The 44,878-nt window shown below is 62.0% G+C and carries 48 protein-coding genes (1 of these 48 cut by a window edge); 21 read left to right on the forward strand and 27 right to left on the reverse strand.

What is annotated here, in order from left to right; translation table 11 throughout:
• From AB4Z43_RS28260 to AB4Z43_RS28275, 4 genes are all read right to left on the reverse strand, one after another.
• On the reverse strand, positions 1-300 hold the 5' portion of the coding sequence (locus AB4Z43_RS28260; protein WP_441939882.1) for a transglutaminase family protein. Its footprint begins 492 nt before the window's first position; the window shows 300 of its 792 coding nt (coding positions 1-300); its start codon is at positions 298-300; its stop codon lies beyond the left edge, outside the window.
• Between the two features lie 7 nt (positions 301-307).
• A complete protein-coding gene (locus AB4Z43_RS28265) occupies positions 308-1,249 on the reverse strand; it encodes an alpha-E domain-containing protein (protein ID WP_038646939.1) in 942 nt (313 codons plus the stop codon).
• Positions 1,250-1,382: 133 nt separating this feature from the next.
• Complete coding sequence (locus tag AB4Z43_RS28270; RefSeq protein ID WP_027046863.1) at positions 1,383-2,795, reverse strand: circularly permuted type 2 ATP-grasp protein; 1,413 nt, start codon at positions 2,793-2,795, stop codon at positions 1,383-1,385.
• A 170-nt stretch (positions 2,796-2,965) separates the two neighbouring features.
• The gene (locus AB4Z43_RS28275) at positions 2,966-3,202 is read right to left on the reverse strand and encodes an Lrp/AsnC family transcriptional regulator (RefSeq protein WP_010909609.1); all 237 of its coding nucleotides are present in this window, start codon (positions 3,200-3,202) and stop codon (positions 2,966-2,968) included.
• A gap of 253 nt (positions 3,203-3,455) precedes the next feature.
• On the opposite strand from AB4Z43_RS28275, the gene AB4Z43_RS28280 reads away from it, so the two are divergent.
• Complete coding sequence (locus tag AB4Z43_RS28280) at positions 3,456-3,875, forward strand: DUF4864 domain-containing protein (protein ID WP_027046864.1); 420 nt, start codon at positions 3,456-3,458, stop codon at positions 3,873-3,875.
• Between the two features lie 4 nt (positions 3,876-3,879).
• Here AB4Z43_RS28280 and tgt read toward each other — a convergent pair whose 3' ends face one another.
• The 7 genes from tgt to coaD all read right to left on the reverse strand — a co-directional run bounded on the left by tgt (position 3,880) and on the right by coaD (position 8,458).
• Positions 3,880-5,010, reverse strand: a complete 1,131-nt coding sequence (gene tgt, locus AB4Z43_RS28285) for a tRNA guanosine(34) transglycosylase Tgt (RefSeq protein WP_019858278.1) — start codon at positions 5,008-5,010, stop codon at positions 3,880-3,882.
• A complete protein-coding gene (locus tag AB4Z43_RS28290; RefSeq protein ID WP_010909612.1) occupies positions 5,003-5,272 on the reverse strand; it encodes a hypothetical protein in 270 nt (89 codons plus the stop codon). The genes tgt and AB4Z43_RS28290 overlap by 8 nt, the downstream gene beginning before the upstream one ends.
• Positions 5,265-6,350, reverse strand: coding sequence for a tRNA preQ1(34) S-adenosylmethionine ribosyltransferase-isomerase QueA (gene queA / locus AB4Z43_RS28295; protein ID WP_038646941.1), 1,086 nt, complete (start codon positions 6,348-6,350; stop codon positions 5,265-5,267). Before queA ends, AB4Z43_RS28290 begins: the two co-directional genes overlap by 8 nt.
• A complete protein-coding gene (locus AB4Z43_RS28300) occupies positions 6,350-6,799 on the reverse strand; it encodes a DMT family transporter (protein ID WP_019858280.1) in 450 nt (149 codons plus the stop codon). The genes queA and AB4Z43_RS28300 overlap by 1 nt, the downstream gene beginning before the upstream one ends.
• Before the next feature lie 12 nt (positions 6,800-6,811).
• Positions 6,812-7,324, reverse strand: a complete 513-nt coding sequence (locus AB4Z43_RS28305) for a peptidylprolyl isomerase (RefSeq protein ID WP_019858281.1) — start codon at positions 7,322-7,324, stop codon at positions 6,812-6,814.
• Between the two features lie 28 nt (positions 7,325-7,352).
• Complete coding sequence (locus tag AB4Z43_RS28310; RefSeq protein WP_010909616.1) at positions 7,353-7,847, reverse strand: peptidylprolyl isomerase; 495 nt, start codon at positions 7,845-7,847, stop codon at positions 7,353-7,355.
• A gap of 110 nt (positions 7,848-7,957) precedes the next feature.
• Positions 7,958-8,458, reverse strand: a complete 501-nt coding sequence (gene coaD / locus AB4Z43_RS28315; RefSeq protein ID WP_019858283.1) for a pantetheine-phosphate adenylyltransferase — start codon at positions 8,456-8,458, stop codon at positions 7,958-7,960.
• Between the two features lie 298 nt (positions 8,459-8,756).
• Between coaD and AB4Z43_RS28320 the strand changes: the two genes are divergently transcribed.
• Positions 8,757-8,909 (forward strand): hypothetical protein, encoded by a 153-nt coding sequence (locus tag AB4Z43_RS28320; RefSeq protein WP_019858284.1) that lies wholly within the window; start codon positions 8,757-8,759, stop codon positions 8,907-8,909.
• Between the two features lie 57 nt (positions 8,910-8,966).
• Here the strand turns inward: AB4Z43_RS28320 and gyrA are convergent, their stop codons facing one another.
• Positions 8,967-11,771, reverse strand: a complete 2,805-nt coding sequence (gene gyrA / locus AB4Z43_RS28325) for a DNA gyrase subunit A (protein WP_441939888.1) — start codon at positions 11,769-11,771, stop codon at positions 8,967-8,969.
• Between the two features lie 174 nt (positions 11,772-11,945).
• Here gyrA and AB4Z43_RS28330 point away from each other — a divergent pair, with 174 nt between their 5' ends.
• Both AB4Z43_RS28330 and AB4Z43_RS28335 read left to right on the forward strand, forming a co-directional pair.
• Positions 11,946-13,676 (forward strand): SulP family inorganic anion transporter, encoded by a 1,731-nt coding sequence (locus tag AB4Z43_RS28330; protein ID WP_441939890.1) that lies wholly within the window; start codon positions 11,946-11,948, stop codon positions 13,674-13,676.
• A gap of 5 nt (positions 13,677-13,681) precedes the next feature.
• Positions 13,682-14,305, forward strand: a complete 624-nt coding sequence (locus tag AB4Z43_RS28335; protein ID WP_441939892.1) for a ParB-like protein — start codon at positions 13,682-13,684, stop codon at positions 14,303-14,305.
• A gap of 74 nt (positions 14,306-14,379) precedes the next feature.
• Here AB4Z43_RS28335 and AB4Z43_RS28340 read toward each other — a convergent pair whose 3' ends face one another.
• Entirely contained in the window at positions 14,380-15,246 is an 867-nt protein-coding gene (locus tag AB4Z43_RS28340; RefSeq protein WP_441939894.1) for a helix-turn-helix transcriptional regulator, read from the reverse strand.
• Positions 15,247-15,331: 85 nt separating this feature from the next.
• Here AB4Z43_RS28340 and AB4Z43_RS28345 point away from each other — a divergent pair, with 85 nt between their 5' ends.
• The 4 genes from AB4Z43_RS28345 (at position 15,332) to AB4Z43_RS28360 (ending at position 18,481) form a co-directional block, all read left to right on the forward strand.
• Positions 15,332-15,862 carry a hypothetical protein gene (locus AB4Z43_RS28345; RefSeq protein ID WP_064985635.1) on the forward strand — a complete coding sequence of 177 codons (531 nt, stop codon included), beginning with the start codon at positions 15,332-15,334 and terminating at the stop codon, positions 15,860-15,862.
• Between the two features lie 257 nt (positions 15,863-16,119).
• Positions 16,120-17,247 carry an acyltransferase family protein gene (locus AB4Z43_RS28350; RefSeq protein WP_441939896.1) on the forward strand — a complete coding sequence of 376 codons (1,128 nt, stop codon included), beginning with the start codon at positions 16,120-16,122 and terminating at the stop codon, positions 17,245-17,247.
• Positions 17,248-17,465: 218 nt separating this feature from the next.
• Entirely contained in the window at positions 17,466-18,095 is a 630-nt protein-coding gene (locus tag AB4Z43_RS28355) for a MarC family protein (RefSeq protein ID WP_019858292.1), read from the forward strand.
• Positions 18,096-18,103: 8 nt separating this feature from the next.
• Entirely contained in the window at positions 18,104-18,481 is a 378-nt protein-coding gene (locus tag AB4Z43_RS28360; RefSeq protein ID WP_441939898.1) for a nuclear transport factor 2 family protein, read from the forward strand.
• A 35-nt stretch (positions 18,482-18,516) separates the two neighbouring features.
• Here the strand turns inward: AB4Z43_RS28360 and AB4Z43_RS28365 are convergent, their stop codons facing one another.
• Complete coding sequence (locus AB4Z43_RS28365) at positions 18,517-18,942, reverse strand: OsmC family protein (RefSeq protein WP_441939900.1); 426 nt, start codon at positions 18,940-18,942, stop codon at positions 18,517-18,519.
• A gap of 114 nt (positions 18,943-19,056) precedes the next feature.
• Entirely contained in the window at positions 19,057-19,572 is a 516-nt protein-coding gene (locus AB4Z43_RS28370) for a single-stranded DNA-binding protein (RefSeq protein WP_441939902.1), read from the reverse strand.
• Positions 19,573-19,800: 228 nt separating this feature from the next.
• Here AB4Z43_RS28370 and AB4Z43_RS28375 point away from each other — a divergent pair, with 228 nt between their 5' ends.
• From AB4Z43_RS28375 to AB4Z43_RS28415, 9 genes are all read left to right on the forward strand, one after another.
• Positions 19,801-20,115 carry an ArsR/SmtB family transcription factor gene (locus AB4Z43_RS28375; protein ID WP_069092223.1) on the forward strand — a complete coding sequence of 105 codons (315 nt, stop codon included), beginning with the start codon at positions 19,801-19,803 and terminating at the stop codon, positions 20,113-20,115.
• A gap of 14 nt (positions 20,116-20,129) precedes the next feature.
• A complete protein-coding gene (locus tag AB4Z43_RS28380; RefSeq protein WP_038646950.1) occupies positions 20,130-20,600 on the forward strand; it encodes an SRPBCC family protein in 471 nt (156 codons plus the stop codon).
• 22 nt (positions 20,601-20,622) lie between these two features.
• Positions 20,623-21,228 carry an ATP-dependent Clp protease proteolytic subunit gene (locus AB4Z43_RS28385; RefSeq protein ID WP_019858300.1) on the forward strand — a complete coding sequence of 202 codons (606 nt, stop codon included), beginning with the start codon at positions 20,623-20,625 and terminating at the stop codon, positions 21,226-21,228.
• Positions 21,229-21,696: 468 nt separating this feature from the next.
• On the forward strand, positions 21,697-21,951 hold the full coding sequence (locus tag AB4Z43_RS28390; RefSeq protein WP_441939905.1) for a hypothetical protein: 255 nt from the start codon (positions 21,697-21,699) through the stop codon (positions 21,949-21,951).
• A 703-nt stretch (positions 21,952-22,654) separates the two neighbouring features.
• Complete coding sequence (uvrA, locus tag AB4Z43_RS28395; RefSeq protein WP_441939907.1) at positions 22,655-25,576, forward strand: excinuclease ABC subunit UvrA; 2,922 nt, start codon at positions 22,655-22,657, stop codon at positions 25,574-25,576.
• A 41-nt stretch (positions 25,577-25,617) separates the two neighbouring features.
• Positions 25,618-25,986: a DUF302 domain-containing protein gene (locus AB4Z43_RS28400; RefSeq protein ID WP_244748159.1), complete on the forward strand. Its 369-nt coding sequence runs from the start codon at positions 25,618-25,620 to the stop codon at positions 25,984-25,986.
• Positions 25,983-26,447: a GNAT family N-acetyltransferase gene (locus AB4Z43_RS28405; RefSeq protein ID WP_038646954.1), complete on the forward strand. Its 465-nt coding sequence runs from the start codon at positions 25,983-25,985 to the stop codon at positions 26,445-26,447. Before AB4Z43_RS28400 ends, AB4Z43_RS28405 begins: the two co-directional genes overlap by 4 nt.
• 59 nt (positions 26,448-26,506) lie before the next feature.
• Positions 26,507-27,313 carry a DUF72 domain-containing protein gene (locus AB4Z43_RS28410; RefSeq protein ID WP_202359892.1) on the forward strand — a complete coding sequence of 269 codons (807 nt, stop codon included), beginning with the start codon at positions 26,507-26,509 and terminating at the stop codon, positions 27,311-27,313.
• Between the two features lie 183 nt (positions 27,314-27,496).
• Positions 27,497-28,645 carry a GGDEF domain-containing protein gene (locus tag AB4Z43_RS28415; RefSeq protein ID WP_202359891.1) on the forward strand — a complete coding sequence of 383 codons (1,149 nt, stop codon included), beginning with the start codon at positions 27,497-27,499 and terminating at the stop codon, positions 28,643-28,645.
• Between the two features lie 145 nt (positions 28,646-28,790).
• Here the strand turns inward: AB4Z43_RS28415 and AB4Z43_RS28420 are convergent, their stop codons facing one another.
• From AB4Z43_RS28420 to urtA, 6 genes are all read right to left on the reverse strand, one after another.
• Entirely contained in the window at positions 28,791-28,967 is a 177-nt protein-coding gene (locus AB4Z43_RS28420) for a hypothetical protein (RefSeq protein WP_019858306.1), read from the reverse strand.
• A gap of 266 nt (positions 28,968-29,233) precedes the next feature.
• Positions 29,234-29,929 (reverse strand): urea ABC transporter ATP-binding subunit UrtE, encoded by a 696-nt coding sequence (urtE, locus tag AB4Z43_RS28425; RefSeq protein ID WP_013895283.1) that lies wholly within the window; start codon positions 29,927-29,929, stop codon positions 29,234-29,236.
• Between the two features lie 69 nt (positions 29,930-29,998).
• Entirely contained in the window at positions 29,999-30,745 is a 747-nt protein-coding gene (gene urtD, locus AB4Z43_RS28430) for an urea ABC transporter ATP-binding protein UrtD (RefSeq protein ID WP_038646958.1), read from the reverse strand.
• A gap of 5 nt (positions 30,746-30,750) precedes the next feature.
• The gene (gene urtC / locus AB4Z43_RS28435) at positions 30,751-31,986 is read right to left on the reverse strand and encodes an urea ABC transporter permease subunit UrtC (RefSeq protein ID WP_064985649.1); all 1,236 of its coding nucleotides are present in this window, start codon (positions 31,984-31,986) and stop codon (positions 30,751-30,753) included.
• Positions 31,983-33,596: an urea ABC transporter permease subunit UrtB gene (gene urtB / locus AB4Z43_RS28440; RefSeq protein WP_441939912.1), complete on the reverse strand. Its 1,614-nt coding sequence runs from the start codon at positions 33,594-33,596 to the stop codon at positions 31,983-31,985. The genes urtC and urtB overlap by 4 nt, the downstream gene beginning before the upstream one ends.
• Before the next feature lie 116 nt (positions 33,597-33,712).
• A complete protein-coding gene (gene urtA / locus AB4Z43_RS28445) occupies positions 33,713-35,023 on the reverse strand; it encodes an urea ABC transporter substrate-binding protein (protein WP_019858310.1) in 1,311 nt (436 codons plus the stop codon).
• A gap of 312 nt (positions 35,024-35,335) precedes the next feature.
• On the opposite strand from urtA, the gene AB4Z43_RS28450 reads away from it, so the two are divergent.
• Positions 35,336-35,734 (forward strand): hypothetical protein, encoded by a 399-nt coding sequence (locus AB4Z43_RS28450; protein ID WP_038646964.1) that lies wholly within the window; start codon positions 35,336-35,338, stop codon positions 35,732-35,734.
• Between the two features lie 61 nt (positions 35,735-35,795).
• Here AB4Z43_RS28450 and AB4Z43_RS28455 read toward each other — a convergent pair whose 3' ends face one another.
• From AB4Z43_RS28455 to AB4Z43_RS28465, 3 genes are all read right to left on the reverse strand, one after another.
• Complete coding sequence (locus AB4Z43_RS28455) at positions 35,796-37,367, reverse strand: GMC family oxidoreductase (protein ID WP_019858313.1); 1,572 nt, start codon at positions 37,365-37,367, stop codon at positions 35,796-35,798.
• 48 nt (positions 37,368-37,415) lie between these two features.
• Entirely contained in the window at positions 37,416-37,946 is a 531-nt protein-coding gene (locus AB4Z43_RS28460) for a twin-arginine translocation pathway signal (RefSeq protein WP_019858314.1), read from the reverse strand.
• A 78-nt stretch (positions 37,947-38,024) separates the two neighbouring features.
• Positions 38,025-38,420 (reverse strand): VOC family protein, encoded by a 396-nt coding sequence (locus AB4Z43_RS28465; RefSeq protein ID WP_027046867.1) that lies wholly within the window; start codon positions 38,418-38,420, stop codon positions 38,025-38,027.
• A 253-nt stretch (positions 38,421-38,673) separates the two neighbouring features.
• On the opposite strand from AB4Z43_RS28465, the gene AB4Z43_RS28470 reads away from it, so the two are divergent.
• A complete protein-coding gene (locus AB4Z43_RS28470; protein ID WP_038646966.1) occupies positions 38,674-38,979 on the forward strand; it encodes a ribbon-helix-helix domain-containing protein in 306 nt (101 codons plus the stop codon).
• Here AB4Z43_RS28470 and AB4Z43_RS28475 read toward each other — a convergent pair.
• Positions 38,976-39,689: a DeoD-type purine-nucleoside phosphorylase gene (locus tag AB4Z43_RS28475; RefSeq protein ID WP_027046870.1), complete on the reverse strand. Its 714-nt coding sequence runs from the start codon at positions 39,687-39,689 to the stop codon at positions 38,976-38,978. The two genes, AB4Z43_RS28470 and AB4Z43_RS28475, sit on opposite strands and share 4 nt — an antisense overlap.
• A gap of 90 nt (positions 39,690-39,779) precedes the next feature.
• Positions 39,780-42,356, reverse strand: a complete 2,577-nt coding sequence (cckA, locus tag AB4Z43_RS28480; RefSeq protein WP_441939915.1) for a cell cycle histidine kinase CckA — start codon at positions 42,354-42,356, stop codon at positions 39,780-39,782.
• A 319-nt stretch (positions 42,357-42,675) separates the two neighbouring features.
• On the opposite strand from cckA, the gene AB4Z43_RS28485 reads away from it, so the two are divergent.
• Positions 42,676-43,416 (forward strand): flagellar biosynthetic protein FliO, encoded by a 741-nt coding sequence (locus AB4Z43_RS28485; protein ID WP_064985664.1) that lies wholly within the window; start codon positions 42,676-42,678, stop codon positions 43,414-43,416.
• 151 nt (positions 43,417-43,567) lie between these two features.
• Here the strand turns inward: AB4Z43_RS28485 and dksA are convergent, their stop codons facing one another.
• Positions 43,568-43,984, reverse strand: a complete 417-nt coding sequence (dksA, locus tag AB4Z43_RS28490) for an RNA polymerase-binding protein DksA (RefSeq protein WP_010909647.1) — start codon at positions 43,982-43,984, stop codon at positions 43,568-43,570.
• A gap of 245 nt (positions 43,985-44,229) precedes the next feature.
• Here dksA and AB4Z43_RS28495 point away from each other — a divergent pair, with 245 nt between their 5' ends.
• Positions 44,230-44,733: a SixA phosphatase family protein gene (locus AB4Z43_RS28495; protein ID WP_441939918.1), complete on the forward strand. Its 504-nt coding sequence runs from the start codon at positions 44,230-44,232 to the stop codon at positions 44,731-44,733.
• The last annotated feature ends 145 nt before the right edge of the window (positions 44,734-44,878 follow it).

Consider the following 44,878-nt stretch of genomic DNA (forward strand, 5'->3'; position numbering starts at 1 on the left):
CAGCCACAGCGGCGCAAAGCCCTGATGCGACCCGCAAACGCCTGACGTATCGCGCGTCACCACCTCGCCGGACGCCTCGACCGTGATGAAATCGTGGTCGCCCTCGACACTCAGCAGTCTTGTGTCGTTGCCGTAGTGATCGGTAAACCGCACTTCCTCGCGCGCTCCTTCGACCTTCAGCGACCAGGCCAGCACCGTCTGCGTCTGCCCGCTCACCGGTAGCAGCCGCAGCCGCTGCAGCAGATATTGCACCGGCGCATCGTAGCGGTATTCGGTCCGGTGGGTGATCTTGAGCCTCATGGCTTCCTCAATAAAACCGGTAATCCTGCGCGATCTCGTCGCCGAGCCGGGTGTTGTCGCGAATGAACCCGGCAAGGAACTCATGCAGGCCTGCGTCGAATATATCCTTGATCGACCCGGCCCTCAGCATGGCTTGCGTTTTCTCCGCCGTCGCGTGGCAGGCATGACGTTCGCCGTAATCGTCGCCGAGGAACTTCAGGTGCTCGGACAAGAAGCGGTAGCAGAAGGTCAGCGAACGCGGCATGCGCACGTTGAGGATCAGGTAGTCGGCGATGTTGGTCGGCTTGTAGTCCGCATCATAGACCCAGCGGTAGGAACGATGCGCCGACACCGAGCGCAGGATCGATTCCCATTGATAATTGTCGAGTGTCGAGCCGACCCAGGAGATCGACGGCAACAGCACGTAGTACTTCACGTCGAGGATGCGCGCCGTGTTGTCGGCGCGCTCGACATAGGTGCCGAGCTGCGAGAAGTCGAAAATCTCGTTGCGCAGCATGGTGCCGTAGAACGAGCCGCGGATCAGCGCCGTCTCGCGCTTGATGGCATCGAGCACGCTTGGCAGGTCGCGCTCGTCTATTGGCCTCGCCAGCATCCGCTTTAGTGACATCCAGGCTTCGTTGATGCTTTCCCAAGTCTCGCGCGTCAGTGCCGTGCGCACCATGCGGGCATTGTTGCGGGCCGTTTCGATCGACGACATGGTGCTCGACGGATTCGAGGTGTCGCGCAAAAGGAAATCAGCGACATCGGCGGCCGTATAGTCCGAATACTTCTGCTTGAAGGCGACGTCGGAGCCGGCGCTGAGCAGCACGGAATTCCATTCCTCCGACGCGCTTTGCGTGCGGGTCAGCGCCATGCGCAGGCCGGCATCGACCAGCCGCGCCATGTTTTCGGCCCGCTCGATATAGCGGTTCATCCAGTAGAGCCCGTTGGCGGTGCGGCCGAGAAGCATGGGGAGGCCCTTCGGGTTAGTGAGTAGGGAATAGTGAGTAGTCCGTAGTAAATAGTTGAATTTCAATGAAATATGGCATGCGCTTCCCTCGACAGCTGACTACTCACTACTGACTATTCCCTACTCACTCATTTCAATCATCCAACACCCAGGTATCTTTCGTGCCGCCGCCCTGCGACGAGTTCACGACMAGAGAGCCTTCCTTCAAAGCCACGCGCGTCAGGCCGCCGGGCACGATCTGGATGCGGTCGGAAACCAGCACGTAGGGCCTGAGGTCGACGTGGCGCGGCGCCAGTCCCTTGTCGGTCAAGATCGGGCAGGTCGACAGCGCCAGTGTCGGTTGGGCGATATAGTTCGAAGGCTTCGCCGCCAGTTTCTTGGCGAAGGCCTCGCACTCTTTCTTGGTCGCCGCCGGTCCGACCAGCATGCCGTAGCCGCCGGAGCCGTGCACTTCCTTGATCACCAGTTCGTGGATGTGCTCGAGCACATATTTCAGGCTGTCCGGCTCCGAACAGCGCCAGGTCGGGATGTTGCCGAGGATCGCCTTGCGGCCGGTGTAGAATTCGACGATCTCGGGCATGTAGGAATAGATCGCCTTGTCGTCGGCGATACCGGTTCCCGGCGCATTGGCGATGGTGATGTTGCCGGCGCGATAGACATCCATGATGCCGGGTATGCCGAGGGCCGAATCCGGCCGGAAGGTCAGCGGGTCCAGGAAGGAATCGTCGACGCGGCGGTAGAGCACGTCGATCTGCTTGTAGCCCTCGGTCGTGCGCATCGCGACATGGCCGTCGACGACCCGGAGATCCTGGCCCTCGACCAGTTGCACGCCCATCTGGTCGGCAAGGAAGGCATGCTCGAAATAGGCGGAATTGAAACTGCCGGGCGTCAGCACGGCAATCGTCGGCGCGCCCTTGGTGGTTTGCGGCCGAACCGCCGCCAGCGACTGGCGCAGCAGTTGCGGGTAGTTCTCCACCGGCCGCACCTTGATCTTCTGAAACAGCTCGGGGAACAGCTGCATCATCGTCTCGCGGTTCTCCAGCATGTAGGAGACACCGGACGGAGTGCGCGCATTGTCCTCCAGCACGTAGAACTCGTCCTCGCTGATGCGCACGATATCGACGCCGATGATGTGTGTGTAGACGCCGGCTGGCGGCCGCACCCCGATCATCTCCGGCAGGAACGCCTCGTTCTTGGCGATGAGGTCCCGGGGAACGCGGCCGGCACGCAGGATCTCCTGCCGATGGTAAATGTCGTCGAGGAAGGCGTTCAGCGCCTGCACCCGCTGCTCGATGCCTTGCGTGAGGCGCCGCCACTCATTGCCTGAAATGATGCGTGGAACGATGTCGAAGGGGATCAGCCGCTCGGAGGCCTCCTGCTCGCCATAGACGGCGAAGGTGATGCCGGTCTTGCGGAAGACGCGTTCGGCGTCCTGCATCTTCTCGGTAAGTCTGGCTGGATCCTGCTCCTTCAGCCAGCGATCATAAGCCGAATACGGTCTTCTCAATCCGGAAACTTCCGGAAGCATTTCATCGAACGCTGCCAATCGCATACTCCCCTGTGACGCCATTTCACTGGCGTCGCCGAATAAAATCAAGCGCAATCGGTGATTTGGGAGATGCGGACGATCAGTATGTTGCAGCTGCCTAAAATTGAGGCAGTCGAAATACGACCTTGATCAGGCTTTGCCTCGTGCCCGGGCAAATGCATTTCCGGCTAGAAGGCGCGGAAGGTGACGACCGTAAACGTGTCCTTGATGCCGGGGAGAATCTGCACCTTCTCGTTGACGAAATGGCCGACGTCTTCCTCGTCATCGACATAGAATTTGGCGAGCAGGTCGTAGTTGCCGGCGGTGGAATAGATTTCCGAAGCGATCTCGGCATCGGCAAGCGCGCTGGCAACCTCATAGGATTTGCCCAACTCGCATTTGATCTGCACGAAAAACGCCTTCATGGCTTCGTCCCGCTAAACGTCCAAGTCCAAGCGGCCCTTCTGGCAGACTGGAGGCGGCCTTTCAAGCACTGGAATCCGCACTTAGCCGGCGCGGCCCCTGGCCACGGCCTCGCGCAGCTCCGCAACAGGCATGACATTCCGGTCGCGAATATTCGCAATCGGTGAAACCGGGATGCACCGCCAAGCGTATGTTATCGTGCATCTTCGGACATCATTTTTGAGGGATTATTCCGAGGAACAACGGAGACAGGCCATGCGCCGCGCTTTTTTCGCATTCGCAGTCATTCCATTCCTCTTCATATCCTCGGCCTTTGCCGGCGATGCCGAAATCAAGGCAGGCCAGGCCGTCATCGACGGTCAGTTGAAGGCGCTGCTGGCCGATGACGGCGCCAAGGCCTACAGCTTTGCCGCCCCGAACGTGAAGCAGGTGTTCCCGACCGTCGATGCCTTCATGAACATGGTGACCAATGGCTACCCGCCGGTGCGCAAGCCACAGTCCTATGCCTTCGGCAAGGTCGAGCAGACAGGTCCGGGCTCGATTATCCAGCAGGTGCTGATCGTCGGACCCGACGGCAAGGATTACGAGGCGGTCTATACGCTGCAGCAGCAGCCCGACGGCACGTTCCAGATCACCGGCTGCAGCCTGCGCGCATCCAACTCGCTAAGCACCTGAGGTTCTACAGGACCGGTATATCGCCCCTCGCCCAGCCCTCTGATATCTCGGCTCCACGCGCCTCGAAGCTGCCGGTCTCGATCGCGGCGCGAATGTCCTGCATCAGCTTCTGATAGTAGGACAGGTTGTTCCAGGTGAGCAGCATTGCGCCCAGCGCCTCCTGCGAGCGCACCAGATGGTGCAGATAGGCGCGCGAATAATCGCGCGCCGCGGGACAATCGCTTTCCTCGTCCAGCGGGCGCGGGTCGTCGGCATGGCGGGCGTTGCGCAGATTGACCTTGCCGCGCCTGGTGTAGGCCAGGCCGTGCCGGCCGGCTCGCGTCGGCATCACGCAGTCGAACATATCGATGCCGCGCGCCACCGATTTCAGGATATCGTCAGGCGTGCCGACACCCATGAGATAGCGTGGCTTGTCCGCGGGCAGTTCGGGACAGGTGATGTCGAGCATTTCGAGCATCACCGCTTGCGGCTCGCCGACCGCCAGGCCGCCAACCGCATAGCCCTTCAGCTCCATCGCGCTCAGCGCCTGCGCCGAACGCACTCGAAGTGCTGCATTGTCACCGCCCTGAACGATGCCGAACATCGCCTTGCCCGGCTGGTCGCCGAATGCCGTCTTGCAGCGCTCGGCCCAGCGCAGCGACAGTTCCATGGCGCGCTCGATCTCCTTCAGCTCGGCCGGCAGTGCCGTGCATTCGTCGAGTTGCATCTGGATGTCGGAATCGAGCAGGCCCTGGATCTCGATCGAGCGCTCCGGCGACATTTCGTAGGGCGCGCCATCGATATGCGAGCGGAAGGTGACACCCTTTTCGGTCAGTTTCCTGAGCTTCGACAGCGACATCACCTGGAAACCGCCGCTGTCGGTCAGGATCGGATGCGGCCAGCGGGCGAATTCATGCAATCCGCCAAGCCGCGCGACACGCTCGGCGCCGGGCCGCAGCATCAGGTGATAGGTGTTGCCCAGGATGATGTCGGCGCCGACGCCACGCACCTGGTCCATATACATGGTCTTGACGGTGCCGCCGGTGCCGACCGGCATGAAGGCGGGCGTGCGGATTTCGCCGCGCGGCATGTCGATGACACCGCGCCGCGCCTTGCCGTCGATGGCAAGGACCTTGAAGCTGAACGGCTTAGCCATTGAATTCCTTGTCGTGGATCGGCGCGTCAGGCGCCTGTCTGTCGAGCGACTGCCTATATTGGATGCAGCCGCGCATGAATTTAGGCCAGGGCGGAACGGCGATCGACGGCTCGGTCTTTTCAGGCAGCAGATCCCACAGATCGGGGTGATGCCAGCAGAGATCATGGCCTGACGTGTCGCGATGCGCGCGAATGCCGGCGCGCAGTTTCTTCACCTCGGCAATCAGGGCATCGCGATCAAGGGTCTGCAGGTCATCATCCATCGCTCATCTCCGCTCGATACAGCAGGCTTGCGTCTCCATAGGAGTAAAACCTGTAGCGGTTCGCGATGGCATGCGCATAGGCGGCGCGCATCGTATCGAGGCCGCTGAAGGCCGAAACCAACATGAACAGCGTCGAGCGCGGCAAGTGGAAATTGGTCATCAGCATGTCGGCGGTGCGAAAGCGATAGCCGGGCGTGATGAAGATGTCGGTCGGACCCGACCACGCAGGCACCGTATCGTCCTCGCGCGCCGCACTCTCCAGCAGGCGTAGCGAGGTCGTGCCGACGGCGATGATGCGCCCGCCCCTCGCCTTGGCCGCGTTCAGCGCATTGGCTGTTTCCCGGCTGACCGAACCGATCTCGGCATGCATCTTGTGGTCGGCGGTATCGTCGGCCTTGACCGGCAGGAACGTCCCGGCGCCGACATGCAAGGTCACGAAGTGGCGCTCGACGCCTTTGGCGTCAAGAGCCGCAAAAAGCTCCGGCGTGAAATGCAGGCCGGCGGTGGGCGCGGCAACCGCTCCTTCCTCCCTTGCATAAATCGTCTGGTAGTCGGCACGGTCGCGCTCGTCATCATCACGCTTCGAGGCGATGTAGGGCGGCAGCGGAATGTGGCCGACGGTATGCAGCGCCTCGTCGAGGAACGGCCCCGACAGGTCGAAGCCAAGCAAGGCCTCGCCGCCCTCGCCCTTCTCGATCACCGTGGCATCGAGTTGACCGAGGAAGCAGGAATTGCCGTCATGGCCGAAATGGATGCGGTCGCCGGCGGCAATGCGCTTACCCGGCCGCATGAAGGCGAGCCACCGGTCCGGCGCCACGCGCATATGCAGCGTGGCCTCGACTTGCGCCTGTGCATCGCCGCGCCGCCTTATGCCTTTGAGCTGCGCCGGAATGACCTTGGTGTCGTTGAACACCAGCACGTCGCCGGCTCTGAGCAGGGATGGCAGGTGGCCGACTGTGCGGTCATCAAGCGCCTCCCCCGGTCTGACCACGAGCATCTTGGCGCTGTCGCGTGGCTCGGTGGGGCGAAGCGCGATACGCTCCTCCGGCAGGTCGAAGTCGAAGAGATCAACGCGCATCAGTAGAGCCGGATAAGCAGCGCTCCGGCCAAGAGCAGCACCGCGCCGGCGACACGGCCGAGCGAAATTTCACGCACCGCGACACCGAGGAAGCCGATTCGGTCGATGAGCATGCCGGCGAGCAACTGGCCGGCCACCAGGAACGCCATCAGCGCAGCGGCGCCGATGCGCGGCGTCAGGATTGTGGAGAGAGTGACATAGAAGCCGCCGAGCATGCCGCCGACAACGAACAGCCAGGGCGCCGGCGCCTTCCAGTCGAGCGAAATGCTTTGTAGCTTCATCACCGTAACGGCGATGATGCCGAGCACGATCGCGCCAGACAGAAACGAGAATGCAGCCGCCGCGACCGGGAGACCCAGGCCGCGCGCCAGCTGCGAATTGATCGGTGCCTGAATGGCAATGAAGGCGCCGGACAGGATGCCGAGAAGCGACCAGACGACGCCCATCATTGTCGTTTCGCCTTACTTGACGTCGGCCGCGACCTTCAGCGACACGATCTTGTCGGGATCGACGACCGGCTCGCCGCGCTTGATCTTGTCGACATTGTCCATGCCTTCGATGACCTGGCCCCAGACCGTGTACTGGCGGTTGAGGAAGGCGGCATCGTCGAAGCAGATGAAGAACTGCGAATTGGCCGAGTTCGGGTTCTGTGAACGGGCCATCGAGCAGGTGCCGCGGCCGTGGTTGGCGTTGGAGAACTCAGCCTTCAGGTCCGGCTTGTCCGAGCCGCCCATGCCCGCGCGCGACGGCGCGAAGGTGGGCTTCGAGGAATTGCCGAACTTCACGTCGCCGGTCTGCGCCATGAAGCCATCGATGACGCGGTGGAAAACCACGCCGTCATAGGCGCCTTCCCTGGCCAGTTCCTTGATGCGGGAGACATGGCCGGGGGCCAGATCGGGGAAAAGTTCGATGACGACCTTGCCCTTGGTCGTTTCCATGATGAGCGCGTTCTCGCGGTCCTTGATTTCGGCCATGTCAGATATCCTTTTGAGAAAACAGAAATTACTTGTCGGCGGCGATGCGCACCTTGATCATCCGGTCGGGGTCGGAGACCGTACCATTGTCCGCCTCGTCACCCTTCTTGATGTGGTCCACCAGTTCCATGCCGCTGACGACATTGCCGACGATGGTGTACTGGCCGTCGAGCGGCGGCGCCGGCGCGAACATGATGAAGAATTGCGAATTGGCGGAGTTCGGATCTTGCGAGCGGGCCATGCCGACCACGCCGCGCTTATAATGCTCGGTCTGCGAGAATTCGGCCGGCAGGTCAGGCAGGTCCGAACCGCCGGTGCCGACGGCCTGGGAGTTGAACCCCTTCTTCATGTTGCCGAACTTGACGTCGCCGGTCTGCGCCATGAAGCCGTCGATGACGCGGTGGAAAGCGACATTGTCATAGGCATGGTCACGCACGAGCTTCTTGATCTGCGCGACATGCTTGGGCGCCAGATCGGGCCGCAACGCGATGGTCACGTCGCCGTCCTTCAGCGTGATGATCATGGTGTTTTCGGGATCGGCGGCATAGGCCGAGACCGAGGCGGTCACAAGACCGGCAAGCACGACGAGGAACGAGGCGAGCCTTTTGAGCTGCATGAGGATTTTCTCCGGGCTTATTTCGCGAATTTTGCGGTGAGCGCGCCAGCAACAGCCGCCGGCACGAAGGGGCGTATGTCGCCGCCCATCGAGGCTATCTGGCGCACAAGTGTGGCGGTAATGGTGCGCACGGACGGGCTGGCGGGCAGAAAAACCGTCTGCAGCTCGGGCGCCATGGTTTCGTTCATGCCGGCCATCTGCATTTCGTAGTCAAGATCGGTGCCGTCGCGCAGGCCGCGGATCATGATCGAGGCGCCCTGCTTCCTGGCGGCCTCGATCACCAGCCCGTCGAAGGCAACGACCTTGATGCGAGCGCCATCGCGGCCGAATTCGGCCTTCGTGGCGGCTTCGATGAGTTGCACCCGCTCCTCGAAGGAAAACAATGGCTTCTTGCCCGGATGAATGCCGATCGCGGCATAGACGATGTCGGCCACGGCCAGCGACGCCTTCAGCACATCGAGATGGCCGTTGGTCAGCGGGTCGAAGGAGCCTGCGTAAAGTGCGGTGCGTTCAGTCATGGCAGGTGCTTCTAATGCATGATCCCAAAAAGTGGAAACCGGTTTTTGGAAAAGATCATGCTCAAATGAAAGCTAGAGCCTGTTCCATCTTCAGTCCACCAAGATGGAGCAGGCTCTAGCGAGCCTCTCTCGCAAAGGCAAATCCGATCGGCGCGGAGCGCATGAACCTTTTCCAGCACATGAACGACAGATGAACACGCTGATCACGAAGCCTTCACGCAGCGTTCACTAGGTTGCACCTTAATAAGATGAAACCAAAATCCCATCTATCCGTTGTAAGGCGCAGGAGAACACGCAAATGCTGATCTACATGCTCGCCACCGCAATGACAGTCGCCATGCTGATCGCCACCGTATTCGGGCTGCATCAGGAGGCACAACGCATCCGCGTCAAGGCAACCACCAAGCGCTTCGAGGGCTTCGGCCCCCGCAAGCCGTATCGTCACTACTAAGTCAGTTCTGGACTTGCTGCCGCGCCGGCCGGTGGGCCGGCGTTGCTATGTCTGGACTTACTCAGCGCCGTCTGGGCCAGCGTCCGTCCCGGGAGCAGACTCCGCACCGCCCTCCATGGTCTCTCCGCTTTCCTCGTCCGATTGCGGCTCGGAAATCCGCTCGACCGAAACCACCTTCTCACCCTCGGCGGTATTGAAGATGGTCACGCCCTTTGTGGCGCGGCTGGCGAAACGGATGCCGTTGACCGGCACCCGGATGACCGTGCCGCCATCCGACACCAGCATGATCTGATCGTCATTGCCGACCGGGAAGGTCGCCACCAGCTGGCCGATCTCGGCCGTCTTCGACACGTCGGTGGCGCGGATGCCCTTGCCGCCGCGCCCAGTCAGGCGGAAATCATAGGACGACGAGCGCTTGCCGTAGCCATACTCCGTTACCGTCAGCACGTACTGCTCATGCGCCTTGAGGAACTCGTAGCGCTCGTCGGAAAGCTCAGCCTCCTCGCCGACCTCTTCATTGGTCAGCGCGATCTCTTCCTCTTCACCGGCCGCGATGCCAGCGGCAGCCCGCCGTTCAGCCGCGGCTCGCTTGAGATAGGCGGCGCGTTCGGCGGGCGGCGCATCGACATGCTCGATCACCGACATAGAGATGATGCGGTCGGTCTCGGCCATGGTGATGCCGCGCACGCCGACGGAATTGCGACTCTGGAAGACGCGAACATCGCCGACCGAGAAGCGGATGCACTGGCCGGAGCTGGCGGTCAAAAGCACGTCGTCATTGTCGGTGCAGGTCTCGACGCCGAGGATTTCGTCGCCTTCCTCCTCCAGCTTCATGGCGATCTTGCCATTGCGGTTGACCTGGACGAAATCGGACAGCTTGTTGCGGCGCACGGTGCCGCGCGTGGTGGCGAACATCACGTCGAGTTCGCCCCAGCTGGTCTCGTCCTCGGGCAGCGGCATGATGGTGGTGATGCGCTCGCCCTGCTCGAGCGGCAGCATGTTGATCAGCGCCTTGCCGCGTGACTGCGGGTTGCCGATCGGCAGCCGCCAGACCTTTTCCTTGTAGACGATGCCGCGCGAGGAGAAGAACAGCACCGGCGTGTGCGTGTTGGCCACGAACAGCCTTGTGACAAAATCTTCTTCCTTGGTCGACATGCCGGAGCGGCCCTTGCCGCCGCGGCGCTGCGCCCGGTAGAGCGACAGCGGCACGCGCTTGATATAGCCGGAATGGCTCACCGTCACGACCATGTCCTCGCGCTGGATCAGGTCCTCGTCTTCCATATCCGCGCCGCCGTCGGTGAGCTCGGTGCGGCGTGGCGTGCCGAACTCGTCGCGCACGGCGGCAAGCTCGTCCTTGACGATCTGCTGGACACGCGCCCGGGACGACAAAATGTCCAGATAATCAACGATTTCGGCGCCGATCGTGTTCAACTCGTCGGCGATCTCGTCGCGGCCGAGCGCGGTCAGGCGCTGCAGACGCAGTTCGAGGATGGCGCGCGCCTGTTCCTCGGACAGATTGTAGGTGCCGTCCTCATTGATGCGGTGGCGCGGATCGTCGATCAAAAGGATCAGCGATTCGACATCACCCGCGGGCCAGCGTCGCTCCATCAACTGCTCGCGCGCCGTCTGCGGATCCGGCGCGGTGCGGATCAGCTTGATGACCTCGTCGATATTGGCGACGGCGATGGCAAGACCCACCAACACATGGGCGCGGTCGCGCGCCTTGCGCAGCAGGAATTTCGTCCGCCTTGTGATGACCTCTTCGCGGAAGGAGACGAACGCCTTCAGCATGTCGGTCAGGGTCAGCAGTTCCGGCTTGCCGCCATTCAGCGCCACCATATTGGCGCCGAAAGAGGTCTGCAGCGGGGTGAAGCGGTAAAGCTGGTTGAGGATGACGTCGGCGACGGCGTCGCGCTTCAGCTCGATAACGACGCGATAGCCCTGGCGGTCGCTTTCGTCGCGGATGTCGGAAATGCCTTCGATGCGCTTGTCGCGCACCAGTTCCGCCATCTTCTCGATCATCGAGGCCTTGTTCACCTGGTAGGGGACCTCGGTGATGATGATCGATTCACGGTCATTGCCGCGCTGTTCGATGTTGACCTTGCCGCGCATGACGATCGAGCCACGGCCCGTAGAATAGGCGCTGTAGATGCCGGAGCGGCCAAGCACGATGCCGCCGGTCGGGAAATCGGGGCCAGGAATGATCTCCATCAGCGCCGGCAGGTCGATCGCCGGATTGTCGATGATGGCGATGGCGCCGTTGCAGACTTCGCCCAGATTGTGCGGCGGGATGTTGGTGGCCATGCCGACGGCGATGCCGCCGGAGCCGTTGACCAGCAGATTGGGAAAGCGCGCCGGCAGAACCTTCGGTTCGGTGTCCGAGGCATCATAAGTCTCCTGGAAATCGACCGTGTCCTTGTCGATGTCCTCCAGAAGCTCATGCGCGACCTTGGTCAGCCGCGATTCGGTGTAGCGCATGGCCGCCGGCGGGTCGCCGTCGATCGAGCCGAAATTGCCCTGCCCGTCGATCAGCGGCACGCGCAGCGACCAGTCCTGCGCCATGCGCACCAAGGCGTCATAGATCGAGGCGTCGCCATGCGGATGGTATTTACCCATCACGTCGGCGACCGGGCGGGCCGACTTCACATATTTGCGGTTCCAGTGGTAACCGCTCTCATGCGCCGCATAGAGAATGCGGCGATGCACGGGCTTCAGGCCGTCGCGCACATCAGGCAGCGCACGGCTGACGATCACGCTCATGGCGTAAGAAAGATAGGAGCTCTGCATCTCCTCGATGATGGAGATCGGCTCGATGCCGGTGGGGCCGCCGTCGGCGCCGCGCGGTGTCTTTTGGTCGGTCAAATCGGATCACAATCTAATCAGGAATCACTGACCGCTTATATAGGAAGCAAGGCCGAAACTCCAATGTCCGCGGCACTTTTCCAGTGTCATTTTTGGTGGTAATTTCAAAAGGATACCACTGATTGCGACGATATGGCCACAACGCTTTTCGCCGCCACAAGGCAAAAGCCGGCAATGGACCAACTTTCCCACGCGAAAGCCGCAAGCGCCATGAGTTGGCGCCGGTGGCTGCCTTTGCAGGCGCTGAGCGGCTGGCAGCTCCGGGATCTCATTGGTGATCTGATCGCCGGCCTGACATTGGCGGCGATCGCCATTCCCGAGCAGATGGCAACGGCCCGGCTCGGCGGCTTTGCCCCCGAGATCGGTTTTTTCGCTTTTGTCGCCGGTTCGGTGGCGTTTGCCCTGTTCGGCGCCAATCGTCACCTCTCGGTTGGCGCGGATTCGACCATCACGCCGCTGTTCGCCGGCAGCCTAGCGCTACTCGCCACATCCGGCTCGCCGCATTATCTGGCACTGGCGGCCATGCTGGCGTTGATGGTCGGGCTGATCGTAACCTTGAGCGGCGTCTTTCGCCTCGGCTGGATCGCCGATCTCCTGTCGGTGCCGGTTACGACAGGTTTTTTGGCCGGCATCGCAGTCCATATCATCGTCTCACAGATGCCCGGACTGCTCGGCCTGCCTGCCGAGAGTGGAGAAACCTTGCGGCGTGTCGGCGAGATTGCCGGCAATCTCCATCTCACCAATCCCTGGAGCCTGTGGCTCGGCCTCGGCGTGTTCGCGATCGTGTTCTGTTCGGAACGGATCAGCGCCCGCATCCCAGGCGCCCTGATCGGCATGGTGCTTGCCACGATTGCGGTCGTCGTCTTCGGCCTCAGGAATCACGGCGTCGAGGTGCTTGGCGCTCTGCCAAACGGCCTGCCGGGCGCCTATTTGCCGGTGACGAGCCTCGGCGATGTGCAAGCGCTCGTTCCGCTGGCGCTGCTGATCGCCATTGTCGTCATGGTGCAGACGGCCGCCACCTCGCGGTCCTTCGCCTCGCAACAGGACGCCTCGCCCAACGTCAACCGCGATTTCGTCGGCGTCGGCGCCGGCAGCATTTTGTCGAGCCTGTTCGGCGCCTTTGCCGTCAATGCCAGCCCGCCGCGTACAGCCATCGTCTCCCAGTCGGGTGGCCGCTCTCAACTGTCCGGCCTCACAGCCGCGGCCATCGTGCTGGCGCTCGGTGCCTTTGGCGGCGCCCTGCTCGCCAATGTTCCGCAGGCCGCCTTGGCCGGCGTCCTGATGTTCGTTGCCCAGCACATATTGCGCTGGAAGGTGTTCGCCGGCGTCTATCGACAAGCGCCGGTCGAATTCGTGTTGATCCTGGTCACCATGGCGGCAATCGTCGTGTTGCCGATCGCAACCGGCGTGGCGGTGGGCATCGGCCTGTCGCTGCTGCATGGCATATGGAGCGCGACGCGCACGGAGCCTATCGAGCTCGAACAGGTGCCGGGCACGTCCGTCTGGTGGCCTCCGGCCAAGCCCAGCGCTGGCGAACAACTCCCGGGAGTGCTGGTCGCGGCCTTCCAGGCGCCACTGTCCTTCGTCAATGCCGATCGCTTCAAGCGCGGCGTTTGCGACCTTGTCGATGCCAGGGACGAAACCGTGAAACTGGTCGTGCTGGAGGCCAGCAACATCGTCGAAATCGACTACACCGCCGCGCAGGCCCTGATCGACACCATCCTTCATTGCCGCAAGGCGGGCGCGGTCTTTGCCATAGCGCGGCTGGAATCGCTGCGCGCCCAGGCGGCGCTGGCGCGGTTCGGCATTGCTGAAATGGTGGGCCCGCAACGTATATTCCACAGCGTCGACGCGGCGATCAAATCACTTAGTCCGGGAAAACAGCAGCAGCAAGGACAGGATTGAGTGTCATGATCGACCCGCGAGAACCCATTGTCACGCCGGTTCCCGTCGAGGAATTGAGGCCGACGCAGATAACGGTCGGCATGCGGGAAGTTGCGTTGAAGCGCCAGATGATCCGGGAGCAGGACGCCAAGCAGAAGACCGGCGCTTTTCTCGGCAAACACATGGTGCCGGTCGTGTTGGGTCCCAAGAATCGCAACTACGTCACCGATCACCATCACCTCGCTCGCGCCCTGCTCGAGGAAGGCGTCAAGGACGTGCTTGTGACCGTGATCAGCGACCTGTCCGCGCTCGACAAGGACACGTTTCTTTTCGTGCTCGATAACAGAGGCTGGATGCACCCGTTCGACGAGAGCGGCCGGCGCCGCGATTACTCGGCTATTCCCAAGACAATCGGCGAACTGATCGATGATCCTTACCGGAGCATGGCAGGCGAACTGCGCCGGATGGGCGGCTTTGCCAAGGACACGACGCCGTTCAGCGAATTCATCTGGGCGGATTTCCTCCGTCGGCGCATCGATCGCAACGCGGTTGCGAAGAACTTCGACAAGGCGATGAAAGAGGCACTCAGCCTGGCCAAGGGCAAGGACGCGGACTATCTGCCGGGCTGGTGCGGCCCGACCTCGGACTGAGCCTGCCTCGGCCTAATGCATGTCGCCCAAAAGTGACCTCGGTTTTGGGAGAACGACATGCATAAAGACAAAACCTAAAGCGCGTCTCGACGCGCTTTAGGCGCGCGTATGACGATGCGGCCCGATCGGCTGGCGCGATAATCGCCCGGCGTCTGACCCATGACCCGTCGAAACCGGCGGTTGAACGTCGACATGTCGTTGAAGCCAGCGTCGAAGGCGATCGCCGAGATCGCGTCGGCGGACAGGCGCAGCCGCAATGCCGCACGGTGCAGGCGGGTCTTCAGCAGGAACTGGTAGGGCGTCATGCCGGCGACCTGCCGGAAAATGCGCAAGAAATGATAGGGACTGGTCGCCGTCTCATCCGCCAGTGTCGACAGCGAAACCGGCCCGTCGGCATCCAGTTCTATCCGCCGCACGGCTTCGGCCACGCGTTTCTGATCGCGGCGGCTAGGTCCGCGCCTAGTGGATGTGGCGCCGGAAACCGTGGCCACAGCCGCGGCGGCAATGCGCAGGGAAAGTTCCTCGAAGGCACCCTTGTCGGCCATTTCGCGCGCGGCCTCCGCCTCGGCCAGCAAAGGCGCCAGGGCCGGCAAGGGCGGCAGGCGCGGCGCTTCGAAGGCAAGCGTGCTCGCGCCCGGCACACCGGCGATGATCCGTTCCATGTAGACAGGCTTGAAATGGAACGAGAGACAGCGGTCGCCGCTGCCATGTTCGTGCCCGCATTCATAGCAGGTGCCGGAATTGCCGAGCAGCAGCGCGCCGGGCGCCATCATGCCCGTTCCCTGCTGCGCGCGGTAGCGGAACGTGCCGCTGGTGACCGCCGCGATACAGAAATCCCGATGGGCCTCCTCGAACGGCCGGTCGCCCGCGCCGGCCGTGCAGATCACATCCGCCACATGCCAGCCGGGTCCGGATGCGAGAGTGCGGGTCGTCGCTGTCATGGCCGAAATATAGCAATTTTTCCCAAGCCCAGAACCCCGTCAGCGCCTACTCCTCGCGGTCTCCTGACAGAAAGAGACCGCAGTCATGTTTGACCCCTTTGCCGAAGCCCTGCACAGTCCCGGTCCGATCGGCGGGCTTGCCGAAAAACTGGACCTTTACGGCCGCTTCGTCGGCGCCTGGACTTTCGACGCCTCGCGCCACCTCGAGGATGGCACCGTGCTGACCGGGCGTGGCGAGGTGCATTTCGGCTGGGTGCTCGAGGGCCGCGCCATCCAGGACGTCTGGATCCTGCCCGCACGGAACATCGGTTCCCAGCCGTCCCTCGGCAAGTGGACGTTCTACGGCACGACGCTTCGGATCTATGATCCCGGCGCGGACGCCTGGCACATTTTCTGGAGCGATCCGCGCAATCAATATTTCAGCCGCCAGCTCGGCCGGGCCGAGGGCGACGCGATTGTGCAGGTCGGCGCCGACGGCACCGGTTCCTCGGTGCGCTGGAGCTTTTCGCGGATCACCGAAAATTCCTTCCGCTGGCTCGGCGAGCGCTCGCACGACAATGGCGCGACATGGCGGCTGGAGGTCGAGTTCCTGGCGCGGCGCGTTGCAACAGCCTGAACCAGCAACCTCTTGTAACGATAGGGAAAACCATGTTCGATCATATCTCGATCGGCATCCGCGACGCCATTTCCTGATTGTACGCATGAGAAATCCCTTCCGCCCGGCCCGCGCGGGCAGATTCCATGTCGAACTTTTCAGAAATGGCGAGCTGGCTTGGCCGGCCCCATTGTGAAAAAGAAACTGCTGAGACGACGCGCGTATTGAATCGGCGACGGGCGACGATATAGGGTCGCCCAAGGCAGGGTTTTTCTCCAATGGCCAAGAACGCCGAGATTGAAATTCTGCGCGCGATCTCCATCCTCATGGTGATCACTGCGCACGTTCCGTTCATACTGGCTTGGGAATCGGCGTATTGGTGGCCTGTATTCAGGGTAGCTAATTTTTGGGCTGGCGTGGATATCTTCTTCGCGATATCGGGATTTGTGGTCACTGCCACGCTACTGCGCCATATCCGGTCTGAAACGCCCCTCATCGCCTTGAAGTCGTTTTGGATCCGGCGTTTCTTTCGTCTCGCCCCGCTTTCCTGGATGACCTTGGCTCTCTCGATAGTGTTGGCCGCCACCTGGAACGGGTTCGGCTTTTTCGGCAGCCCGCAGAACAATTTCTACGACGCCGTGGCGGTTGTGATCTACGTCCAGAACTGGCACTTTTTCCAATGCCTGTCAGCCGGCTGGAAGACATGCGGCATCAACCTTCATTTTTGGTCGCTGTCCTTGGAAGAACAGTTCTATATCGCCCTTCCGCTGGTGTTCATCTTCTCGCGTAAATGGCTTGCAGCGATCTGTGCTCTCCTCATCGTCATCCAGTTTCCGCTTTACCGACCCAACACCTCATGGCTTTGGATCACGCGGACCGATGCCATCTCATGGGGCGTCCTTATCGCGCTGTTTTCGCAGCATGCCGACTATTGGCGACTGGCTCCCACCATCTTTCGCCACCGCCACATCGGTCTTCTCTTCGCGGCGCTCGCCATCACCGCCATTTGTTTCCTGTCGGGCGGACTGATCGTTTCGTTCTATGTCGGGTTGATAGCTCTGCTGGCTGGCTCTCTGGTCTGGATCGCCTCTTATGATCGAGGCTACCTGTTCCGAAACGCGGAAAGCCAACGTCTGCTGCTTTGGATCGGTAAGCGCTCCTACGCCATCTACCTTTTCCACTCCATAGCCTTCAGGCTGGTCAAAGAGGGCAGCGCCCGCTACGCCGGCAGTGCGGAAGCCATCCGGAACTCGGCGCATTCCGTCGTTATTCTCGCGGGGGGGCTCATCCTCACCGCCGCCATCGCCGAGATCGCGTGCCGCCTCATCGAAGCCCCATTCCAGACAAAGGGACGAGCCATGGCGCAGCGGATAGTTGCGCCAACGACTGTTGCCGTCCCGACTTAATTTCAGGGCCTAACGGCCGCACCGTTGTTATCGCCGATTGGCCGGCATCGGAGGAATCTGTCTGCCTTGGCGACCCGGACGGCTATCGCCTGGAGGCCTATTGCAGCGCTGCCGGCTAACCCTGTTGAGCTCCGCAGTTTCGCAGTCAAGACAGTTCCCACCGACCGGGCTTTGCTCTACCAATGCGAAGCGGGCTCGGCCCGGCGGGAGGGTCAGCGATGCCGAGTTTCGACAGCCTGTTCAATGCCTTCGTCACCATTCTCGTGACCATCGATCCGCCGGGGCTAGCGCCGCTGTTCCTCGCCGTGACGCGCGGCATGAACCGCGAGGAGCGCCAGCAGGTTTCGGTCCGCGCCTCGGTCATCGGCTTCCTGGTGATGGCGCTGTTCGCGGTTGCCGGCGCCTCGATCCTGTCGGTGTTCGGCATCACGCTGCCGGCATTCCGGGTTGCCGGCGGTTTCCTGCTGTTCTTCATCGCCTTCGAAATGGTCTTCGAGCGGCGACAGGACCGCAAGGAGAAGATCGGCGACGTCGCCATCACCAAGGACATGATCCACAACATCGCCGCCTTCCCGCTGGCGATCCCGCTGATCGCCGGCCCCGGGGCGATTTCCGCGACGGTGCTGCTCTCCGGCTCGTTTCAGGGCTTTGCCGCGCAGACAGCACTTGTCGGCATCATCTTCGTCTGCCTCGCCATCACCTACCTGGTGTTCGTGCTGTCGGAACGCATCGACCGCATCCTCGGCCAGACCGGCCGCTCGATCCTGACCCGCCTGCTCGGCGTCATCCTGGCCGCACTGGCGGTGCAGTTCGTGGCCGACGGCATCAAGGCACTGATGGCGGGGTGAGGTTGGGAATGGCTGTCGATCCCAGGATTGTCGAACTGGAGTTGGCATTGCTGAAGGCGCCAACCCGCTCTGATCCGCGTTTTCTTGACGCCGTTCTCGACGACAGCATGATCGAGTTCGGCAAATCCGGTTTCGAATATGACAAACGATCGATCCTGGCGGCGCTGAAGGATTCGAAGGAACAGCCAGCGCCCGACGATCATTTGGAGATGACCGACATCAGAGCGGTTCAACTGGCTTCGGAGGTCGTGCTTCTCACCTATCGCCTGCGACCCAGAGCAGAAAACGCAGTCGCGTCGTTACGCAGTTCTATCTGGAAACATTGTGACGGGAATTGGCGACTGGTGTTCCACCAGGGAACTCGTGCAGCTTCGACAGCCTCATGAGTCAGGCAGGTGATTCCAGGTAAGTGCCGCCTGCCCTACTTCGCCGCCGTATCAATCACTTCAAAATCATGCGTGATCGTGGCCGTCTTGGCCATCATGGCGGAGGCCGAGCAGTATTTTTCGATCGAAAGATTGATCGCGCGCTGAACCTTGTCGGACGACAACGCGCGGCCCCTGACGATGAAATGCATGTGGATGCGGGTGAACACCTTTGGGTCGGTCTCGGCCCGATCGGCGTCGAGTTCGACGACGCAGTCCTCGACCGCCTCGCGACCCTTTTCCAGTATATGAACGACATCATAGGCCGAGCAGCCGCCGGTGCCGATCAGCACCAGCTCCATCGGGCTCGGACCCGGCGTCTTGCCCTCAGGGCCAGGTGCCGTTCCCAGCACCACCTTGTGGCCGCTGCCGGACTCGCCGATGAAGGTGCGCTCTTCGACCCACTTTATCCGTGCCTTCACCGCCCTGTCCTTTCAGTCCTTTGATCCCAAATCAACAATGCAAAACCCCGAAAGTCCATGCGGGACCCTCGGGGCGTATCGATCACACAACGTCGGCCGTTTGATTGCTTTCGATCAGAAGGGGATCTCGTCGTCCAGCTCGCGCGACGAACCGCCGCCACCGCCGCCCCTGGGTGCGCCGCCGCCACGGTTGAAGCTTTCGTTCGGGCCGGACTGGCCGAAATCGGAACCGCGGCTGCTGCCGCCGGAATAACCACCGACCTGGCCGCCCTCACCCTGGCGCCCGTCGAGCATCTGCAGTTCGCCGCGGAATCTCTGCAGCACGACTTCCGTCGTGTACTTGTCAGCGCCGGTCTGGTCCTGCCATTTGCGCGTCTGCAACTGGCCCTCGACATAGACCTTCATGCCCTTCTTCAGATACTGCTCGGCCACCTTGGCGATGCCCTCATTGAAGATGACGACATTGTGCCACTCGGTCTTTTCCTTGCGCTCGCCGGAATTCTTGTCGCGCCAGCTTTCCGACGTGGCGATACGGATGTTGACGACCGGCTCGCCCGAGTTCAGGCGGCGGATTTCAGGGTCCGCGCCGAGATTGCCGACCAGAATGACCTTATTGACGCTACCCGCCATGATTTTTCTCCGCGCTCATCCGAGAAACAAATTTTTGTCGCAGCACCTTACAGGCTACGAACGTCAGCCGCCTGCTAAGGCTGGCTTTTCCCACAAGGTTTTTGTTCCCTTTTCGTTCCTATATGCACTGCTGCTGATTGTCAAGGAATGGCAACAATGCCCGAGCCCATCATATGGGATTCAAAACAGCGCTTGCCAAATCAATAAGTATCGACTTATGCTTTTGTCATGATCGAAGCAGAAATTTTCCGCGCTTTGGCCGACCCGACGCGCCGCGCCGTCTTCGAGCGCCTCGCCGCAGCTGAGATGAGCGTGTCGGAATTGCGCAGCGGCCTGACGGTGTCGCAGCCGGCAGTGTCGCAGCATCTGGCGGTGCTGCGTAGCGCCGGCCTGGTGATCGAGCGGCGGGCCGGCCGCAACGCCTATTATCGTGCCGATCCGCAGGGGCTTGCCCCCTTGCTCTCCTGGATCGAGCGCTACCGAACCTTCTGGCCGGAGCGCATCGAAAGGCTGAAGACGGTTTTGAAGGACATGGATCAATGACGAGCGTGGGATCAATGAACGCAGGAAACCAGAGCGAAGCGACCCCGGATGTGCTCGAGTTCGAATACGACCTTGCCGAACCGCCGGAAAAAGTATGGCGGGCGCTGACCGTGCCTGAACTGCTCGCCGCCTGGATGATGCCGAACGATATCAAGCCTGAGACCGGCAGTCGTTTTGCCTTCGCCGGGCAGGACACTGCCATCGAATGCGAAATCCTCGACGCCGAGCCGGAGCGCTTGCTGCGCTATTCCTGGCGTGAGCAGCCGGGCGACGCTGGGGATCCGTTCGACAGTGTCGTCACCTTCACGCTCGCCCGCACCGTTTCCGGCGGTACGCATCTGCGCATCGTCCATGACGGTTTTGCGGGGAAAGCGATGCCTGCCGTCGCCATGGCCGGCGCCGGCTGCCGGCTCTCGCTTGGATTGCAAGGGCGCGCAAAGCCTGTCGCCGCGAACATACCGAACACCCTGCTGCTCGCAGCCTGAACACGGAAATCGGAGACGAAAAATGAGTGGTCTTGCCAGTCTGGTGCCGATGGTGATCGAGCAATCGAGCCGCGGTGAACGCGCCTTCGACATTTTCTCGCGGCTGCTGCGCGAGCGCATCATCTTCATCAATGGCGAGATCAACGACGATGTCTCGGCGCTGGTTTGCGCGCAGCTTTTGTCATTGGAGTCAGATAATCCCGACAAGGAGATATCGCTCTACATCAACTCGCCGGGCGGCGTGGTGACCAGCGGTTTCGCCATCTACGACACGATGCAGTACGTCAGTTGCCCGGTATCGACCGTGTGCATGGGGTTCGCCGCCTCGATGGGCTCGTTCCTGCTGATGGCGGGCACGCCGGGGCGCCGCATCGCGCTGCCGAACGCCACCGTTCTGCTGCATCAGCCGTTGGGTGGCTTCCAGGGCCAGGCTTCCGACATCCAGCGCCATGCCGAGCGGATCGGCAAGACCAAACAGCGCATGGCCGAACTCTACGCGCAGCATTGCGGCCGCAGCTATGAGGAGGTCGAACGCACGCTCGACCGCGACCATTTCATGACCGCTCGCGAGGCCCAGGCATGGGGCATTGTCGACCATGTCTTCGACACCCGCAAAAAGGCGGCATGAGGCTGATTTTGATCATCAATTAAATGCAGATGCACTAAATGCAGAAAATAGTTTTTATCAACTATCAATGAATTCGGCGCTATTGAATCCGTTGAATTATCAACAGAGGCATAAATGCCAAAGCCTAACGATCCAAACAAACGAGCATTACGCGCTATATTAGCTATAGCAGGAATATGCATGGCATTTTTCTTGCTAGTGAATGTTCCCGGAGGGTATGGATGTCTGGCGCGTGGCGGCGACGTGCGAATCGAAGGTATATCCATTCGCTGCTACATGGATTTTAGCAACTGGCAACCAGGCCAGCCAGCACGCCCTGTGTCAGACTAATATAGAAATTTGAAGACCTTGAAGCCTGATCACCACATTGAAGGCTGACGGCGTCGCATCCATTTCGCCGCCGCTGGTCTGGTTTCGCAATGAGCGCGGCACTATAGTCATGCCATGCGCTACCGCCTGAACAGACTGATGACAGCCATTGCGATCACCGCCGCGACGTCCGGCGGGGCTTTTGCCGCGGACAATACCTCCCAGGCACAGAAAGGCGCCCTGCCCGGCGTGAACGGTGATTATCGCATCGCCAAGCCGGCTACCCAGCCGGAACCCGACGATGCGTTCCCCAGCAACGGCAACGGCACGTTCAAGATCGGCGATACCGATGTCAGGATTTCCGGCACCATCACGGTCGATATGGCCACGGGCGGGTTTAAGCCCCCAAGGTGAGCAGCCCTTCCGCTGGGCCAGTTCAGCCATTTCCTCAAACGAACAGCCCCGCCGTGCCTTAGGCAAACGGACGGGGCTTTTCTGGATCTCAAATCCATATTTTGCCGGGAGTGTACTGCCGGCGTTTGATTTCGGATGCTACGCGGCGTCAGCCGACGATCCGACTAGCAGTCTCTGATTTTTGGGGAATACGGCAAGTCACGGTTTGTCGGGTGGCGCAAACGCTAAACCCTGGCACTTATGCCTGCCGCGGCTCCAACGAGGCGTGGAGCCCTTGGGGACTATCCGGTGGCGTCATGCTCCGCTCCTGTGTCCGTTGCGACATTGTCGTAGCGAAGCGCAAATCGCAAGTACCTGCGGCGTCTCGCAGGCCGCCTTGGGGCGGCGAGGCCATCGAAAGACGGCCGGCTTCGCTGACCTCAGGAGACTGCTCCCCTGAGCCGGCCACGTCAACCTTCAATAGCCGGTTACGGAAAATTGTGATCGCCGGGAGGTTACGTACAGGTCAGGTTTCTGCACAGCTTTGTCAGGAGCGTGTTCGGCCTTTGTTCTTTCTGCTTGCCCCTTCGCGTGAAAGGCGGTTAAACGACTTCTGTCGGGAATTGTGGCGTCTCTCGACGTGGCGGCAAAAACACCTACATAGGGGATGGCCGGGACAATCCCGCCAATCCCACGAATTCCAGATCTGAGGCGGCGACCGGCGATGGCCGACCATAAATTCCTTTCCATTCGCGGGGCGCGCGAACACAATCTGAAGAATGTCGATCTCGACCTGCCGCGTGACAGCCTGATCGTCATGACCGGCCTGTCGGGCTCCGGCAAGTCGTCGCTGGCCTTCGACACCATCTACGCCGAAGGCCAGCGCCGCTATGTCGAGAGCCTGTCGGCCTATGCCCGGCAATTCCTCGAAATGATGCAGAAGCCCGACGTAGACCAGATCGACGGCCTGTCGCCTGCCATCTCGATCGAGCAGAAGACCACATCGAAGAACCCGCGCTCGACGGTCGGCACAGTCACCGAGATCTACGATTATATGCGCCTGCTGTTCGCGCGTGTCGGGGTGCCCTATTCGCCGGCCACCGGCCTGCCGATCGAGAGCCAGACGGTCAGCCAGATGGTTGACCGCGTGCTGGCGCTGGAGGAAGGCACGCGCCTGTTCCTGCTGGCGCCGATCGTGCGCGGCCGCAAGGGCGAGTATCGCAAGGAACTGCTGGAGTTGCAGAAGAAGGGTTTTCAGCGCGTCAAGGTCGACGGAGTCTTCTATGAGATCGCGGATGTTCCGGCGCTCGATAAAAAATACAAGCACGACATCGACGTCGTCGTCGACCGCATCGTCGTGCGCGGCGATCTGGCCACGCGCCTTGCCGATTCCATCGAGACGGCACTGAAGCTCGCCGAGGGGTTGGCGGTAGCCGAGTTCGCCGATAAACCGCTCGATTCCAGCCAGACCGGCGAGGATTCGGTCAACAAGTCGAAGAACGAGACGCATGAGCGCATCCTGTTCTCGGAAAAATTCGCCTGTCCGGTGTCCGGCTTCACCATTCCCGAGATCGAGCCGCGGCTGTTCTCGTTCAACAACCCGTTCGGCGCCTGCCCGACCTGCGACGGTCTCGGCAGCCAGCGCGCCATCGACCCCAACCTCGTCGTGCCCGACGAGAACGTGTCGCTGCGCGACGGCGCCGTCAGCCCATGGGCGAAATCGACCTCGCCCTACTACGTGCAGACGCTCGAAGCCTTGGGCAAGGCCTACAACTTCAAGCTCGGCGACAAGTTCAAGGATTTGAGCGCCGAGGCACAGGACGCGATCCTGCGCGGCACCGGCGAGCGCGAAGTCACCTTCCAGTATGATGACGGCCTGCGCTCCTACAAGACGACCAAGACTTTCGAAGGCGTCATCCCCAATCTCGAACGGCGCTGGAAGGAAACTGAATCCGCCTGGATGCGCGAGGAGGTCGAGCGCTTCATGTCGGCGACGCCCTGCCCCGTCTGCAAAGGCTATCGGCTGAAACCGGAAGCGCTGGCGGTGAAGATCGGCGGCAAGCACATCGGCGAAGTCACGGAACAGTCGATCCGCAATGCCGACAAATGGTTCACCGATCTGCCTGCGCAGCTCAACGATAAGCAGAACGAGATCGCGGTGCGCGTGCTGAAGGAAATCCGCGAGCGCCTGCGCTTTCTCAACGATGTCGGGCTCGACTATCTGACATTGTCGCGCAATTCGGGCACGCTGTCGGGCGGCGAGAGCCAGCGCATCCGCCTGGCGTCGCAGATCGGCTCGGGCCTGACCGGCGTGCTTTACGTGCTGGACGAGCCGTCGATCGGCCTGCATCAGCGCGACAACACGCGCCTCCTCGATACGCTCAAGCACCTTCGCGACATCGGCAACACCGTCATCGTCGTCGAACATGACGAGGATGCCATCCTGCATGCCGACTATGTCGTCGACATGGGGCCGGCCGCTGGCATCCATGGCGGCGAGATCATCGCCCAGGGCACGCCGCAGCAGGTGATGGCCAACCCCAATTCGATCACCGGCAAATATCTGTCGGGCGCGCTTGAAGTGGCCACCCCCGGGGTCCGGCGTGAGGCGAAAAAGAACCGGCGCCTGAAAATCGTCGGCGCCCGCGGCAACAATCTGAAGAATGTCACCGCCGAGATCCCGCTCGGCACCTTCACCGCTGTCACCGGCGTGTCGGGCGGCGGCAAGTCGACCTTCCTGATCGAGACGCTGTTCAAGGCGGCCTCGCGCCGCATCATGGGGTCGCGCGAACATCCGGCCGAGCATGACCGCATCGAGGGTCTGGAATTCCTCGACAAGGTCATCGACATCGACCAGTCGCCGATCGGTCGCACGCCGCGCTCGAACCCCGCCACCTATACCGGCGCCTTCACGCCGATCCGCGACTGGTTCGCCGGCCTGCCCGAGGCCAAGGCGCGCGGCTACCAGCCGGGACGCTTCTCGTTCAACGTCAAGGGTGGCCGCTGCGAGGCCTGCCAGGGCGACGGCGTCATCAAGATCGAGATGCACTTTTTGCCCGATGTCTACGTCACCTGCGACGTCTGCCACGGCAAGCGCTATAACAGGGAGACGCTCGACGTCCTGTTCAAGGGCAAGTCGATCGCCGACGTGCTCGACATGACCGTCGAGGAAGGCGTCGATTTCTTCGCCGCCGTGCCGGGCGTGCGCGACAAGCTCGACACGCTGAAGCAGGTCGGCCTCGGCTACATCCATATCGGCCAGCAGGCGACGACGCTGTCCGGCGGCGAGGCGCAGCGCATCAAGCTCGCCAAGGAACTGTCGCGCAAGGCGACCGGCAAGACGCTCTACATCCTCGACGAGCCGACCACCGGCCTGCATTTCCACGACGTCGCCAAACTCCTGGAAGTGCTCCACGAACTGGTCGACCAGGGCAACACGGTGGTGGTCATCGAGCACAATCTCGAAGTGATCAAAACCGCAGACTGGGTGCTCGACCTTGGCCCCGAAGGCGGCGACGGCGGCGGCGAGCTGGTTGCCCAGGGCACACCGGAAGCGATCGTGCGCGAGAAGCGCAGCTACACCGGCCAGTTCCTCAAAGAGCTGCTGGAGCGGCGCCCCGGAGGCAAGCGCGAAGCGGCGGAGTGATGGCTGGGGATGGTCTCATCACGGTTCAGAGCCGCTTTGGCGTGACCGAAACCATCGACCGCCTTGCTGAGGTGGTCAAGCGTGCCGGCCTGGTTGTCTTCGCGCGCATCGATCATGCCGCCGGCGCACGTGATGTCGGCGCTGCGTTGCGGCCAACGGAACTCCTGATCTTCGGCAACCCCAGAGGTGGCACCCCTCTCATGCAGGACAGTCAGCTTGCCGGCATCGATCTGCCCGTCAAGACGCTGGGCTGGGAAGATGAACAAGGCAATGCCTGGCTGTCCTACAACGATCCGCACTGGATCGCCGGTCGCCACGGCCTGGGCGATGTCAGCCGCGCTGCAGTCGCGGCGATTGCCACAGGCATGGAGAAGGTGATCGCCGCTGCTGCTGGAATGGATCAGTCATGAGACTTGCCCGCCCTGAAGATCTTGCTGCGATCGTCGCGCTGACGGAAGCCGCCTACGCTCCTTACAACGCCATACTCGAAGCGCCGCCGATCCCGGTGACCGAAGACTACGCGCCGCGCATCGCGAACGGCGAGGTCTGGCTGCTGGAGAGCGGTGGCGAACCTGCCGGAGTGCTCACACTGGAGCGGCATGAGGATCACGCGATGATCTTCTCCGTCGCTGTGTCGCCCGCCTTCCAGCGCAAGGGTTTTGGCACAAAGCTGCTCAATCACGCGGATCAACAGACGCGCTTGTGGGGCCTGCCGGAGATACGGCTCTACACCAATGCGAAAATGGAGCGGAACATCGCGCTCTATCTCGCCTACGGTTATCGCGAAACGGGTCGCCGGCCCAACCCCTACCGGCCAGGATGGGTGCTGGTCGACATGGCAAAACCGGTCGACGAGACCACGACAGCCTGATTTTCTGAACGCGCCCAGACTTCTGAATTTGGCCAGACACCGCACTCGGGAGGACGATAATGAGCAAATCGGGAACAATCCGCTCCGGCATGGGCGGCTGGACCTTCGAGCCCTGGGACACGTCCTTCTATCCGGACAAATTGTCGAAGGCCAAGCAACTGCACTACGCCAGCCGGCAGGTGCCGAGCATCGAGGTCAACGGCACCTACTACTCCAGCTTCAAGGAGCCGACCTTCGTCAAATGGGCAAGCGAGGCGCCGGACGGTTTCGTCTATTCGCTGAAGGGCAACCGCTTCGTCACCAACCGTCGCGTGCTGGGCGAAGCCGGGGAATCGATGATGCGCTTCCTCGGTTCCGGCGTTGCCGCGCTCGGCGACAAGCTCGGCCCGATCCTGTGGCAGTTCGCCCCGACGAAAAAGTTCGATCCGGACGATTTCGAAGCCTTTTTGAAACTGCTGCCGGAGAAACAGGACGGTGTCGCACTGCGTCACGCGCTGGAAGTGCGCAACGACAGTTTCATCGTGCCGGAATTCGCGGCGCTTGCCCGCAAATACAAGGCGGCGATCGTCTATGCCGACCATGCCAAATATCCTGATATCGCCGACATCACCGGCGACTTCGTCTACGCACGGCTGCAGACCGGCTCGGACGACAATCCCGATTGCTACACGCCGAAGGGCCTCGACGAATGGGCGGTGCGGGCAAAGACATGGGCGGAAGGCGAGCAGCCGGCCGATTTGCGGCGCGCCGATCCCGCCACCGACGCGCCTGTGCAGCCGCGCGATGTGTTCGTCTACTTCATCACCGAAGGCAAGGCGCGCGCACCGTTCGGGGCGATGGCGCTGATGAAGCGGGTAGTCGGCTGACAAGCATCCGTTGTTGTTCGGCTACATGCTGTAAGCGCATCATCTATGCGTTTTGCGCGTAGCAAAGCGCCTATTCCTGGGCATCTTCGCCACGATCGTAACCATATCGACACTTCCTTGCTGCATGAATGCGGCGACGCCAAGCCGCACAGCTTGAGCCGCCGCCGGCAGGGAAAGAGGGGCATGTCGCTCGACTACACTTCACTTCTGCTGGCCGTCGGTTTCTCCGCCGCTTGCCTGAGCCTGACGTTGTTCGGCATGTGGCTGACCGCCCGCACGGAGCGGTTCCTGCTGACATGGGCGATCAGCCTGGTGTTCGTGGTCGGCGATATCTTTGTCTATGACGCCTATATCGACATGCCCGGGCGCTTGCTCGGCATCGCCACCCTTGCCCTGTTGCTGCTCGGTTTCTCGACCATGCTGGGTGCGGCCTACCAGTTCAGAACCGGCGGCTCGCCGCTGCCGCGAGCACTGTTGGGCTGTGTTTCACTGGCAGTGACGCTGCTTCCCATGGCTCTGGGCTATGATGGCCTTGGCTTCATGTTCGAGAACCTGTTCGCCGCCTTGCTCCTGTTCGCGACGGCATTCGAATACTGGCGCGGCCGCGACGAAGCCCCTGCCCTGACGGTCGGCATCACCACGCTCTACTCGGCCACTGCCGTTTCCTTCATGCTGTGCGCGGCGGTCCTGGCATGGGACGGCAAGCTGGTGCTCGGCCATGCACCAAGCAACTGGGCAGAGGAACTGAGCCTCATTGTCGTCATCGCCAGTATGACGGGTATTGGCGCCCTGTCACTTGCGCTCAACCAGGGGCGTCTGGCGAGGCATCACCGCCGCAATGCGCTCACCGATCCCTTGACCGGCCTGCTCAACCGGCGCGCGCTGTTCGACATGCATGGCCATCTCCCGGTCGGCGCCTTCACCGCCGTGGTCGTCTTCGATCTCGACAATTTCAAAACCATCAACGACGAGTTCGGCCACGCGGCGGGCGACGAGGTGCTGAAGGTGTTTGCGAGCGAACTCGCCGGTAATCTGCGCCAGACCGACGTTGCCGCGCGCATGGGCGGCGAGGAATTCGCGCTGGTATTGAAGCGCACCTTGCCGGAAGCGGTCGAGGACGCGGCAGAGCGCATCCGGACCGCCTTCGCGACACGCCTGATAGAAACCGAAACCGGCTCACTGAGGTGCACGGTCAGCGCCGGTTTTGCATTCGGCAGCAAAGAGGGGCTCAGCTTCGACAAGGTGCTCAGTGCCGCCGACAAGGCGCTCTACGACGCCAAGCGCGGCGGTCGCAACCGCGTCACCGCCTCTCCGTTCCGGCGCGCGAGCTGACCGCGCGTATCATGCCGAGCTGTGACCATTGGATGGGCGAAAGCGGCTCCAATGCATGTCGCCCAAAAGTGGCCCCGGTAGAACGACATGCATGAAATCAAGGACCTAAAGGGCGTCGCAGGAATCCATTCAGACGCGACGCGCTTTAGGCCGCCATCACGATTTCATTGAAAGTATCGAGGTCGACGTAGAACACCTTGGTGATCTCCTCGATCAGGTCGTCGTATTCGCAGCCCTGTGACCTCAAAATGTTGATGGCCGCGATGATGTCGACCCGCTCGGTAAGCCGCCGCTTCTGGTAGTCCTCGACGAAACGTTCCATGGCTGTCCCTTAGCCTGTGTGCCCAAACGCGTTTGAACGACAAAGATCGCAGGAGGGAAGCTAGGAAGCCTTGCTTGCGTGGAACTTGCCGGCCTTCGCCGCGCCCTCGATCTGCGATAACCAGACTGATACGGAAGCGGCCGACTCACAAAGCCAACAAAAGACTAGCATGCCGCCTCTGGCGCGCCAGAGATGCGGATCGCTGGATGAAAGAATATTGGACTTGCCAAGGACTTTGGATCGTCAGCTGAAGTCCAGCACCGATTCTAGACGGTAAGGAACTTGCGGACGTCAGCCCGGTCTAGATCTTCCGCCGGGCCAGTATGGACGATCTGGCCCCGGTCCATGATGTTGACCTCGTCGGCAAGCTCGCGGCAGAAGTCGAGATATTGTTCGACCAGCAGCACCGCGATACCAGCCTGGTCGCGCAAATAGCGGATGGCGCGGCCGATGTCCTTGATGATCGACGGCTGGATGCCTTCGGTGGGCTCATCCAGCACCAGCAGCTTCGGCCGCATCACCAGCGCCCTGCCGATGGCGAGCTGCTGCTGCTGACCGCCCGAAAGGTCGCCGCCGCGGCGGCCAAGCATCTGCTTCAGCACCGGAAACAGTTCGAAGACATGCGCCGGCACGTTGCGGTCGGCACGCTTCAATGGCGCAAAGCCGGATTCCAGGTTTTCGCGCACCGTGAGCAGGGGAAAGATCTCCCTGCCCTGCGGCACGAATGCGATGCCCGACCGGGCGCGGTCATACGCCGCGCTCCGGTCGAGCGCCTTCCCCTCGAAGGCAACGCTTCCGCTCGTCAGCCGGTGGTGGCCGACGATCGATCTCATCAAACTGGTCTTGCCGACGCCGTTGCGGCCGAGCACACAAGTGATCTTGCCGGCGCCCGCCTTCAGCGAAACGCCGCGCAGCGCCTGGGCGGCGCCGTAGTGGAGCGTGGCGTTGGAAACTTCGAGCATGTCAGCGCCTTCTCCAGAACCGGAGAAACGACAGATCGAAGCGATGAAATTGCACCCGCCAGATCATGCTCATCTCCCCAGATAGACTTCGACGACACGTTCGTCGGCTGAGACGAAATCGAGCGTGCCTTCCGACAGCACCGAGCCTTCGTGCAGGCAGGTGACCTTGACGCCGAGTTCGCGCACGAAATGCATGTCGTGCTCGACGACGATGACCGAATGGTCGCGCGCAATGTCCTTGAGCAGCCGCGCGGTCTCTTCGGTCTCCGCATCGGTCATGCCCGCGACCGGCTCGTCGACCAAAAGCAATTTCGGGTCCTGCGCCAGAAGCATGCCGATCTCCAGCCACTGTTTCTGGCCGTGACTGAGATTGGCGGCCAGCTCGTGGCGCTTGTCGCCCAGCCGGATGACGCCGAGAATGTCGTCGATCTGCCGCGCCTCGGCCGCAGAGCGACGGTGGAACAGCGCCGGGAAGATCGAACGCGGCCCCTTCAGCGCCAGCATGAGATTGTCCTCGATCGTATGGCTTTCGAAGACCGTCGGCTTCTGGAATTTGCGGCCGATGCCCATCATGGCGATCTCGGCCTCGTCATGCCTGGTGAGATCCACCCGGCCGTCGAAGAACACTTCGCCCTCGTCGGGCCGCGTCTTGCCGGTGACGATGTCCATCATCGTCGTCTTGCCGGCGCCGTTGGGGCCGATGATGGCGCGCATCTCGCCCTTGTCGAGCACCAGCGACAGATTGTTGATGGCGCGAAAACCGTCGAAGGAGACCGAGACGCCGTCGAGATAGAGGATGGTGTTCGACTTGCTCATGGTCGCTACTCCGCCGCCTGCGGTTCAGGGTCGGACAAGGACCACTCGCCCGGATTCCTCGCCGGCGAGCGAGCGGGCCTCGAGGTCGCGGACGCCACTACGACCTTGGTGCCGGCCTCTTCAGCGACGGAGGCCGCCCGCAGCGCCTTCGCATTGCCGCGCCAGCTGTCCCACATGCCGATGATGCCCTTCGGCAAGAGCAAGGTGACGGCGACGAACAGGCCGCCGAGCGCAAACAGCCACAATTCCGGCAGCACGCCGGTGAACCAGGATTTGCCGGCATTGACCAGCAGCGCGCCGATGATCGGCCCGACGATGGTGCCGCGCCCGCCGACGGCGGCCCAGATCACCACCTCGATCGAATTGGACGGTTCGAACTCACCGGGATTGATGATGCCGACCTGCGGCACGTAAAGCGCGCCGGCAATGCCGGCCATGACGGCCGAGACGGTGAAGGCGAACAGTTTCACATTCTCCGCCCGCCAGCCGAGGAAGCGCGTGCGGCTTTCGGCGTCACGCACCGCCATCAGGAGCTTACCGTATTTGGAGCCGACGATCGCCCAGGTGATGAACACGGCGAGCGCCAGCATCACCGCGCTGGCGGCGAACAGCGCCGAACGCGTTGCGTCGGCCTGCACGTTGAAGCCCAGAATGTCCTTAAAATCTGTCAGGCCGTTATTGCCGCCGAAACCCATATCGTTGCGGAAGAAGGCCAGCAGCAGCGCATAGGTCATCGCCTGGGTGATGATGGAGAGATAGACGCCGGTGACGCGGCTGCGGAAGGCGAACCAGCCGAAGACGAAGGCGAGCAGGCCGGGCACCGCCAGCACCATGATCGCCGCAAACCAGAAATGGTCGAAGCCATGCCAGAACCACGGCAATTCCTTGTAGTTCAGGAACACCATGAAATCGGGCAGGATCGGGTTGCCATAGACACCGCGCGAGCCGATCTGGCGCATCAGATACATGCCCATCGCATAGCCGCCGAGCGCGAAGAAGGCGCCGTGGCCGAGCGAAAGTATGCCGCAATAGCCCCAGACCAGGTCGAGGGAGAGCGCCAGCAGCGCATAGCAGAGATATTTGCCGGTCAGCGCCACGATATAGGCCGGGACGTAGAGGGCGCTGGTTGGCGATACCGCAAGGTTGAGCAGCGGCACGACAATCGCCGCGGCCAACAGGATGAAGATGGTGATGGCGATGCGGCGGTCGGCGCCGGCGGCGAAGAAGCGTCCCGTGATCATGCTTCCACCGCCCTGCCCTTGAGCGCGAACAGGCCGCGCGGGCGCTTCTGGATGAACAGGATGATCAGCACCAGCACGACGATCTTGCCGAGCACGGCGCCGGCATAGGGCTCGAGGAACTTGTTGACGATGCCCAGCGAAAAGGCGCCGACCAGCGTGCCCCAGAGATTGCCGACGCCGCCGAAGACGACGACCATGAAGCTGTCGATGATGTAGCCGCGGCCGAGATTGGGCGAGACATTGTCGATCTGGCTGAGCGCGACACCGGCAATGCCGGCAATGCCGGATCCGAGCGCGAAGGTCAGCGCGTCGACCCACGGCGTCCTGATGCCCATCGAGGCGGCCATGCGCCGGTTGGCGGTGACGGCGCGCATCTGCAGCCCCCAGGGCGTGCGCTTCATCACATAGAGCAGGACGCCGAAGACGGTCAGCGCGAAGACCAGGATCCAGAGCCGGTTCCAGGTAATGGCCAGCTGGCCGATATCGAACGAGCCCGACATCCAGGAGGGATTACCAACCTCCTGGTTGGTCGGCCCGAAGATCGAGCGCACCGCCTGCTGCAGGATCAGCGACACGCCCCAGGTCGCCAGCAGCGTCTCCAGCGGCCGGCCGTAGAGGAAACGGATGACGCCGCGTTCGATGGCGAGGCCGACGAGTGCGGCGACCAGAAAGGCGAGCGGCAGCGCGATGACCAGCGACCAGTCGAACAGGCCGGGAAACGATGTGCGGATCACCTGCTGGACGACGAAGGTGGTGTAGGCGCCGAGCATCACCATCTCGCCATGCGCCATGTTGATGACGCCCATGACCCCGAAGGTGATGGCAAGCCCGATCGCCGCGAGCAGCAGCACCGAGCCCAGCGAAATGCCGTACCAGATGTTCTGCCCGGCATCCCAAAGCGCCAATGTCGAATTGATGTTGGCGATCGCGGCTGTCGCGGCTTCCTTCACCGCTCCCGAGGCGTTGGCCTCGACCGAGGTGAGCAGCGAAACCGCGTCACGGTCGCCGCGCGCGCCGATCAGCGCGATGGCTACCAGCTTGTCGGCTTCAGGCCGGTCCGAGACAAGGATCGAGGCAGCGCGGGCCTGCTCCAGCAGAGCCTTGACGCTGGCAACCGTCTCCTTGGCGATCGCCGCGTCGAGCGGTTCGATATTGGCCGCGTCGGGCGTCTTGAACATGGTGTCGGCGGCGGCGATGCGGACAGTCGGGTCCTTGGCGCCAAGCGTCAGCGTGCCCAGCGCATCGCGAATGACGCGGCGCAGCGTGTTGTTGACCTTGATCTTGGTGATGTCGTCCTTGGCCGCCTCGCCGGATGCTTCGCTGCTCAGCGGATCGAAAAGCTGGACCCTTTCGCCGGCTTCCTTGCCGACGAAGACCAGGGAATCGGCCTTGCGGACATAGAGGTTGCCGTCGGCGAGCGCGGCAAGCGGCCGCTCGACGGCCGGGTCACCGGCAGCCGCCAGTTCATGGACGACAGCTCCGATCTCCGAAAAGCCCTTGGCCGTCGCGAATTTGGCGATGATGGCGCGCAGGTCGGCTTCCGCCGCGCCCGAAGACGACAGCGTCGCCAACAGGAACAGCAGTGTCAGGCCCGTGCGGATCAACGTCATCGGCTTCTGTTAACCCCTTGGAGGTTGAATTGGGCGTCCGGACGGTGGAGGAAACCGTCCGGACGCGCGCGGTCCGACTAGGTCAGCCCGGGTCTGACTAGTCAGCCCGGGGAGGATCAGTTCGTTCCCTTGCCGCCGCACTTGCCGGTGGCAACGTTGAAGTTGCCGCACGACAGAGGCTTGCGCCAATCGGAGATCAAATCCTTGGAGTCCGGCAGGTAGTCGGACCATTCGTCGCCCATCACCAAGCCCGGCGTGCGCGAAACCGTCTCGAACTGGCCGTCGGCCTGGATTTCGCCGATCAGCACCGGCTTGGTGATGTGATGGTTCGGCATCATCGTCGAATAGCCGCCGGTCAGGTTCGGCACCGAAACGCCGATCATGGCGTCGATGACCTTGTCGGGATCGGTGGTGCCGGCCTTCTCGACCGCCTTCACCCACATGTTGAAGCCGATGTAGTGGGCTTCCATCGGGTCGTTGGTGGTGCGTTTGTCGTTCTTGATGAACTTGTGCCAGTCGGCGATGAACTTCTTGTTTTCGGGTGTGTCGACGCTTTCGAAGTAGTTCCACGCGGCGAGATGGCCGACCAGCGGTGCGGTGTCGAGACCGGCCAGCTCTTCCTCGCCGACCGAGAAGGCCATGACCGGGATGTCCTCGGCCTTGATGCCCTGGTTGCCGAGTTCCTTGTAGAACGGCACGTTGGCGTCGCCGTTGACGGTCGAGACGACGGCGGTCTTCTTGCCGGCCGAGCCGAACTTCTTGATCGCCGAGACTTCGGTCTGCCAGTCGGAAAAACCAAACGGCGTGTAGTTGACCATGATGTCTTCGGCCGCGACGCCCTTGGCCTTCAGATAGGCTTCGAGGATCTTGTTGGTGGTGCGCGGATAGACGTAGTCGGTGCCTTCCAGCACCCAGCGCTTCACCGAGCCGCCATCCTCGCTCATCAGATAGTCGACCGCCGGAATGGCCTGCTGGTTGGGCGCGGCGCCCGTGTAGAACACGTTGCGCTCGCTCTCCTCGCCCTCATACTGGACGGGATAGAACAGGATGTTGTCGAGCTCGGAGAACACCGGCAGCACCGATTTGCGCGACACCGAGGTCCAGCAGCCGAACACCGCCGCGACCTTATCCTTCGAAATCAGCTCGCGCGCCTTTTCGGCGAACAGCGGCCAGTTGGAAGCCGGATCGACGACGACGGCTTCAAGCTTCTTGCCGAGCAGGCCGCCCTTGGCGTTCTGCTCATCGATGAGCATCAGCATGGCGTCCTTCAGCGTCGTCTCCGAAATCGCCATCGTCCCCGACAGCGAATGGAGAATGCCGACCTTGATCGTATCGTCGGCCGCCCTGGCGGGAGCCGACATCAACAGGCCGGCGGCAACCACGCTCGCCGAAAACATTTTTGTTATTGTCGAGAAATTACCCCTCATACGGAAGACTCCCAAGCTGGTTGATTGCACCGCAACGATACAATGCAACCCCCATGCCAACCGCTGCCGGGACGCTAAAAAACGGCAAATAGACCAACATTATCAGATGATTATTATATTAGATTGAACAAACATAAGAGAGCTGGTTAAGAATTGGTTGAGGGAAATTTGCGCAGCGCACACAGCATCTGCCTAAATTTTGCCCAATTTCACCAAATGCCTAGATTTTGGCCTCCGCGCGTGCGGCGGGGCGACAAATGTTGCGGCCCAGCGCAAAAATAGGGCAAGCTCCCTGCTCAACCGAGCGACGTCATGGCATCCCTGATTTCACGCATTTTTATCGGCACCGCGCTTCTGGCGGCAGCGACCGGCGCCGCACAGGCCGACTTCAGCGACGGCAAGATGCCTGACGGCACCTATCACTGCGAAGTCTACCTGCTCGGCATGTTCCTCGACCTCGGCGACATCACCATCAAGGGGAACGTTTATACAGGCCCTGTAACCTTCGGAACCGCCCAGCAGGCCTACAACTATCAGATGAACGCAAACGGCGAGATCACCTGGCTGGGACCGCTCGGCGGCTACACCGCCGGCGGCAACTCGCTGTCGATGACCCAGGCGACACTGGACGGCCAGAACCCACCCTCCTTCGATATCATCATGAAGCAGCCCGACGGAGCCTTCACCGCCTCGACCTGCACAAGGGGCTGAACGCCAAAAAAAGGCGCGGAACCCTGTCGGGTCCCGCGCCAGCAGGCAGTCGGGAAGTGGACTAGATGCTTCTCGCCGACATCTGGGCGGCGATGTAGTCGGCTTGGCGGATCGCCAGCGACACGATGGTCAAGGTCGGGTTTTCGGCGGCACCCGTCGTGAACTGGCTGCCGTCCGACACGAACAGGTTCTTGATGTCGTGCGTCTGGCCATGCTTGTTGACGACGCCATGCTCCGCCTTCTCGCTCATCCGGTTGGTGCCCAGATTGTGGGTCGAGGGATAGGGCGGCGTCGGGAAGGTGCGCGTCGCACCGACCGCATCGTAAAGCGCTGAAGCCTGCTTATAGGCATGGTTGCGCATCGCCGTGTCGTTCGGGTGATCGTCGAAATGCACGTCGGCGATCGGCATGCCGTGTTCGTCCTTCTCATCGGCATGCAGCGTGATGCGGTTCTCCTCGCGCGGCATGTCCTCGCCGACGATCCACAGGCCTGCCATATGGTCATAGTGATCAAGCGCGGTGGTGAAGGAGCGCCCCCAGCCGCCAGGGTTGAGGAAAGCCGCCATGAACGGCAATCCAAGCGACAGCGTCTCGAACTCGTAGCCGCCGACGAAGCCACGTGACGGATCATGCCGCGCCTCGTCGCGGATGATGCCGGCCATGGTGGTGCCGCGATACATGTGCACCGGTTTGTCGAAGATGGCATACACCGATCCGGTGGTGTGGCGCATGTAGTTCTTGCCCACCTGCCCTGATGAATTCGCGAGCCCATGCGGAAATTTGCTCGATTGCGAATTGAGCAGCAGGCGCGGGCTTTCGATCGAATTGCCGGCCACCGCGACGATACGGGCCTTCTGCTCCTGCAACTTGCCGTCCTTGTCGGCATAGACGACGCCGGTCACCTTTCCCTTGGCATCATGGTTGATCTTGATCACCATGGCGTTCGGCCGCACTTCGAGGTGGCCTGTCGCTTCGCCCTTGGGGATTTCGGTATAGAGGGTCGACCATTTGGCGCCCCATTTGCAGCCCTGGAAGCAGAAGCCGGTCTGCTGGCAGGAGTTGCGGTCGTCGCGTTCGACCGAGTTGATCGCCATGTTGCCGGTATGGCATTCCTTGTAGCCGAGCTTGTCGGCGCCGGCCTTCAACACCTTGAAATTGTTGTTGCCCGGCAGCCGCGGCCAGTCATTGGTGCCGGTCACGCCCATCTTGGCTTCCGCCTTGGCGTAATAAGGCTCCATCTCGGCCAGCGAAATCGGCCAGTCCAAAAGATTGGCGCCGGCCTGCTTGTCGTAAGTCGACAGCGTCTTGAACTCATGCTCCTGGAAGCGCAGCGACGCGCCGGCCCAGTGCGTGGTTGAGCCGCCGACCGATTTGACGATCCAGGCCGGCAGGTTCGGGAAATCCTTCGCCACACGCCAGTCGCCGGATGTGGTGCGCTTGTCCTTCCAGGCGAGCTGGGCGAACGAATCCCACTCGTCATTGATGAAGTCCTCATATTCGTGGCGGGCGCCCGCCTCGAGGATGACGACATCGATGCCCTTCTGCGCCAGTTCGTTGCCGAGCGTGCCGCCGCCGGCGCCCGAGCCGATGATGACGACCACGCCGTCATTCTTGAGATCAAATTGTGCTGCCATGGTTTCCTCCCATGAGATCGGTCAAAAAGCGGTTACGGACAGAGCGGCTCAGAGCCACTCGATGTCGTTGAAACCGCGCGCGATGTAGCCGCCCTTGGAGTAGGACTCGCCCTCGTAGCCGAAGATCGGCCACACCTCTTTCTGGTTGTAGAGACTGACGACGAGACCACCGCGCACCGCCTGGAAGAAAGGCGTCTTCTCGATCTCGGTGAGCAGCGCCACACGCTGCTCTTCCCAGCCGAGCCCGCGATAACCACCCTTGCCAGCCTTGCTGTCGAGATCGGCGATGCCCTTCTCGATCAGCTCCTTGTGGGCAGGATCCTTGGCGGCTGTCTCGTCATGGCCTTTGACGGCGATAGCGTAATATTTGTCCGGCACCTGGTCGTGCGGATAGATGTCGCGCGCCACTTGGATCAGTGTCGCCATCGTCTCGGGCTTCAGCGCCGAGGTTTCAAGCCCCCAGGCCTGTTCCGGGCTGATGACCGCGCTGCCGGAGATGACGAGCAACGCGCCGATGCTGCCGCGTTTGAGAAGCTCGCGACGTGAAAGTCCAGGCTTTCCGTCATAGATCGTGACCATAGTTTCCTCCCTGCTTGCTGTTCGCACCCTTCGGGTGCCGTTGCTGGCGCCGCGCCGGTGCACGCGGCGGGTTGTCCCCTATTGGAAGCGCCCCCCTCGCTGCAGGACCTCGATCTTGTAGCCGTCGGGGTCCTCGATGAAGAAAAAGCGTGCGATGAGCGACCCGTCGCGGTTGAACTCGACGATCTTCTTCGGATTGAAGCCGAGCGCACCGAGCCGGTCATGTTCGCTGTCGAGATCGGCGACAGAGACGGCCAGGTGGCCATAGCCGTCGCCAAGCGCATAAGGCTCCTGCCGCCCCTTGTTGACGGTCAGCTCAACTTCGAAAGGCGTATCGGTATTGCTGAGATAGATCAGCGTGAAGGTCTCGAAATCCAGCCGCTGGGCAACCTCCAGCCCGAACGCCCTGGTGTAGAAGTCGATGGACCGGGCCTCGTCGAGAACCCGGATCATGGTGTGGATTGCCTTCGCCAAATCAGACCCCGCAGCGTTCGTACTTTCGAAGCCGATTATGCGCGCCGGCCAAAAAAGGTGGTGGCAGCCGATTACCACGCATGCGGCTTGAAAATGGCTAGTGTCGCCCAAGATTCCAGGGAGGCCATCGCCATAAGGACGAAAGTCTGATTGCCGTTATCGACGGTCCGGTCGAAGATGAAATCGCAGGCAGTGTTCAAAAGGCGCCGATGGCTCCGTCGACGCCCAAGACCAACAAAAACGGGAGGTACCAATGTGCAGAGTGTTTGCCGCACAGGATCCGGAAGGCTATCGCCAGATCAACCGGTCGATCCGCATTGATGGACATTCGACCAGCATCCAGCTCGAGGCAACGTTCTGGACCTTGCTGGACGAAATCGCCGACAGCCAGGACCTGACGACGCCGAAATTCATCTCGAAGCTGTATGACGAAGCCATCGAGATCAACGGCGAGATACCCAATTTCGCATCCATGCTTCGCACCACCTGCGCGCTCTATCTGCGCGGCCATCGGCCCAGCGTGGACGAGCGAATGGCGTTGAAGCAGGAAGCTGCCTAGCGCCCTTCCCCAGCGATTTCGAGCGCCAGCCGGCTCATATCGGTGAAAAGCGCCTGGCGCTCGGAATAGTCGGCCTGTTCGCCGGTAACCAGATTGTCGACAACGGTCAACAGCGACAACGCCCTCGCGCCGAAATGCGTCGCGATGCGGTAGAGCGCGCTGGTTTCCATGTCCACGGCCAGCGCTCCGAGTGCCCTTGCCTCGGCATATCGAGCGTGCGTTTCAGGATGGTAGAATATGTCGGTGCAGACTGTCAGGCCGGCATGGTGGTCAATGCCGAGTTCGGCTGCCTTGGCCAATGCGCGGGCGAGCAACGCCGGATCCGGACCGGCGTCAGCGTCATAAAGGCCAAAGACCTGGCCACTCTCCTTGTTTTCCGGCCGTGCCGATTGCGAGATCACCAGGCTGCGCAGCTTTACCTCGGCGCTCAGGCCACCGCAGGTCCCGGTGCGGATCAATGTTCGGATGCCATAATAGTCGAGCAATTCGTGGGTATAGATCAGGAACGACGAAACCCCGATACCCGTTGCCTGAATGCTGATGGGCCGGCCGCGATAAAGGCCGGTAAAGCCGAGAGCACCCCGCCTGCGATTGACGCAGCGTGGCGCTTCGAGAAATGTCTTCGCCATCCATTCGGCGCGCTGCGGGTCACCCGGCAACAGCACCGTTTCGGCGTAGTCGCCCTTGCCTGCCTCTATGTGTGGCGTCAATCGCTGCTCCCCCAAGCCCGCCTACCCTCTCGCCCGCAATCATGGCGCTGTCGGGGCGTTGCGCAAGGCAGACCACTGGAGAAAGCTAAATTAGGACTCCAGCATATCCTTGACGATCGTCGCCAGTTGCTTGAGCGAGAACGGCTTCGGCAGGAAGCCGAAATGCGCGTCGGCCGGCAAGTTCCTGGCGAAGGCGTCCTCGGCATAGCCGGATACGAACACGAACTTGATATCCGGCTGGCGCTTGCGCAACTCGCCAAGCAGGGTCGGCCCGTCCATTTCCGGCATGACCACGTCCGAAACGACGATGTCGACCTTGCCGCCCAGGGCTTCGAACACTTCCAGCGCCTCGACGCCCGAGGATGCCTCATGCACCGTATAGCCCCGAGAGGTCAGCGCACGCATGCCGCCCATGCGCACGGCATCCTCGTCCTCGACCAGCAGCACCGTGGCCGACCCCGACAGGTCCTTGGTGCTGTCGACCGGCTTGACCGGCGTGGCACTCGGGGTTTCCCCGGGTTCGGCCGCCTTCTTCGCTTCCGCGATGTGGCGCGGCAGGAAGATGCGGAAGGTCGATCCCTTGCCGACCTCGGAATCGCAGAAAATAAAGCCGCCGGTCTGCTTGATGATGCCGTAGACCATGGACAGGCCAAGGCCGGTGCCCTTGCCGACCTCCTTGGTGGTGAAGAACGGTTCGAAGATCTTCTTCAGCACGTCCGGCGCGATGCCGCTGCCGGTGTCTTCGACCTCGACCACGACATAGTCGGCCGCGGCGAGTTCGCGATAGGAGAAGATCTTGCACTCCTCGGCGGTGACGTTGCGGGTGCGCACGGTGAGATCGCCGCCAGCGGGCATCGCGTCGCGCGCATTGACCGCCAGATTGACCACCACCTGCTCGAACTGGCCGATATCGACCCTGACCGGCCACAGGTCCCGGCCGTGGTCGATCTTCAGCTTGATGTCGTTGCCGACCAGGCGGGCAAGCAGCATCCTGAGATCGGCGAGCACGTCGGTGAGGTTCAGCACTTCCGGCCGCAGCGTCTGCTTGCGCGAGAAGGCCAGCAACTGCCTGACCAGTGAAGCCGCCCGATTGGCGTTCTGCTTGATATTCATGATGTCGGGGAAGGACGGGTCCGACGGCCGGTGATTGGTCAAAAGCAGGTCCGACGCCATGATGATGGCGGTCAGCACATTGTTGAAGTCGTGGGCGATGCCGCCCGCGAGTTGCCCGACCGCCTGCATCTTCTGGCTTTGTGCCATCTGCCCTTCGAGCGCCTTCTGCTCGGTCGTCTCGACGGCGTAGACGATGGCCGATTCCTCTGCGCCCTCGCCGCCGGTGCCGTCGGCGACGGCATTGACGTAGAAACGGATGTGCCGCTCCTCGTTGCCGGGCAGCACGGTGTCGATCGGCTCGATGTCGGCCTGCCGCTGCCGGGCCTTCTCGAATGCCGCGGCAAAGGCCGGCCGCTCTCGCTCGTGGATTACCGTATCGAGCCTCACGCGGCGGTCCACGGCATCCCGGTCGACGACCGAGGAAAACAGCGACAGGAAGGGTGCGTTGGTGCGCAGGATGCGCCCGCTGGCATCGACACCCGCGATCGCCATCGGCGTCGAATTGAAGAAGCGGGTGAAGCGCACTTCCGAGGCGCGCAGATCGGCCGAGGCATCCTCGCCTTGCGTGCGGTTGAGCACGATCGTGCGCGTCGGACCGCCGATGCCTTCGCGGCTGGCCGAAACGCGATGCATGAAGCGCACCGGCAGCGCCTCTCCCGTCATCGTCGTCAAATCAAGATCGATGACCGCGTTGCGCGTCGTGCCGGGGTCGGCCTTGACCGAGCGCACCAAAGCCATGCCGTCGCCGGCAACGATATCCGGCAAGGTGACGGCGCCGGGCGTGAAGCTGGCAAGATCGATGCCCAGCCATTCCGCGAGCGTGGCGTTAATGTAGGTGACGCGACCGTCCTGGTCGGCGGAAAAGAAGCCGGCCGGGGCGTGGTCGAGGTGATCGATGGCCTTCTGCAGGTCGAGGAAGAAACGCTCCTGCTCGGCCCGCTCCTGCGAAATGTCGGCGAGTTGCCAGGCCAGCATCGGCAGGCGCTGGCCAGGAACGTTGAAGGTCCGGGCGCGCGCCCGGTACCAGCGGGCGCCCGCTTCGGCTCCCGGCCGGATCGACTGCGCCAGCCGAAACTCGCCGTCGCCCGGCTGCCCGTCACGCAGGCCGGAGGCCAGCCGGTAAATCGTCACCGAGGCCTCGGGAACATCCGAAAGGAGCCCTTCGACCGTCTTGAGGTCGGCGGCCGAGGACGCTCCGGTCATGTCGGCATAGGCACGGTTGGCGTAGACGACGCGGCCCTTGGTGTCCGTCACCAGCAGGCCCTGCGCCATCGAATCGACGAAAGCCTTGGACAGTTCATCGCCAGTCGAGCGCGGCGTGACTTGTACGAAGCCGATCGCGGTCGCGAACAGAAAGCCGACGCCGATCATCGCCAGCACGCCCAGCATGCCGAGCAGGAAGGGATCGCCTAGGCGCTCGCGGAACAGACCGAAGACGATCGCGGCCCCCGTCAGAACGACGATGAAGATGATGAGCCGGGTGACCGCACCCGGTCGCGTGTTCTGGTCGACGATCGGTACCGGATAGAAATCGCCGCGCGCTTCCTTGGCCATATGCCCCCTGCTCGTGAAGTCCGACGTTCCGACACCCGCCCCTAATGCATGTCGCCCAAAAGTGACTTCGGTTTTGGGAAAACGACATGCACGAAAACAAGGCCCTAGAGCGCCTCGCGTGAATCCGCTTCAGCGCGACCCGCTTTTAGCCGGTTGAATCACATTCTCCCAGTCCGGAAAAGGCCCGGGCGGCAAATGTCAGATAAAAATGATACCGGCCGTGTTTCAAGCTGTTCACGATGCGTGAAAGGCAACTTGCGGTGGCCAGCCGCAACGGTCTAGTGTCGCGTCTCTTTCCAAGACCGATCAGGGGAAACCAATGCAGTGGCTGGATAGCGTGGCGGGCCCTGGTTATGCGGCGGCACTCCTGTGGACCTTCGCGGCGCTGATCCTGCTGGTCATCGTGCTCGTCATCATCAGGCTGGTCCGCAACCTGACCTTCGGCACGTTCGTCGCCGGTGGCCGGAACCGTAAGACGCGGCTCGCCGTCATGGACGCCACCGCCGTCGACAGCCATCGTCGGCTGGTGCTGGTGCGCCGCGACGACATCGAACATCTGCTTCTGATCGGCGGTCCGACCGACGTAGTCGTCGAACGCGACATACGCCTTGCCGCGCCGCGCCGTCCAGCGCTGACCGGAGATGGCGGTCTGCAGCCCGTCCCGGCCACCGCGGCCCCGGCGGCAAAACCGCGGCCGCCTCAACCGGCTCCCGCACCGGCACGACCTGCGCCGCAGCCGGCGACCTCGGCGCCGCCTGCCCGCCCGCGCCCGGCAGCGCCACCACCAGCCCCAGCCCCCGCACCGAAACCGGCGCAACCCTATCAATCGACCAACGTCACGCCGCTGCCTGCCTATGGCTCCGCCAACGCCAATGCTGTCAGGCACGCGCCACCGCCACCGCAGAACAGTATCGACGACGCGCTCATGAAGGACCTGGAGGTTTCGCTCGACCAGCCGCGATCCGGTGGTCCGGTTGGCAAACCGGTGGCCAAGGCGCCGCAATCGCTCGACGATGAAATGACCAGGCTTCTGGGCGAACTTTCAAGCCAGAAGAAATGATTGCCGCCTGAGGCGCCCCGCCGGCCGGGTTTTGCTTTCGCTTGCTGCAACGGATTTGTGATACAGCCAACAAAAATGGCCGGAAAACCCGGCCATTTTTGACAATGACTTCACTTGTAACTGCCTTGAGATGCAGTCCAGAAGCAATGCGTCAGTCGTCGCGATAGACTTTTTCGCGGCGCTCATGCCGTTCCTGCGCTTCGATCGACAAGGTGGCTATCGGACGGGCGTCGAGCCGTTTCAGCGCGATCGGCTCGCCGGTTTCCTCGCAATAGCCGTAAGTGCCCTCGTCGATGCGCTGCAGCGCCGAATCGATCTTCGCGATGAGTTTGCGCTGACGGTCGCGAGCCCTGAGCTCTATGGCGCGGTCTGTTTCGGAAGAGGCGCGGTCGGCGAGGTCGGGGTGGTTGGCGTTTTCCTGCTGCAGGATTTCGAGAGTTTCGCGCGCTTCGCGCAATATGTCATTTTTCCAGGTGACGAGCTTCAGGCGGAAGTAGGATTTCTGCCGCTCGTTCATGAACGGCTCGTCTTCGGAGGGTACGTAATCGGCGGTAACGATGTCGTTCATTCGACTCACCCAAACTGCCCCAAATTTGGCGCTTATATATTCGCCGCCCGACGCCTGCACAAGCGCAATCAGTCACCGACTCACGCAATTGTTAAAGTTCCCCCGCGGCACCCATTGGAGCGAGATGTCGCTGATTCGATGGAGAAAGTGCCGCTGATTCTTTGCGCGGAAGAACAAGGGGCCATTGTGCGCGGCGCCCTTCTTGTGGCTAATCGTACCGCGGCTTCGGCATCATCGGAGGTTGGGTGAGCAGGCTCTATCTGTTGCGGCACGCCAAGGCTGGCTGGGCGCTGCCCGGCATGCGCGATTTCGATCGACCGCTTGACGCATCCGGCCGCGCCGATGCCGAGACGATGGGCGCAGCCATGCGCTCGCGTGGCTATGTCCCCGACCTGACATTGTGCTCCAACGCCCGGCGCGCCAAGGAAACGCTCGAAGGGCTGGCCGGCCAGACCGATACCGGCAAGGTCTTGTTTTTCGACACACTCTATAGCGAAGATGCGGCCGGCTATCTCCGCCTCATCCGGGAGCATGGCGGGCCAGGTTCGCTGCTGGTCATCGGTCACAACCCGATGACGGAGGATCTCGCCATGGCGGTCTCGGGCGATGGCGACGAGACGGCGCGGGCGATGCTCAACCATGGTTTCCCGACCTCGGGCCTGGCTGTCGTGCGTTTCCTGGACAATCTGACGAAAGCAGGCCAGGACACGGGCTATCTCGAAGCGTTCCTGACACCGGAAGATCTCTAGAGCGGTTCACGGCTTGATGGAATCGAAGGGGATTCCCGATTTGTCGGTTTTGTGATTCATGTGTGGACGGCCCCCGTTGAGCAAGAAGATTCTGACAATGGCAATACTGAAGCGGTCAGGTTCATTCATGTGTTCGGCCTGTTTT

Source organism: Mesorhizobium sp. 2RAF45 (genome assembly GCF_052115225.1).
Lineage (GTDB): Bacteria > Pseudomonadota > Alphaproteobacteria > Rhizobiales > Rhizobiaceae > Mesorhizobium > Mesorhizobium jarvisii.

Bases quoted from the DNA above. Each gene is read 5' to 3' on its own strand.
- AB4Z43_RS28265 (WP_038646939.1), bottom strand. From the start codon at position 1,249: ATGCTTCTCGGCCGCACCGCCAACGGGCTCTACTGGATGAACCGCTAT.
- AB4Z43_RS28275 (WP_010909609.1), bottom strand. From the start codon at position 3,202: ATGAAGGCGTTTTTCGTGCAGATCAAATGCGAGTTGGGCAAATCCTAT.
- AB4Z43_RS28280 (WP_027046864.1), top strand. From the start codon at position 3,456: ATGCGCCGCGCTTTTTTCGCATTCGCAGTCATTCCATTCCTCTTCATA.
- tgt (WP_019858278.1), bottom strand. From the start codon at position 5,010: ATGGCTAAGCCGTTCAGCTTCAAGGTCCTTGCCATCGACGGCAAGGCG.
- AB4Z43_RS28290 (WP_010909612.1), bottom strand. From the start codon at position 5,272: ATGGATGATGACCTGCAGACCCTTGATCGCGATGCCCTGATTGCCGAG.
- queA (WP_038646941.1), bottom strand. From the start codon at position 6,350: ATGCGCGTTGATCTCTTCGACTTCGACCTGCCGGAGGAGCGTATCGCG.
- AB4Z43_RS28300 (WP_019858280.1), bottom strand. From the start codon at position 6,799: ATGATGGGCGTCGTCTGGTCGCTTCTCGGCATCCTGTCCGGCGCCTTC.
- AB4Z43_RS28305 (WP_019858281.1), bottom strand. From the start codon at position 7,324: ATGGCCGAAATCAAGGACCGCGAGAACGCGCTCATCATGGAAACGACC.
- AB4Z43_RS28310 (WP_010909616.1), bottom strand. From the start codon at position 7,847: ATGATCATCACGCTGAAGGACGGCGACGTGACCATCGCGTTGCGGCCC.
- coaD (WP_019858283.1), bottom strand. From the start codon at position 8,458: ATGACTGAACGCACCGCACTTTACGCAGGCTCCTTCGACCCGCTGACC.
- AB4Z43_RS28320 (WP_019858284.1), top strand. From the start codon at position 8,757: ATGCTGATCTACATGCTCGCCACCGCAATGACAGTCGCCATGCTGATC.
- AB4Z43_RS28330 (WP_441939890.1), top strand. From the start codon at position 11,946: ATGGACCAACTTTCCCACGCGAAAGCCGCAAGCGCCATGAGTTGGCGC.
- AB4Z43_RS28335 (WP_441939892.1), top strand. From the start codon at position 13,682: ATGATCGACCCGCGAGAACCCATTGTCACGCCGGTTCCCGTCGAGGAA.
- AB4Z43_RS28340 (WP_441939894.1), bottom strand. From the start codon at position 15,246: ATGACAGCGACGACCCGCACTCTCGCATCCGGACCCGGCTGGCATGTG.
- AB4Z43_RS28345 (WP_064985635.1), top strand. From the start codon at position 15,332: ATGTTTGACCCCTTTGCCGAAGCCCTGCACAGTCCCGGTCCGATCGGC.
- AB4Z43_RS28350 (WP_441939896.1), top strand. From the start codon at position 16,120: ATGGCCAAGAACGCCGAGATTGAAATTCTGCGCGCGATCTCCATCCTC.
- AB4Z43_RS28355 (WP_019858292.1), top strand. From the start codon at position 17,466: ATGCCGAGTTTCGACAGCCTGTTCAATGCCTTCGTCACCATTCTCGTG.
- AB4Z43_RS28360 (WP_441939898.1), top strand. From the start codon at position 18,104: ATGGCTGTCGATCCCAGGATTGTCGAACTGGAGTTGGCATTGCTGAAG.
- AB4Z43_RS28370 (WP_441939902.1), bottom strand. From the start codon at position 19,572: ATGGCGGGTAGCGTCAATAAGGTCATTCTGGTCGGCAATCTCGGCGCG.
- AB4Z43_RS28375 (WP_069092223.1), top strand. From the start codon at position 19,801: ATGATCGAAGCAGAAATTTTCCGCGCTTTGGCCGACCCGACGCGCCGC.
- AB4Z43_RS28380 (WP_038646950.1), top strand. From the start codon at position 20,130: ATGAACGCAGGAAACCAGAGCGAAGCGACCCCGGATGTGCTCGAGTTC.
- AB4Z43_RS28385 (WP_019858300.1), top strand. From the start codon at position 20,623: ATGAGTGGTCTTGCCAGTCTGGTGCCGATGGTGATCGAGCAATCGAGC.
- AB4Z43_RS28390 (WP_441939905.1), top strand. From the start codon at position 21,697: ATGACAGCCATTGCGATCACCGCCGCGACGTCCGGCGGGGCTTTTGCC.
- uvrA (WP_441939907.1), top strand. From the start codon at position 22,655: ATGGCCGACCATAAATTCCTTTCCATTCGCGGGGCGCGCGAACACAAT.
- AB4Z43_RS28405 (WP_038646954.1), top strand. From the start codon at position 25,983: ATGAGACTTGCCCGCCCTGAAGATCTTGCTGCGATCGTCGCGCTGACG.
- AB4Z43_RS28410 (WP_202359892.1), top strand. From the start codon at position 26,507: ATGAGCAAATCGGGAACAATCCGCTCCGGCATGGGCGGCTGGACCTTC.
- AB4Z43_RS28415 (WP_202359891.1), top strand. From the start codon at position 27,497: ATGTCGCTCGACTACACTTCACTTCTGCTGGCCGTCGGTTTCTCCGCC.
- AB4Z43_RS28420 (WP_019858306.1), bottom strand. From the start codon at position 28,967: ATGGAACGTTTCGTCGAGGACTACCAGAAGCGGCGGCTTACCGAGCGG.
- urtE (WP_013895283.1), bottom strand. From the start codon at position 29,929: ATGCTCGAAGTTTCCAACGCCACGCTCCACTACGGCGCCGCCCAGGCG.
- urtD (WP_038646958.1), bottom strand. From the start codon at position 30,745: ATGAGCAAGTCGAACACCATCCTCTATCTCGACGGCGTCTCGGTCTCC.
- urtC (WP_064985649.1), bottom strand. From the start codon at position 31,986: ATGATCACGGGACGCTTCTTCGCCGCCGGCGCCGACCGCCGCATCGCC.
- urtB (WP_441939912.1), bottom strand. From the start codon at position 33,596: ATGACGTTGATCCGCACGGGCCTGACACTGCTGTTCCTGTTGGCGACG.
- urtA (WP_019858310.1), bottom strand. From the start codon at position 35,023: ATGAGGGGTAATTTCTCGACAATAACAAAAATGTTTTCGGCGAGCGTG.
- AB4Z43_RS28450 (WP_038646964.1), top strand. From the start codon at position 35,336: ATGGCATCCCTGATTTCACGCATTTTTATCGGCACCGCGCTTCTGGCG.
- AB4Z43_RS28455 (WP_019858313.1), bottom strand. From the start codon at position 37,367: ATGGCAGCACAATTTGATCTCAAGAATGACGGCGTGGTCGTCATCATC.
- AB4Z43_RS28460 (WP_019858314.1), bottom strand. From the start codon at position 37,946: ATGGTCACGATCTATGACGGAAAGCCTGGACTTTCACGTCGCGAGCTT.
- AB4Z43_RS28470 (WP_038646966.1), top strand. From the start codon at position 38,674: ATGTGCAGAGTGTTTGCCGCACAGGATCCGGAAGGCTATCGCCAGATC.
- cckA (WP_441939915.1), bottom strand. From the start codon at position 42,356: ATGGCCAAGGAAGCGCGCGGCGATTTCTATCCGGTACCGATCGTCGAC.
- AB4Z43_RS28485 (WP_064985664.1), top strand. From the start codon at position 42,676: ATGCAGTGGCTGGATAGCGTGGCGGGCCCTGGTTATGCGGCGGCACTC.
- dksA (WP_010909647.1), bottom strand. From the start codon at position 43,984: ATGAACGACATCGTTACCGCCGATTACGTACCCTCCGAAGACGAGCCG.